Below are 56,667 nucleotides of genomic sequence, written 5' to 3'. Positions count from 1 at the left end.
ACGCCTCCTTTATGTAGAACCAGTCTCCATATATCAGCATCATCCGGATCGGGGATATCACTGGATTTAAATCGAAGAGTCATCGTCCCTGAGTCAAGGATCGTTTTGGGGATCAAATCATCTACTATCTGTCCGACAATGATTGGAGGGTCCAGCAGGATGCCCGAATCAGACGTCGAGGAGCGTAACGCCGCCCGAGAACGGTCTGCGATTTGCCGCAGCGTCAACACTTCACCATTAACGTTTATGCTTTTACTGGTCATTTTGATTCTCCAAGATATTTATTGATCAGGCCATCTGGAACTCCATTCCTCAGGCAAATCCCCCACAAGGCTGTTCTTCCCCAGGTATTATGCGATCAATCTTGACGAGGCCCTTTCCTGACCTGCCTTTAGGAATACCATTTCGATAAATCGTATATTGAGCAACTCCGGAATCGGAATCCACCATGGGCCTTACATAGGGTACAAATGGAATTTCCATGATAAATCCATTGATCGCCTCGCTATCGCTTAACGTTTTGCGAAACTCGTAAACAGGTGTCAAAGCCGGGGGGCTGCCGTTTAATGTGTCGAAACCCTGCCACTGAAGAACACATTCATCCTGTCCACGAAAAATAGATTCCGGCAATATCTCTACTCTTACCTTTTCCCAGATCGGAACTGGCGAACTGCAGTTCAGATACCCCCATAAGTTGCTATCAGGGAACTTAGGCGCCGTCAACGTAGGCGCAGGTGTATGGTCAATAGTCAGTTTGCGTTTCGGTGAGGGGTCTTTATTACCGTCATGCTTGATCAACAGATAATGAATATAAGCGATACCGTCTACGCTCATATCCTGAGGACTTATCGGAAACGTAAACTCCGGCCTGTCGTCGGCGGGGAGATATCTGCGTTGATAAATCTCTCTGTCGTTAGGCTGCGCCCAATATACAAAAAGATCCGTATACTGCCCGGTAGTGTCAGGAAAGTCTGCCCAACGCGGTATTCTTCCGATCGTTCCGTTAGTCAGTTGTTCAAGCGGTATCCAACCCTCCGGATCCTGATCGTCGACTCCGTCTATACGCAAAGGTAGCGCAGTGATTTGCTCGTTGGGTTGTGGCATCACGTATTCGCTCCGGAGAAAGTGCTTTAGGCACACGTTATCTAGAGAAATCTTCGATGCAATTAGGCCTCGGACATACCAGATTGCCTACTGGTATATCTGACAGGTCTGGATACCGTTTATCGGATTTGACGGAGCGACACGTCCAGAATATACCTGCACGATGTTTGGATGATTTGAGCGAATGGTCGTATGGATCAAAGGCACGAAAGCGCTTGGATATAGACTCACGCTGCGTAGATGAATATTTCGAAGACCGGAATACAACCCCTTAAGCCCACTGCACCGGCAGCAACTCTGCTGCACACAACGCAATCCGCTGGCACGCCTGGGCTAACTTCTCCTGATCAACCACCAACCCGATCCGTATATGCCCCGCCGCACTGGGCCCGAACGCCTCCCCCGCTAGCACCGACACGCCATACCCGTCCAACAGCCGCTCGGCAAACGCCTGGGCATCGAGTCCCGTCCGGCGCACGTCCACCATCACGAACATGCCACCGTTGGGCCGCAGCGGGGTAAGCCCCGGGCAATCATCCAGCATGGCGCACACCAGGTCCCGGCGCTGGCGATACTCATCTTGCATGGACGCCACTTCAGGCAGCTCTTCCTCCAGTGCCACCTGGGCCGCCCGTTGCACGAACTCCGGCAGGCCGAACAGCATGCACAGCGACAGGTTCGCCAGGTGTTCGGCCAAGGGCTCTGGGCCGATGACCCAGCCGATGCGCCAACCGGTCATGGCGTGGGATTTGGACAGGCTGTTGATGGTCGCGGTGCGGTCGGCCATGCCCGGCAGGCTGGCCGGGCTGATGTGCTCGCCTTCGTACAACAGGTCGCTGTAGACCTCGTCACTGATCAGCCACACGTCATGCTCGATGCACAGTTGCGCCAGCGCCTGCCAGGTGGGCAATCGCAGGCTCGCGCCGGAGGGGTTGTTGGGGCTGTTGAGCAGCAGGGCTCGGGTCTTTGGGGTGATCAGGCGGGCGACATCGGTCGGTTCGACCCGGAACGCATTCTCCGGGCGTACCGCCACCGGTATCACTTTCGCGCCGCAGGCGCCGAACACCGCTTCGTAGGTGACGTACATCGGCTCGGCCACGATGACTTCGTCGCCAGGGTCGAGCAGGCATTGCGCGACCGCATACACCGCGCATTGCGCGCCCGGCAGTACCGTGACGTGCTCAGCCCCGACCGGCTGGCCGCTACGCCAACGATGACGGGTCGCGATGCTGGCGCGCAGACCGTAAAGGCCGCGCACGTCGCAATAGTGAGTATCCCCGGCCCGTAGGCTGCTCACCGCAGCATCGACGATGGCCCGCGGCGTGTCGAAATCCGGATCGCCCACCGACAGCAACAACACGTCCCTGCCCTGTTCACGCATGGCCAGTGCCCGGTCGTGGATCTGCCACGCGGCAGCCCCCTCGCCAGTGATGCGTTGGGTCAAGGCTGAATAGCGCATGTACGGCTCCTGGTTTATGCGGTGTCCAGCCTCAACCCTATCTCAAATCACAAACCGCGCCACCATCGCATTCAAACCCACCGCCAGGCGCGACAGTTCGTGGGTCGCGTCGCTCGTCTGTTGCGCGCCCGAGGCCGACTGCGTCGCCAGGTCACGAATGTTCACCAGGTTACGGTCCACCTCTCGGGACACCTGGGCCTGTTCTTCCGAGGCACTGGCGATGACCAGGTTACGTTCGTTGATCTGATGGATCGACTGGGTGATCTGTTCCAGGGCGACGCCGGCGGCACGGGCCAGTTCCAGGGTGCTCTGGGTGCGCTGGTTGCTCTGCTGCATCGATTGCACCGCCTCGCCGGTGCTGTTCTGGATGCCGGCGACCATCTTTTCGATTTCCTGGGTCGATTGCGCGGTGCGATGGGCCAGGGCCCGGACTTCATCGGCCACCACAGCGAAACCGCGTCCGGCCTCCCCCGCGCGGGCCGCCTCGATGGCGGCGTTGAGCGCCAGCAGGTTGGTTTGTTCGGCGATGGCACGGATCACGTCCAGCACCTTGCCAATGTCGCGCCCCTGAACGGCCAGGCCCTCGACCATGGTGGCGGTGGCTTGCACATCGTGGGTCATGGTCTGGATCGCCTCGACGGTCTCCACCACCCGGCTGCGACCTTCCTGTGCGGCCTGGGTCGACTGGTTCGACGCTTCGGAGGTCGACACGGCGTTGCGGGCAACCTCTTCCACGGCGGCGGTCATCTCATTGACGGCGGTCGCGGCCTGTTCGATTTCATTGTGCTGGCGTTGCAGGCCACGGGAAGATTCCTGGGTCACCGCACTCAGCTCCTCGGCGGCCGCGCCCAATTGTGTGGCGGAACCGGCGATCTGCTCGATGGTCTTGCGCAGGCTGCCTTGCATGTCGGCCAGTGCCTGGAGCAAACGAGCCGGTTCATCCTTGCCATCGATTTCAATAGCCTGGACCAGGTTACCGCCGGCGATGACCCGTGCCGCCTCCAACGCGCGGTTCAACGGTGTAACGATGCTGCGAGTCAGGAGCAGCGCCAGCACCACGGTAGCCAGCGCGGCGGCCACCGAGACGACGATGATGCCGGTGATCGCACTGTCATAGTGCTCACCCGCCACGGCCGAGGCTTCGCCGGCGCCGGTCACGTTGATCGCGATGAGCTTGTTGAGCTGCTCGCCCATCAGGTCGGTGCCTTCCTTGATCCGCGTATTGATGAGGGTGCGCAATAAATCGACCTTGTCCTGGCGCGACAGCTCCAGCATTTCCTTCTGGGCTTGCAGGTATTTATCGAGGGTCGCCGAAAAGGTTTTGTAGAGCTCGATCTCCTGCGCAGCGGGCGGCAGCTTGGCGTAGCTGCCGTTGGCCTTCTGCAGCTTTTCTACCAGCACACCGATGCGGGTCTCGGCCTCCGCGAGACTGGCCGGGTCCCGGTTGACCAGGATCCGGAACGAAAGAATGCGCATGCGCAGCACGTTCTCCAGTACGTTGGCCAGGTAGCCGACACTGGGGACTTGGGTCTGCTCCATGTCAATCGAGGCCTGGCGGATGACGGACATGCGATTGGCGGCAAATACACCGAGGGCGATCACTAGCAAGGCAATGAAGGCAAAGCCGAGAAAGGCCCGGGGAGCGATATTCAGGCTACGTAATGACATGGTAGGACCTCGGGTGATGGGGTCGAGCGTCCATGCCGGGCAGCGTATCGATTGAAAACGTTATGGGCACGCTTAACCCCTTATCGGCTGGGCTTGAGCCTTCTTTTAGGGGGCCGGTGAAATATATTTCATGATGTGTCAAAAAATCGTGGCAAGGGAGCCTGCTGTGGCGAGGGAGCTTGCTCCCGTTGGGTCGCGCAGCGGCCCCAAGAATCGATCTGCCATCGCGATCGATTCGATAGACCAAGGGTCTGCTGCGCAGCCCAGCGGGAGCAAGCTCCCTCGCCACAGTTGGCCGGTTATCGGTTTGCAACTCGCCAGAGCCGGGCAATGTCCCGGGCTCGTTCGCGCAGCAAGCGTGGTGCGTCGGCACAGGCCTGCTGCAGCGTCATCGGCCCGCTGACCAGTGCGAAGGCGGCATCGATGCCGTGCTCATACAGCGCCTGGTACCCCTCCCCCAACGTGCCGGCAATGACCACCACCGGTACGCCATGACGGCGTGCAACCCGGGCCACGCCAAACGGCGTCTTGCCCCGCAGGGTCTGGGCGTCGAAGCGGCCTTCCCCGGTAATCACCAGGTCGGCGTCCTTGATCGCATCGGCCAAACCCGTCAGTTGGGCGACGACGTCCACCCCAGTCCGAAACTGCGCTCCCAGAAACGCCTTGGCCGCGAACCCCAGGCCGCCGGCGGCGCCGCTGCCCGGTTCGTCCCTGACATCGCGGCTCAACACTTGGGCGCACTGTCCGGCGAAGTGCGCCAGGGCCTGGTCCAGTTGCTGAACCTGCTGCGCGGAGGCGCCTTTCTGGGGACCGAAAATCACTGAAGCGCCGTGGGACCCGCACAGGGGATTGTCGACATCGGCGGCAATCTCGACACTCACGCCAGCCAGACGCGGGTCCAGGCCACTCAGGTCAATGCGCGACAGGTTTGCCAGGGCCAGGCCGCCGGGTGGCAGCGGTTGCCCATGTTCATTCAGCAACGCCACGCCCAGCGCTTGCAGGGCACCCGCGCCGGCATCGTTGGTGGCACTGCCGCCGATCGCCAGGATCACCCGCCCGGCCCCTTCATCCAGGGCCGCGCGAATCAACTCGCCAGTGCCGTAGGTGCTGCTGGTACAAGCATCCCGTTGCCCCGGCGGCACCAGCTGCAAGCCACTGGCCTCGGCCATTTCAATGATCGCCGTGCGGCTGTCGGCCAACCAGCCCCAACGCGCCTCGACCGCGGCACCCAAGGGCCCCCGGACGCAGGTATGACGCCATTCGCCGTTGCACGCGGCCAGCACCGACTCCACCGTCCCCTCGCCGCCATCGGCCATCGGGCATTTGATCAACTGCGCATCCGGCCAGACCTCACCCAGCCCGGCGGCGATGGCATCGGCGACGCCCTGAGCGCTGAGGCTGTCCTTGAACGAGTCGGGGGCGATGATTATTTTCATTTTGGTCTCCGGTTCCGATGCTCAGCATGCTGCCAGCTGACCGCAGACGTGGCGCCGGTCTGCGGCACAAAAGACACCTGGGATTATTGTTCAATTTCACAAATGCCGATGCGTACACCCAAAATCCATTGTGGGGTCAGGGTGTTTGATAAATCTGTTTGATCCATACGGTGGTTCTGGGGTTTGATTGAGCCTTTCCCATCGATAAAAAGGATCTTGTCATGAGCTACCGCACGTTGGGTCACTCCGGGTTACAAGTTTCGACATTGACCCTGGGCACGATGATGTTCGGCGAACAGACCAGCACCGAGGATTCGTTGCGGATCATCGACAAGGCCTGGGACCAGGGCATCAACTTCATCGACACGGCGGACGTCTACACCAATGGCCGCTCCGAAGAAATCGTCGGCGAGGCGATTGCCAGTCGCCGCCAGGAATGGGTGCTCGCCACCAAGGTCGGCTTCGGCCCGGCGGATGGCGTGCCCAACCGCAGCGGCCTGAGCCGCAAGCATCTGTTCAATGGGATCGAGGCCAGCCTCACCCGGCTGGGCACCGATTACCTGGACATCTACTACCTGCATCGCGAAGACCACAACACCCCGCTGCACGTCACCGTGTCGGCCATCGGCGACCTGATCCGCCAAGGCAAGATCCGCTATTGGGGCCTGTCGAACTACCGTGGCTGGCGCATCGCCGAAGTGATCCGCATCGCCGACAGCCTGGGCATCGACCGGCCGGTGATCAGCCAGCCGCTTTACAACATCGTCAATCGCCAGGCGGAAACCGAGCAGATCACCGCCGCCCAGAACTATGGCCTTGGCGTGGTACCCTTCAGCCCCCTTGCCCGGGGCGTGCTCAGCGGCAAATATGCGCCGGACGTCGCGCCGGACGCCAACAGCCGCGCCGGTCGCCAGGACAAACGCATCCTGGAAACCGAATGGCGGGTCGAGTCCCTGCGCATTGCCCAGCAGATCCAGCAGTACACCCGGGAACGGGGCGTGGGTATCGTCGAGTTCGCCATCGCCTGGGTGCTGAACAACCGCGCCGTCACCTCTGCCATCGTCGGGCCGCGCACCGAGGAGCAATGGGATGGCTACACCAAGGCGCAAGCCGTGACGATCACCGCCGAGGACGAAGCCTTCATCGATTCGCTGGTGACGCCGGGGCATGCGTCGACACCGGGGTTCAACGATGTGGGGCATTTCGTGTCGGGGCGTGTGCCGCGTACGTCATAACCAATCAGTGAAATGAAAGCCTTCTGTGGCGAGGGAGCTTGTTCCCGCTGGACCGCGTAGCGGGCCCGTTGTTTGCGATTGCTACGCAATCGAGCGGGAGCAAGCTCCCTCGCCACAAGCAAGCTCCTTCCCGTCGAACTTCAATCCTTGAAAGAGGCTTCAGTGTCCAAAGGCATCGCCCTATCGGTTTCGGCCTCCGCGCTGTTCGCCGTCATGTATTACTACACCTCGCTGCTCGCACCGCTGACCGGCGTGGAGATTTTTGGCTGGCGCATGCTGCTGACGATGCCCTGTATGACGGTGTTCATGCTGGTGGCGCGGGAATGGAAGCTGGTCACCGCGCTGGTTCAGCGCCTGATCGCCACCCCACGATTGCTGATCGGCGCGATGGTGTCTTCGGCACTGATGGGCGCGCAAGTCTGGCTGTTCATGTGGGCGCCGCTCAACGGCTACAGCCTGGATGTGTCGTTGGGATATTTTCTGTTGCCGCTGTCGATGGTCCTGACCGGGCGCATCGTCTATGGCGAACGCCTGTCATACCTGCAGAAAGTCGCGGTGTTCTTCGCCACCCTTGGCGTGTGCAACGAGTTCTATCAAGTCGGTGGTTTTTCCTGGGCGACCTTGCTGGTGGTGATCGGTTATCCCATCTACTTCGTCCTGCGCAAACGCACCAAGACCGATAACCTGGGCGGGCTCTGGCTGGACATGACGCTGATGCTGCCCGTAGCACTCTGGTTCGTGCAGAGCGGTGAACAAGGCTTCAATGTGTTCGATCAGTACCCGTGGCTGTCGCTGCTGATCCCGGTGCTCGGGGTGATCAGCGCGTCGGCGCTGGTGTCCTACATCATCGCCAGCCGGCTGTTGCCGTTCGGCCTGTTCGGGTTGTTGAGCTACGTCGAACCGGTGCTGCTGCTGGTCGTTGCGTTGTTGCTGGGCGAAAGCATCAAGGCCGGAGAATGGCTGACCTATATCCCGATCTGGATGGCTGTGGCGGTGCTGGTGTTCGAAGGGTTCAAGCACCTGATGCGGCAGCGACGTCGAGCCTGAGGTTTACCCTGATCCCATGTGGGAGCGGGCTTGCTCGCGAAAGCAGAGTGTCAGGCGCCATTGATATGACTGACACTCCGTCTTCGCGAGCAAGCCCGCTCCCACATTCAGGGTTTACCGTTACTCAGTCGCCAACACCCCACGCCGCACCTGGTCACGCTCGATGGACTCGAACAACGCCTTGAAGTTGCCTTCGCCAAACCCATCGTCGCCCTTGCGCTGGATGAATTCGAAGAACACCGGCCCCATCAGGGTTTCCGAGAAGATCTGCAGCAGCAGGCGCTTGTCGTCCGGGTTGGAAGAACCGTCCAGCAGGATACCCCGCGATTGCAGTTCATCCACCGGCTCGCCGTGGTTCGGCAAACGGCCTTCGAGCATTTCGTAGTAGGTGTCCGGCGGCGCGGTCATGAAGCGCATGCCAATCTTCTTCAGCGCGTCCCAGGTCTTGACCAGGTCGTCGGTGAGGAACGCTACGTGCTGGATGCCTTCGCCGTTGAACTGCATCAGGAACTCTTCGATCTGCCCGGCGCCCTTGGACGATTCTTCGTTCAACGGTATACGGATCATGCCGTCCGGGGCGGTCATGGCCTTGGACGTCAGGCCGGTGTACTCGCCCTTGATGTCGAAGTAACGGATCTCGCGGAAATTGAACAGCTTCTCGTAGAAGCCGGCCCAGTAGGCCATGCGGCCTCGATAAACGTTGTGGGTCAGGTGGTCGATGATCTTCAGACCCGCGCCCACCGGATGACGGTCGACGCCTTCGAGGAACACGAAGTCGATGTCATAGATCGAGCTGCCTTCGCCAAAACGGTCGATCAGGTAAAGCGGCGCGCCACCGATGCCCTTGATCGCCGGCAGGTTCAGCTCCATCGGACCGGTTTCGATATGGATCGGCTGGGCACCGAGTTCCAGGGCACGCCGGTAGGCCAGCTGCGAATCCTTGACCCGGAACGCCATGCCGCATACCGACGGGCCATGCTCGGCCGCAAAGTACGAGGCCACGCTGTGGGGTTCGTTGTTGAGGATCAGGTTTATCGCGCCCTGACGATACAGGTGCACGTCCTTGGAACGGTGCGTGGCGACCTTGGTGAAGCCCATGATCTCGAAGATCGGCTCCAGGGTATTGGGTGTAGGGGATGCGAATTCGATGAATTCAAAGCCCATCAGGCCCATCGGGTTTTCGTATAGATCTGCCATGTCGGCGCCTCATCATGCTTATCAATTAACGGAACGTTAGTTGCTGGCCATGCTGAGGGCACGCGGTGGCGCGCAGGAGATACCGCGAACGCTGCGGGCGAGAAAATCGCCATAGATCAGTTGTAACCCAAGTATCTTCATTGTCGACCCAAGGCTTTTGCGGGCGAGGCTTCTGCTGCCAGAAGACGTTATTCTTATATGCGTAAATCGATTCTACACAGCGTAACCGGATTTGTCCGCCTCCTCTATCAAATCGGCTTTTTCGCCGCCCGCGCAAGGGGGCTGTTGCACAGGAAAATACCGGTCAGGATCAACCCGCCGCCCACGCACATCAAGGTCGTGAGCCGTTCGTCCAATAGCAGCGCACCCAGCAGGACCGCCGTCAGCGGGTTGAGGGCGATGAATACACCGGAACGGGTTGCGCCGATCCGGCGAATACCGTCATACCAGGCGATATAGGCCAGGGCCGAGCCCAACACGCCAAGATAAAGCAGGCTCAGCCACTGCCTCATGTCCAGCCCGCGCAGGGCTTCGAAGTGAACCTCCCCCCCGGCTGCACAGACCAGCCACAACATCACCGTGCCCAGCAGGATCGACCAGGTTACCGTTTGCAATGGGCCGAGGCTTTCATTCAGGTTTCGGGAAAACAGCGAATAAATGCCCCACCCCAGTACGCAGCCGAAAATCAGCAGATCACCGATCCAGCTCTGCGCGGACGCCTCCAGCAAGAGAGGATCGCGACTGACGATGACCAGCCCCGCGCCGCCGATGCACAGCACGATTGCGCCTACTTTCAACCGACTTAACCGCTCCTTGAACAGCCACCAGGACGCCAGGCCGATCACCGCCGGGTTCAAGGCCACGATCAGCGAGGCCCGCGAGGCATTGATGTAGTGCAAGCCGTAGAAGAAACACAGGTTGTAGAAAAGGATGCCGAAGAACCCCAGCACCGCCAGTTGCACCCCCTGTTTCAACGTAGGCCTGGCCAGCGGGATCCTTGCCAGGAAGAGGAACAGCAACAGCGCCACACTGGCCAGCAGGAAGCGCAGACTGGCGGCCAGCAGGGGCGCCAAGGCATCGGACAGGATCCTGCCAGCCACGAAAGTGCCGCCCCAGATCATGGTGACCATGGATAGCTTCAGGTAAACAGACAGGTCCGAGGGCGTTGGTAAGGCTTGTTCGAGGGTTTTCATGGGTCACCGCAGACAATTAAAGCAAGGTACACAACCTTGTGGCGCTATCCGATTCAACCCGGATACCTCATTATCCAGTTCATATTAAGTCATCGTAAAATGAGCAATCCCTCATGACCCTCACCCAACTCGAAATCTTCTCCCTGGTCGCCGAGCTACGTGGTTTCACCGCTGCTGCGACGCGTCTGGGCATCGGCCAGTCGGCGGTGTCCCACGCCATCAAGTCGCTGGAGCAGGAGCTGGGGGTCGAGCTGCTCAAGCGTCACCAGTCCGTGGTTGAACTCAGCGACATCGGCCAACAGTTGCTCCTGCGCGCCCGCGCCATGCTTGGGTTGGCCAATACCTTGCGCCAGGAAGCCGCCGACGCACGCGGCATGCGCCGTGGTACTTTGCGCATCGGCTCGTTCGGCCCGACCTCATCGATCAAGCTGTTGCCCGCCATCCTGCAGCGCTATCGGGCCCTGCATCCAGGAATTGAGGTGCACATCGACGAAGGGCCGGACCGGCAAGTCATCCAATGGCTGGATGAGCGGCGGATCGATGTCGGCTTCGTGGTGCTGCCTGAGGAGCGTTTCGATACGTTCGCCCTGATGCAAGACCAGATGGTCGCGCTCCTCCCCACTGCCCACCCCCTCGCCGCCCGAACCAGCCTGAGCCTGCATGACCTGTGCGGCGATCCCTTCGTGCTCACCGAGGCCGGATCGGCAGAGTTGGTCACGCGCCTGTTCAATGCCGCCCGGCTCGCACCCAACGTGCGCTATCGCTGTTCACAACTGCTCAGCACATTGAACACCGTCAGCCGGGGTGAGGCCGTGACCGTGGTCTCCGAGGGCTCGCTGCCTGAGGGGGATCACCCGGGCTTCGTGGTACGGCCCTTGTCGCCTCCGGTTCCGCGCCAGATCGGCCTGGCGGTGCTGGACAGCCGCCAGGTTTCACCCGCCACTCGGGCATTTATCGAGTTGGCCTTGTCTATCGAATGAAGAAAGCTCGGTTCTAGCGGACGATATCGTAATGCCACCCATGGACAATCGAAGCACAACTTCCATTGGACTACCCAGTTGAATCTATACTTGGTACACAACGGCCTCGCGCAGACAGCGCTGCAACTTGAGGAAAACGTTTGCTCTTGTTACATGACGAAAAAGATACGATTTACACTGCCCGGTTTAACTACTACAATTTTTCTGCCTGTGCTGGATAGCAGGAGAGTCATTTATCACCGAGGCGCGTCAAAGCGCTTGGCTTATAGCTTTGTCTGCGGTTGGTCTCAGCCAAATATTTGATTGGAGTAACGATAATTGTCCAGACTCGTTGAATTTCGTAAAGCCGAAAAGGCCCTTCAGGATCAGCTCAAACAGCTGGAAATGCTGAAGAATGATGCCGGGCTCAAGAAAGAAATCGAATTCGAAGAAAAGCTCCAGGCACTGATGAAAACCTACGACAAGGGCTTGCGCGACATCATCGCAATTCTTGACCCGAACCCGTCAAAAGCGGGGTCTTCATCGACCAAGGCGCCTAAGACCCGCCGTGCACGAGTGGTCAAGGTCTATCAGAACCCGCACACCGGCGAACTGATCGAAACCAAGGGCGGCAATCACCGCGGCCTGAAAGCATGGAAAGAACAATACGGCGCGAGCACCGTCGACTCCTGGGTACGCAGCTGACACCCAGGATGAATAAAAAAAGCCCTGAATACCTCAGGGCTTTTTCATGGACTCAAACTTCTGGAATAAGCCTGACGTATTAGCTTGATAGCCCTATAGTTTCAGACTATTTCGTACCGCCTGTATTTCATCCTGGCTTTCAACAAATACCTGCGCCTGTCCCGCATAGGACAGTACATAGGCCCGGCCTTCATTAAGTGCTGCGACCAGTGTCTGAGACAACACATGTCGGCCATTCTGTGTGATCGTGCAGGTAGTTTCCAGGGCGGTTACCCCGCCCAACAGGGAAGCATGAATCTTATTGCATACACTTTGATAACCACCCTGGAAAAAATCCTTCTGGATTGACTTGCGCATTTCCAGGAGCACGCCTTGCAAATTGACTTGATGATCGGGATCGACGGGCGTTGCGGTCAGCTCCATGACCATGACGGCATTGCCTGTCGAGTCATTCTTGGTCGCCCGTTGCCGAGAGGTGCCTGGCGCCGCCGGCGCGGCAGACGCAGCGGAAGGCAGCGGCTCGATGAACCAGCCCTGGGGCCAGGTGACCTGCGGTTCGGCGGCCTGGCCGCTGGCACTCGCAGCAATGGCAAAAAACAGGACGAACAACGAAAGGAACGGTCGAATCATTGCACTGCACTCAAGGACGAATCGCGAAGTCTGAAGCTCACCGCATGACCAGGCAATAGCCGCACACGGTTTGGCGATGTCGCGGCCTCTGCGTATCATGCCTGACGCAAGCCACAGAACCGTCGCGCCAAGCCCTGCGACGTCGTTTGCCCCACTTATTTTCCGGAGGGCCCATGAGCCTGCACGAACTCGACACTTTCCCGGGCGTCACCGCCCAACCCGATGCCGCCACGGCTAACTTCGTCTTCAACCACACCATGCTGCGGGTCAAGGACATTACCAAGTCCCTGGACTTCTATACCCGCGTCCTGGGCTTCTCGCTGGTGGAAAAGCGCGACTTCCCTGAAGCCGAATTCAGCCTGTACTTCCTCGCCCTGGTGGACAAGCGCCAGATTCCGGCGGACGCCGCGGCACGCACCGAGTGGATGAAATCGATCCCCGGCATCCTGGAACTGACCCACAACCACGGTACCGAAAGCGACCCGGCATTCGCTTACCACAACGGCAACACCGATCCGCGCGGGTTCGGTCACATCTGCATCTCGGTACCGGATGTAGTCGCCGCCTGCGAACGCTTCGAAGCGTTGGGCTGTGACTTCCAGAAGCGCCTGAGCGACGGCCGCATGAAAAGCCTGGCGTTCATCAAGGACCCGGATGGCTACTGGGTCGAGATTATCCAGCCTGCGCCGCTCTAAGCAGCACTGAGAGCCAGCTGTAGAAGTGAGCTTGCTTGAACTGATGCAGGCTGCACCGACGCTTTCGCGAGCAAGCCCGCTCCCACACTGGAATCAGGTCGTACAGGATTGCTGTGATCGACGCGCACTACTGTGGGAGCGGGCTTGCTCGCGAATGGGGCGGCCCGGTCTTGAGCTGATCTGCAAAAAATAAAAAACCCCATGAGCCTGGCCCATGGGGTTTTGTTTTTCCAGCGCGCGGCTGCTTATGCCGGAGCGGAGGTACGGATCAGATGGTCAAAGGCGCTCAACGAAGCCTTGGCGCCCTCGCCTACGGCGATCACGATCTGCTTGTACGGCACGGTGGTCACATCGCCGGCCGCAAACACACCGGGAATGGAGGTTTCCCCCCGGGCGTCGACAATGATCTCGCCACGTGGTGACAGCTCGACGGTCCCCTTGAGCCAGTCGGTGTTGGGCAACAGGCCGATCTGCACGAAGATCCCCTCCAGGGCCACGTCCAGCACTTCACCGCTCGGACGATCCTTGTAGCGCAGGCCGTTGACCTTCTGACCGTCGCCCGTCACTTCGGTGGTCTGGGCGTTGGTTATCACCGTCACGTTCGGCAAGCTGTGCAGCTTGCGCTGCAACACCGCATCGGCGCGCAATTGCACATCGAATTCCAGCAAGGTGACATGGGCGACGATGCCGGCCAGGTCGATGGCCGCTTCGACACCAGAATTGCCCCCGCCAATCACGGCCACGCGCTTGCCCTTGAACAGCGGACCGTCACAGTGCGGGCAGTACGCCACGCCCTTGTTGCGGTATTGCTGCTCCCCTGGCACGTTCATTTCACGCCAGCGGGCGCCAGTCGCCAGGATCACGGTCTTGGCCTTGAGGCGCGCACCGCTGGCGAACCGGACTTCGTGCAGTGCGCCGTCCGTGCCAGGCACCAGCGCATCGGCACGTTGCAGGTTCATGATGTCTACGTCGTATTGCTTGACGTGCTCTTCCAGGGCCACGGCCAGTTTCGGTCCTTCGGTTTCCTGGACCGAGATGAAGTTCTCGATGGCCATGGTATCGAGCACCTGACCGCCGAAGCGTTCGGCCGCCACACCAGTGCGGATGCCTTTACGGGCCGCATAGATCGCCGCCGACGCGCCGGCCGGGCCACCGCCGACCACCAACACATCGAAGGCGTCCTTGGCGCTGATTTTTTCGGCCTGGCGTTCGATGCCGCTGGTGTCGATCTTGGCGAGAATCTCTTCCAGGCCCATGCGCCCCTGACCGAAGTTCTCACCGTTCAAGTAGATGCTCGGCACGGCCATGATCTGACGCTCATCGACCTCGGCCTGGAACAGCGCGCCGTCGATGGCGACATGGCGGATGTTCGGGTTCAGCACCGCCATCAGGTTCAGCGCCTGGACGACGTCCGGGCAGTTCTGGCACGACAGCGAGAAATAAGTCTCGAAGTTGAACTCGCCTTCAAGGGCGCGGATCTGTTCAATGACTTCGACACTGGCCTTCGAGGGGTGACCGCCGACTTGCAGCAAGGCCAGCACCAGCGAAGTGAATTCGTGGCCCATGGGAATGCCGGCGAAACGCAGGCTGATATCGGCTCCCGGGCGGTTCAACGAGAACGATGGCTTACGCGCATCGGTGCCGTTGTCGAGCAAGGTGATCTGGGTGGAGAGGCTGGCAATGTCTTTGAGCAGCGCCAGCATTTCCTGGGATTTCGCACCGTCGTCGAGGGATGCAACGATCTCGATCGGTTGGGTGACCCGTTCCAGATATGACTTCAACTGAGCTTTAAGATTGGCGTCCAACATACGGGCGATTTCCATTTTTTGAATTTCAGAAAAAACAACGCCCGAGCGAATCTCGCCCGGGCGTTTTTTTGTGGGCGGTGCGGCTTACTTAAGTGCGGGTGACCGCCCTCAAAGGACTCACGGTCTTAGATCTTGCCAACCAGATCCAGGGACGGAGCCAGGGTGGCCTCGCCTTCTTTCCATTTGGCCGGGCAGACTTCGCCAGGGTGAGCGGCAACGTACTGGGCGGCTTTGATCTTGCGCAGCAGCTCGGAAGCGTCACGGCCTACACCACCGTCGTTGATTTCGACAATCTTGATCTGACCTTCCGGGTTGATTACGAACGTACCGCGGTCAGCCAGGCCAGCTTCTTCGATCAGCACGTCGAAGTTGCGGGAGATGGTCAGGGTCGGATCGCCGATCATGGTGTACTGGATCTTGCCGATGGCTGGCGAAGTGTTGTGCCAGGCAGCGTGGGCGAAGTGAGTGTCGGTCGACACACTGTAGATCTCGACGCCCAGCTTCTGGAACTCGGCGTAGTTGTCGGCCAGGTCTTCCAGCTCGGTTGGGCAAACGAAAGTGAAGTCAGCCGGGTAGAAGAACACGACAGACCACTTGCCTTTCAGGTCGGCGTCCGATACTTCGACGAAAGCGCCGTTTTTGAATGCGGTAGCTTTGAACGGTTTGACTTGGCTGTTGATGATAGGCATCGGTGTTTCTCCATCAGGGTTGAAAGTTGATGGAGAGAAGCTTACCCACTCACTCTCCACCTGGCTCATTGGCAAAGCTGATGCGAATAATTGGTTTTGACTATCAGGGAACTGTATAGATAGAAAAAATCTGTAGAAGCTGCCACAACCCGGCAGCTTCTACACAACAGCGTCAGGCCGCGGGTGTACGCATGGTGACGAACTCTTCGGCGGCGGTAGGATGCACGCCGATGGTTTCGTCAAAATCGCGTTTGCTGGCGCCGGCCTTGAGGGCAATGGCCAGACCCTGAACGATTTCCCCGGCGTCGGGACCGACCATATGGCAACCCAGGACCTTGTCGGTCCGGGCATCCACCACCAGTTTCATCAGTGTGCGCTCCTGGCAGTCGGTCAGGCTCAGCTTCATCGGCCGGAAACGGCTTTCGAAAATCTGCACCTCATGCCCTTCTTCCCTGGCCTGTTCTTCGGTCAGGCCGACCGTGCCGATGTTCGGCAGGCTGAATACCGCGGTGGGAATCATCCGGTAGTCCACCAGCCGGTACTGCTCGGGCTTGAACAGACGCCGCGCCACCGCCATGCCCTCGGCCAGGGCGACGGGTGTCAGCTGTACTCGGCCGATCACATCGCCAATGGCGAGGATCGACGGCTCGGTGGTCTCGTATTTTTCATTGACCTTTACAAAGCCTTTCTCATCCAACGCGACAGCGGTGTTCTCCAGACCGAGGTTATCGAGCATCGGCCGCCTACCGGTGGCGTAGAAGACGCAATCGGTCATCAGCGTACGGCCGTCCTTGAGGGTCACTTCCAGGCTGCCATCGGCCTGCTTGTCGATGCGCTGGATATCGGCATTGAACTGCAGGTCCAGGCCCCGGCGCGTCAACTCTTCAGCCAGGTGCTTGCGCACCGCAGCGTCAAAGCCGCGCAGGAACAGCTCGCCGCGATACAGCAGAGACGTCTGCGCGCCCATGCCGTGGAAAATCCCGGCGAACTCCACCGCGATGTAGCCACCTCCCACCACCAGCACGCGCTTGGGCAGTTCCTTGAGGAAAAAAGCCTCATTGGAACTGATGGCATGCTCGCGCCCTGGAATCTGCGGGATGACCGGCCAACCACCGGTGGCGACCAGGATGTGCTCGGCGGTATGGCGCTGGCCGTTGATCTCCACCTCATGGGGGCCGGTGATCTTCGCATGGCCCTCATGCAACGCCACGCCGCTGTTGACCAGCAGATTGCGATAGATGCCGTTGAGGCGGTTGATCTCCTGGTCCTTGTTGGCAATCAGCGTGGCCCAGTCGAAACTCGCCTCCCCCGCCGTCCAGCCATAGGCCGAAGCCTGCTCGAAGTCTTCGGCATAATGCGCGCCATAGACCAGCAGCTTCTTCGGAACGCAACCGACGTTCACGCAGGTACCACCCAGGTAGCGGCTCTCCGCCACGGCCACCCTGGCGCCAAAACCTGCGGCGAACCGTGCAGCCCGCACACCACCGGAACCGGCGCCAATCACATACAGGTCAAAATCGTAGGCCATTACTCTCTCCTTTGGCAGGCCACCAGCATACCCGCTGTTTCCAGACGGGTCAGCGTTGGGTGGGTTATGGGGGCGAAAAATGAAAATGCCAGGGTGAAGTTCATCAAGGATAAAGCTGAGCGCCACAAGGTTCTATGCCAGACATGACAATGCATTGCCCGCAAAAAAAAACGCCCCGAACCAGTCGGGGCGTTTTTCAGTTCGCGGCGTGGGCTATCAGTAAGCCTTGCCGGTCTTGTAGAAGTTCTCGAAGCAGAAGTTGGTCGCGTCGATGTAGCCTTCGGCGCCACCGCAGTCGAAACGCTTGCCCTTGAACTTGTAGGCCATGACGCAGCCGTTCTGGGCCTGTTTCATCAGGGCATCGGTGATCTGGATTTCACCACCCTTGCCAGGCTCGGTCTGTTCGATCAGGTCGAAGATGTCCGGCGTCAGGATGTAGCGGCCGATGATCGCCAGGTTCGACGGAGCGTCTTCAGGCTTTGGCTTTTCAACCATGCTGTGCACGCGATAGATGTCGTCGCGGATCATTTCGCCGGCGATCACGCCGTACTTGTTGGTTTCCTGCGGATCGACTTCCTGGATTGCCACGATGGAGCAGCGGAATTGCTTGTACAGCTTGACCATCTGGGTCAGCACGCCGTCGCCTTCCAGATTGACGCACAGGTCGTCCGCCAACACCACGGCGAAAGGTTCGTCGCCGATCAATGGACGGCCAGTCAGGATCGCGTGGCCCAGGCCTTTCATTTCAGTCTGGCGGGTGTAGGAGAACGAACACTCATCCAGCAGTTTGCGGATACCGACCAGGTACTTTTCCTTGTCGGTGCCCTTGATCTGGTTTTCCAGCTCATAGCTGATGTCGAAATGGTCTTCCAGCGCGCGCTTGCCACGGCCGGTCACGATGGATATTTCATTCAGGCCCGCATCGAGGGCTTCTTCGACACCGTACTGAATCAGTGGCTTGTTCACCACCGGCAGCATTTCTTTGGGCATGGCCTTAGTCGCTGGCAGGAAGCGAGTACCGTAACCGGCTGCAGGGAACAAGCATTTCTTGATCATATGAATCCTTTAAAAGGCGGTGTGTACGACGGGTTTCGGCGCAGTCTAATCAGGCCGCGGGCACCTTACAATGCCTGCACTGGCCAACCGATGCCATCATAGAGAAATAAACCGGCGGATAGTTCAATCGCCTTTCGTTTCGGGGGTTCAACGGTCCAACGGTAAGCCCGCTGGCACCGTTTGCATGCATTTGGCGTATCATGGCGCCCTCGATCCCGCCAATGAGGCAGCTAGATGTCGGCAACACGAAACGCAAACGGTTATTCGGTCAGTCAGGACAAGGACGGCCAATGGTGGATTGTCAATTACCATGGCGAGCAGGTTGCCGGTCCCTTGCCTACCAAGACCATGGCGGTGGAAGTGGCCGCGGTGTTCCAGGACGAGCGTCCTGCGCCCGCCGCCAAGGAGCGCGAAAAAGCGCCGGCCCGCAACGATCGCCGCAAGAAATAACCGCAAGGGCCTGCATCAGTCGCCTTGCGGCAGGGTGCAGGCCAGCTGTTTATCTGTACCGCAATGACCATTCGCTATAACCTCGCGCAGTCCCCTCCCTTTTCGATGACCACTCCATGAAAACTTATCTGGCGCTGTTTACGGTCCTGGCCCTGGCGGGTTGTGCCTCGACGGAAAATACCTACCTGGCCAACGGCGAGCAGGGCCTGACCATCGACTGTTCAGGCGAAGCCAATTCCTGGGCCGCCTGCTATGAAAAAGCCGATGCCTCCTGCGCCGGCACCGGCTACCGTATCGTTGGCACCGATGGTACGCCCCAGGCCAATGAAAGCGACAAGACCCTGGGCGTGAATGTCGGCAACTTCACCAGTCGCAGTGTCGTGGTCGTGTGCAAGTAAGGTCAGGCCGGAGCTGATACCGTTATCAGCCGGAAATGCAGGCGTTGGCCGCGTCCTGCACATCACCCGGGCGCACCGGTACATTGGACATGCTTTCATGCAGCTTGATGCTGCTGCCGCTGGAGCGTTCGTCAATGTCGAACACCGCGGCCGGCAGGCTCGAAAGTTTGCCGGGGACGATCAGGCGGACGCCGTTCTTGTGGGGTTCCATCTGCAACGCGCCGCGGCTGTCGGCCAGCTTGTCAGCGACGCACCGGGCATATTCGTGGGGTTTCTTACCGGAGATAACACTCATGGTGGGCGGCGTCTGGTTGATGTCCGATACCGATGCACATCCACCCAAGGCCAATGCCAACACCCACGCACTACGCTTCATATGATTCCTCCGACAAAGACCCTCCGACAGCGTAGAAGCCGTTTTTCTCCGGTGCCCCGCGCTTTTTTATTTGGCACCGTCGTGTCAAATCGCGGAAGTCGGGTCAGGGACCGGCTTTTAACCCACGGTGCTGATAAACTGCGTCCCATTATTGCAGCCTCTACCGTGTCGAGCGTGTAGAAAAAAAGCCCTTCTGGAGGCGCCCATGAAATTCATCCACCAACGCGAGCACCTCAACGAAGACGATATTGTCGTCATCGAATGCTCCCAGACGTGCAACATCCGCCTGATGAACGACGCGAACTTCCGCAGTTTCAAGAATGGCGGACGCCACACTTACCACGGCGGCGCGTTCGATACGTTCCCGGCGCGAATCACCGCACCGAGTACCGGCTTCTGGAACATCACCATCGACACCGTCAGCCGCCGGGCCATCAGCGTCACGCGCAAGCCGACCCTGACCCACAAGATCAAAATCGTCCGGCGCTCCAGCTCGAAACTGAGCTGAGCCCCCTGCTCACATAGGCAAAACCGTGGCCCAGACAACCAAATACGTCATCAAATACAAACTCAACGACAAACGCCGCTTCGAGTTCGCGCAGCTGGAAACCGGCACTGAGGAAGAAGCCCGAGCAGCGCTGGAGGCGATGCATGGGCAGAGCGACGATGTGATCAGCGACGTCAAGGTCAGCAAGGCGTTGTAGTCCCCTCCGAGGCTTTTGTGGCGAAGGGATTTATCCCCTCGCCACGGGGTGATGCAATATCAGATGGCCGCGGGCCACAAACAAACATTAACCGCAAGCGCCGGAGTGCCGGACAGCCCAACACCCACCAGACTGACCAATCCTATTCCCCAGGATTGTCACCATGCCCTCTACCTCACATTCGCTGAGCCAGTCCCTCGATGCAATCGACCAGCCAGCCCTGGAACAAAGCCTCGAGCAGCATGGCAGTGGCGTGCTTCGCCGTCTTTTGCCGGTGACTCAATGTCATCAGCTCAGCAGCCTGTACCCACAGCCCGGGCTGTTCCGTTCCCGGGTGATCATGGCCCGCCATGGATTCGGGCGCGGCGAATATCAATATTTCCGCTACCCGTTGCCCGCTATCGTCCAGCAGCTGCGTGAAACGTTGTATCCGCTGCTGGTGCCCCTGGCGAACCGCTGGAACGAACACATGGGCCTTGAAACGAGATACCCCGACGCACACTGCGATTTCATTCGGCATTGCCATGGCGCCGGGCAACAGCGTCCGACGCCGTTGCTGCTGCAATACGGCCCTCAGGATTACAACTGCCTGCATCAGGATCTGTACGGCGAGCAGGTATTCCCGCTGCAGGTGGCGATACTGCTGTCGGAACCGGGCCAGGACTTTACCGGCGGCGAATTCGTGCTCACCGAACAACGCCCACGCATGCAGTCGCGCCCCCAGGTCATCGGTCTGAAACAAGGCGATGCCGTGGTGTTTGCCGTGCATCAACGACCGGTCAAAGGCGTTCGCGGTTATTATCGGGTGAACATGCGCCATGGCGTCAGCCGCGTGCACAGCGGCCAACGGCACACCTTGGGAATCATTTTTCATGACGCGCAATGACGACACCCCGATCACGTTGGACCTGTTCGCCGACGAGTCGCCGGCGACACCCGGCCAGATCGAACAGATTGGCCAGCAGGCGTTCGTGCTGCGCGGGTTTGCCCTGCCTTGGCTGGAGCAGTTGCTGCCGGCCCTGGAAACGGTCTTGCAGACCGCGCCGTTCCGGCAGATGGTCACGCCCGGCGGCTTTACCATGTCGGTGGCCTTGAGCAGTTGCGGTGCGCTGGGCTGGACCACCGACCGCTGCGGCTATCGCTACACCGCCCATGACCCACAGAGCGGCCGCCCCTGGCCCGACATGCCGACGCTGTTCCGCGAACTGGCCCAGGCCGCCGCACGAGCAGCGCATTTCGAGCACTTCGAGCCCGACGCCTGCCTGATCAACCGCTATGTGCCGGGGGCGCGGATGTCGTTGCACCAGGATAAGAATGAACGCAGCCTCACCGCCCCCATCGTCTCGATATCCCTGGGCCTGCCGGCGGTGTTCCAGTTCGGCGGATTCGAGCGCAGCGACAAGCCCTTGCGCGTTCCGCTGTTTCACGGCGACATCGTGGTCTGGGGCGGCGTCGACCGGCTGCGTTACCACGGCGTGCTGCCGCTCAAGGACGGTCGGCATCCACGGCTGGGCGCGCAGCGGATCAACCTGACGTTCCGCACCGCCGGATAACCATGCAGAATTCAACCGCAAGACCCGGAGTGTCGCCCTCCCACCGGCTGGTTACTGTAGCCAAAACGGGCCAATGGACAGAACGACCATGAACACCACTTCGAACACCCTCGCCCCTGAACTCGATCCTCGCTGGGCCGCCGTGCTCGCCCGGGACCCTCGCGCCGACGGGCAATTCGTCTACGGCGTGAAAACCACCGGCATCTACTGCCATCCCAGCAGCCTGTCGCGCCTGCCCAATCCGCGCAACGTCGAATTCTTCGACACCCCGGAACAGGCCCAGGCAGCCGGCTATCGCCCCAGCAAACGCGCCGCCAGGGACCAGACCCAGGTGGCCGCCCAACAAGCCGCCCGGGTCGCGGCGGCCTGCCGGCAGATCGAAGCGGCGGAGGAACTGCCGGGGCTCAATGAGCTGGCCCGAAGCGCAGGCTTGAGCCCGTTCCACTTCCATCGGATCTTCAAGACCGTCACCGGCCTGACCCCCAAGGGCTACGCCGCCGCCCACCGCTCGCGCAAGGTGCGTGAACGCCTGGCCGACGCCGGGACCGTCACCGAAGCGTTGTACGACGCCGGTTTCAATTCCAACAGCCGCTTTTACGAAGCAGCCGATAAAGTGCTGGGTATGAAACCCGCCGACTACCGTGCCGCCGGGCAGAACACCGATATCCACTTCGCCGTCGGACAATGCTCCCTGGGAGCGATCCTGGTGGCGCAAAGCGAACGCGGCGTGTGCGCCATCCTTTTGGGGGACGACCCCGACGCACTGGTCCGCGACCTGCAGGACAAATTCCGCCGCGCCAACCTCATCGGTGCCGACCGGGAATTCGAGCAACTGGTCGCGCAGGTGGTCGGTTTCATCGAAGCGCCCGCCCTGGGCCTGAATCTACCCCTGGATCTGCAGGGCACGGCATTCCAGGAGCGGGTCTGGCAGGCCCTGCGAGAGATTCCGCCGGGCAGTACCGCCAGCTACGCCGAGATCGCCCAGCGCATCGGCCTGCCCAAGGCCGTGCGCGCGGTGGCCCAGGCCTGTGGCGCCAACAGCCTGGCCGTGGCAATCCCCTGTCACCGGGTGGTGCGCAGCGACGGCAACCTCTCGGGCTATCGCTGGGGGGTGGAGCGCAAGCGTCAGTTACTGGCGCTGGAGCGCTCGGCCGGGGACTGAACGCCGATGTAGATCGCCACCGAGTCGGGGCCGTTGTAGACCTCGAAATCGGTGACGAAACGGCGCAGGGTCTGCGGGTTGTCAGCAAAGTATGCCCAGATCAGGCCCCAGGTCTGGATCACACAGTCGGGCATCGGTCCCTTGGCCGAGAACACCAGGTAATCGCCACCCTCGATGTCCACGACGGGGTAGCCCGGGCTCGTTGCGTCGACCTCCACGCCGGCGGTTACATCGAAGTGGCCGGTCGCATCCGATTCATAGTTGGAATACACCCCATAGACGAACGACTCCGAGCGCCTGGCCGGAATCCGGTCGAACAGCCCCTCGGTGAAGAACCGCTCCCACATCGGGCCGATCCTTGCCGTTTCCGGTTGCTGCTCGTCGGTGTTACGGGTACGGACTTGCAAGCCCGCCACGCTAAAGGGTTCGACTGCCTTGAGTTTTACGTCCATGGCTAGGGCTCCTGGGTAAGTGAAGCACGCATGGTAATCCTCTCACCCGGGGGATCAAGCGCTGGCCTTCGATTGAAAAACTCGACTGGCCCAAGCGGGGTCACACCTGCTACAAACAGGGTTTCTTGCCCTGCCGGAGCACCCTGCATATGAGTCAATGGCCAGACACTCGCATCCTCGACCTGCTCGGTATCGAGCTGCCCATCATCCAGGGGCCGCTGGCCGGGGTGACCGGCCCCGCCATGGTGATCGCCACTTGCAACGCCGGCGGGCTGGGCTCGATGCCGGCAGCGATGCTGGATGTCGAGCAACTGCGCCAGGCGCTGACGACGATCAGCGAGCAGACCGACAAGCCGTTCAACGTGAATTTTTTCTCCCATCGGCCACCGGCCTTCGACGAGCAGCGGGCCGAGGCCTGGAAGCAGCGGCTCAAGCCCTACTATGAGGAACTGGGGGCCGACTTCGAGGCACCGACGCCGGTATCAAACCGCACGCCATTCGATGACGCGGCCTGCCAGGTGCTGGAGGAGATGCGACCAAAAGTGGTCAGCTTCCATTTCGGCCTGCCGGAGCAATCCCTGCTGGATCGGGTAAAGGCCACCGGGGCGAAGATCCTTTCATCGGCGACCACCGTCGAGGAGGCCATCTGGCTGGAGCAACGCGGTTGCGATGCGATCATCGCCATGGGCTACGAGGCCGGCGGCCATCGTGGGATGTTCCTCAGCGACGATCTGAACACCCAGGTGGGCCTGTTTGCCTTGCTGCCCCAGGTGGTGGATGCGGTGAAAGTGCCGGTAATCGCCACCGGCGGCATCGGCGATGCGCGGGGGATCGTCGCGGCGTTTGCCCTGGGCGCATCGGCGGTACAACTGGGCAGCGCGTACCTGTTCACACCCGAGGCCAAGATCAGCGCATCCCATCACCGGGCGTTGCGCACCGCCAGGGAAAGCCAGACCGCCGTGACCAACCTGTTCACCGGGCGACCAGCCCGGGGTATCGTCAACCGGGTGATGCGTGAAGTCGGCCCGATGAGCCCGCTGGCACCGGCATTCCCCCTGGCAGGCGGCGCCTTGATGCCACTGCGGGCCAAGGATGAAGCCGACTTCAGCAACCTCTGGGCGGGCCAGGCGTTTCCCATGGGCCGGGAGTTGCCCGCCGGCGAACTGACCCGGCGCCTGGCCGATGAAGCATTGGCAAGGCTTGGCAAGGGGATTTGACTCCACAGGATCTTTACAGCGTCCACATAACCCTGTGGGAGCGGGCTTGCTCGCGAAAGCGGTGGGCCAGTAACTCTCCACGTTGGATGTGCCGGCCTCATCGCGAGCAAGCCCGCTCCCCACAGAGGTCTGGTATCTCAGCAGCATCTATTTCAAACACAAATCCTTGTGGGAGCGAGCCTGCTCGCGATGAGGCCGGCACATTCAACCAATACCAACTGCAACAGCGCAAAACTCACATTCCGTTTGCCAGGCATTCGCTATATATTTCCGTATACAGCGAACCCACCCCCTACGGAGTCTTCAATGCGCCCCATCCGCTTCTCGCCATGGCTGCTGTCCACCTTCCTGATCGCCGGCGCAGCCCAGGCCGATGAAGTGCAGGTGGCCGTGGCCGCCAATTTCACCGCACCGATCCAGGCCATTGCCGCCGACTTCGAAAAGGACACCGGGCACAAACTGGTGGCAGCCTATGGCGCAACGGGGCAGTTCTATACCCAGATCAAGAATGGCGCGCCCTTCGAAGTGTTCCTCGCCGCCGACGACACCACCCCAGCCAAACTGGAAAACGAAGGCGACACCGTCAAGGGCTCACGCTTCACCTACGCCATCGGCACGCTGGCGCTGTGGTCGGCCAAGGACGGCTATGTCGATGACCAGGGTCAGGTGCTCAAGAACAACGGTTTCCAGCACCTGTCCATCGCCAACCCCAAGGCCGCGCCCTATGGCCTGGCCGCGACCCAGGTGCTGGAGAAATTGGGGTTGGCCGCACAGGTCAAGGGCAAGATCGTTGAAGGCCAGAACATCACCCAGGCCTATCAATTCGTCTCCACCGGCAACGCCGAACTTGGCTTCGTGGCGCTGTCCCAGGTGTACAAGGACGGCAAGCCCACCGGCGGTTCGGCATGGATCGTCCCGGCCGAACTGCATGACCCGATCAAACAGGACGCGGTGATCCTCGGTAAAGGCCGCGACAATCCTGCCGCCAAGGCCCTGATGGACTACCTCAAGGGCCCGAAAGCCGCCGCCATCATCCAAGCCTACGGTTACCAACGCTAAATGCCGCTGACCAGTGCCGATTATTCAGCGATCTGGCTGACCCTGAAGCTCGCCTCGCTGACGACAGTGATCCTGCTGCTCGTCGGCACACCTATCGCCCTGTGGCTGTCGCGCAGCCGATCCTGGTTGCGTGGGCCGGTGGGCGCGGTGGTGGCCCTGCCGCTGGTGCTGCCACCCACGGTGATCGGCTTCTACCTGCTCCTGGCATTGGGCCCCAATGGCTGGATCGGCCAACTGACCCAGGCCCTCGGATTGGGCACCCTCACGTTCAGTTTCACCGGGTTGGTGATCGGCTCGGTGATTTACTCCATGCCGTTTGTGGTGCAGCCGTTGCAAAACGCGTTCTCGGCCATTGGCAATCGTCCCCTGGAGGTCGCCGCCACCTTGCGCGCCGGTCCCTGGGACACCTTCTTCAGCGTCATCCTGCCCTTGGCCAGCCCCGGCTTCATCACCGCAGCCATTCTCGGCTTCGCCCACACTGTCGGCGAGTTCGGCGTGGTACTGATGATCGGCGGCAATATCCCGGACAAGACCCGGGTGGTGTCGGTGCAGATCTACGACCACGTCGAAGCCCTGGAATACGCCCAGGCCCACTGGCTGGCGGCGGCGATGCTGGTATTTTCATTCGTTGTGCTGCTGGCGCTGTATTCCAGCCGCAGGACCCGGACAGCCTGGAGCTGATCGATGATTCAGGCGCGCTTGCAGCTCGACCATGGCAGTTTTTCCCTGGACCTGGATGTGCAACTGCCGGGCCGCGGCGTGACGGCGCTGTACGGTCCGTCCGGCTCCGGCAAAACCACCTGCCTGCGCTGCATCGCAGGCCTGGAACGCGCGCCGCAGGGTTTGGTACGCATCAATGGCGACGTGTGGCAGGACAGCGAACGCGGCGTGTTCGTGCCGCCCCATCGACGAGCGCTGGGGTATGTGTTCCAGGAGGCGAGCCTGTTCAGTCATCTGTCGGTGCGGGCCAACCTGGCATTCGGTCTCAAGCGCATCGCCCCGGGGCAACGGCGGGTGGACATGGACCAGGCCACCGAACTGCTGGGCATCGGCCACTTGCTCGAGCGCCGGCCCCACAACCTGTCCGGCGGCGAGCGCCAGCGGGTGGGCATCGCCCGCGCCCTGCTGACCAGCCCGCGGCTGTTATTGATGGATGAGCCGCTGGCCGCACTCGACACCCGACGCAAGAACGAGATCCTGCCCTACCTGCAACGGCTCCACGACGAGTTGGACATCCCGGTGCTGTACGTCAGTCATTCCCAGGACGAAGTGGCGCGCCTGGCCGACCACATTGTGGTGCTCGATGGTGGACGCGCGTTGGCCAGCGGACCGATTGGCGCAACCCTGGCGCGACTCGACCTGCCGCTGGCCCAGGGGGACGACGCGGGCGTGGTGATCCAGGGCACGGTCAGCGATTACGACCCCGCCTACCAGTTGCTCACCCTGACACTGCCTGGTAGCTCACTGCACGTGCGGGTGGCCCATACGCCGCTGGCCGTCGGGCAGTCGCTGCGTTTCAAGGTCCAGGCCCGGGACGTCAGCCTCAGCCTGGGGAACGATGCCCACACCAGCATCCTCAATCGCTTGCCGGTCACGGTGACCGGCGAACTGGCCGCCGACAATGCCGCCCACGTGCTGATCCGACTGGAAGCCGCCGGCACGCCGCTGCTGGCACGCATCACCCGCTATTCCCGCGATCAGTTGGCGTTGTATCCAGGGCAGATGCTCTGGGCGCAGATCAAGGCCGTGGCGGTGTTGGCGTAACAGCCAATCCCTCGACATCCCTTGTGGGAGCGGGCTTGCTCGCGAAGGCGGTGGGTCAGCAACCATTAATACTGGAGGTGCCGACGCATTCGCGAGCAAGCCCGCTCCCACACAGGTTCAGAGGCTTCCCCTCAGATGGAGGGCTGTTTTCAGAATTTCGGCACGACCGCAACCGGCCGAGGTCAATCAATCCATAGGCCACCGCATTCGCTGCCCAAGGATTTCTCCATGCCCGACACCTCACCACCGGAAGCATTGCCGGCCGACCTGCATTATGTTGATGACACCAGCCCGGGCATCACCCGCAAGAAGCTGCGGGGCAAGTTCTGTTACTTCGATCCTCAGGGCCAACGCATCACCGATGCGGCCGAAATCCAACGCATCAATGCTCTGGCGGTGCCGCCGGCCTACACTGATGTGTGGATCTGCAGCGACCCGCGCGGCCATCTCCAGGCCACCGGCCGGGACGCCCGAGGGCGCAAGCAATACCGTTACCACGCGCGCTGGCGCGAGGTGCGCGATGCCGACAAGTATTCGCGAATGTTGGAATTCGGGCGCACCCTGCCCCGCCTGCGCAAACGCCTGGAGGCGATTCTCGCGACCCCCGGCTTCAGTCGCGACAAAGTCATGGCCACCGTCATCACCTTGCTGGACGTGACCCTGATCCGCGTCGGCAACAGCCAATATGCCCGGGAGAATCGCTCCTACGGCCTGACCACCCTGCGCAGCAAACACGTTGAGGTCAACGGAAGTGCTATCGCCTTCCAGTTCCGTGGCAAGAGCGGCGTCGAACACCAGATCACCGTGAAGGACCGGCGCCTGGCGCGGATCATCAAGCGCTGCCAGGAAATGCCGGGGCAGAATCTGTTCCAGTACCTGGACGAAAACGGCGAACGCCACGCCATCAGTTCCTCGGACATCAATGCCTACCTCAAGACCCTGACCGGCGCCGAGTTCACCGCCAAGGATTACCGCACCTGGGCCGGTAGCGCGGCGGCCCTGGCAGGCTTGCGGGCGTTGCGCTGGGAAACCGAGACGGAGGCAAAAAAACACATCGCCGAGATGGTCAAGCAGGTCGCCCGGCAGCTGGGCAACACACCGTCCGTTTGCCGCAAGTGCTACATTCATCCTGCGGTACTGGAAGGTTTCCTGCTCGGCACGTTGAAGCAACTGCCCAAGCCTCGGGCCCGTAAAGGCCTCAGCGAAGAGGAAGCCGGGCTGGCGATGTTTTTGCAACGGGTGATGCAAGCCACACAAGCGTGCGAGTCGAAGTTCGGTGCCTGACACCCCGAACAACGGCTCACCCATCCGGAACATCCAGCCAGCGCTGAACTCCCAACTGTACGATCCCGCAACACCTCACGCGTGAAATCGACAGGAGTCCTCGATGTCCGAACACATTGTCCATTTTCATTGCCAGATCGATCAGGGAACCACCGAACGCTTTCGCGACAACTGCCTGGAAGCGATCGAGAAAGGCGCAGACTCGCTGATGCTCAATCTCTCCACGGTCGGAGGCAGCACCAACTTCGGTTTCACCCTCTATACCTTCATCAAGTCCCTCCCGGTGCCGGTACGTGCAGTCAACGCCGGCAATATCGAGTCGATGGGCATCGTCATGTACCTGGCCGCCAGCGACCGCACCACCACCCCTCATTCACGCTTCCTGATCCATCCCATGAACTGGTATTTCGGCCAGAAATCGGTGGATCACTCGCGGCTGCGCGAATACCTGTCCAGCTTGGACAACGACGTCGCGCGGTACGTGGAGATCTACGTCAAGGAAACCGCCGGGGCCGCCACGCAGTTGGATATCTTCAAATGCCTGTGCAACGAGGAACGGGTCATCCCGGCAGAAAATTCCCTGGCGTTCGGCATCGCCCACCGGGTCGAACAGGTAGTATTTCCTACAGATGCCAAGCATTGGAAAGTCAGTGGTGGCGAGGATTAGGCGCTCAGGTGGCCCCAACGACTTCAGTCAAGTCATTTTTCCGACAGGGGAAACTGTAAATAATAAAATAAGACATCCGCTGTTCCATGTATAAAAGAGTTCAATACCTTACAACAACGAAACGAAGCGGCAAGGCGCGCTTTAATAATTACCAGGAATGACCATTCGTCGCCAGCGCAACGCTTTTATTAAACTTCCCCCGCCGCTTACCTTTCACATTTAATGCGAGGCACGTTGCTCGCTTAAACCAGTATGAGGATTCTCGAAATGGCTAACAGCGGAAACAAAAACCCAGGCAACTTCGCAAATGATCGTGAAAAAGCATCTGAAGCCGGTAAGAAAGGCGGACAGGCGTCGGGCGGCAACAACACCAACGACCGTCAAAAAGGCTCTGGCGCCGGCAGCAAAGGCAACGAACGCGGCCAAAGCGGCGGTGGCCGGAAGTCGTAACTCCTGAGACCCGCCGGGGCGCAGCCTTGCTGCGCCCTGGTGCTGGATAAGTCGAGGTGAAGCATGAGCAATCAGGAGCGGTTCATTGTCAGTTTTATCGCCAACGGCCAACCGGATAGCCGAGTGATGGAAGCCGACAGCGAGACATTGAGTGTCAGCGAGGCCGAAGCCCTGTTGAGAGTTTCTTTCAGTGAACTCCAAAGCGCTCAATTAAGTGACATTCAAGTGCAGAAAAGAACACGCCCCACTGAACAGGAACATGGCGTACCCGGACACTTTAAACAACCATAGCCATTATCGTTTAATGTTTATAACGTTATCTGAGGCGTCGACCGCCTCTTAGCCATCAGCGCTGCGCATATGTGCTTTTCAGCGCGTCGATCCACGCCGGATCCAGGCACGACTGTCCGATATCCAGACCCATCTCCTGCATCCTTTCCACATGTTCATCGGCTTCTCGCGCCAACGCCCGCTGGTCGCTGGAATTGGCGTCCAGCCGATGCATCTGCTCCAGTCCCACGTGATAGAACCGCAGTAGCTTCATGGCGACCGGGTCCTGGACCTGCACACCGGCCTTTACCCGATGCATGACGTTGGTGACGCGCATCAGGTTGCGCTTGAGCTGCCAGCCGTACACCGCCGCGGCCATCCAGGGTTGCGTCCAGAAATACAGGCGCATCAGCGCGGCCATCACCAGCACCGCCACAATCACCCCGACCAGGTTGAAACGAAAGTTATCCCCCCCGGGCGTGCCGAACACCATCACGGCCAGGCTGGACAACAGCATCGCCAAGGCCAGGAACAGCACGGCGATGATCAGCGTACTGCGGCGGGTCTGCTGTTGGTAGAGGTCGGCATCCCAGGGTTTGATCTCGAACATCGCGGTGCAATTTCCTTGTACGGCACGAAAAGAGTCGAGCATTATCGCCTGCCCGGCCGATTTAGCTATGCTGGGGCTCATTTTGTGTTGCACCCGACCCGAAGGATCCGGATCAAAGTCCATGGCGATACCGCAAGGATCGTGCGATCTTTCTGCGTGGACGTATTTTTCAAGATGCCGCCTCAGTGTGCACGGCATCGTTTTCAAGGAAAGCTGAATGACTCAAAGACATGTAATCAACGCTTCGGTGAGCCCCAAAGGCAGCCTGGAGACCCTGTCCCAGCGCGAAGTCCAGCAACTGAGCGAAGCCGGTTCCGGCAGCATCTATACCCTGTTCCGCCAGTGCGCCCTGGCCATCCTCAATACCGGCGCCCATGTCGACAACGCCAAGACCATCCTGGAAGCCTACAAGGATTTCGAGATCCGCATTCATCAACAGGACCGCGGCGTGCGCCTGGAACTGCTGAACGCGCCGGCCGACGCCTTCGTCGACGGCGAGATGATCGCCAGCACCCGGGAAATGCTGTTCAGCGCCCTACGCGACATCGTCTATACCGAGAACGAACTGGACAGCCAGCGCATCGACCTGAGTTCGTCCCAGGGCATCAGCGACTATGTGTTCCACCTGCTGCGCAACGCCCGCACCTTGCGTCCCGGCGTAGAGCCGAAGATCGTCGTGTGCTGGGGCGGTCACTCGATCAACACCGAAGAATACAAGTACACCAAGAAGGTCGGCCACGAACTGGGCTTGCGCAGCCTGGACATCTGCACCGGCTGCGGTCCCGGCGTGATGAAAGGTCCGATGAAAGGCGCCACCATCGCCCATGCCAAGCAACGTATCCATGGCGGCCGTTACCTGGGCCTGACCGAACCGGGCATCATTGCCGCCGAGGCGCCGAACCCGATCGTCAACGAGCTGGTGATCCTGCCGGACATCGAGAAGCGCCTGGAAGCCTTCGTGCGGGTCGGTCACGGCATCATCATCTTCCCGGGCGGGGCCGGTACCGCGGAGGAGTTCCTGTACCTGCTGGGCATCCTGATGCACCCGGCCAACCAGGACCTGCCCTTCCCGGTCGTCCTCACCGGGCCGAAAAGCGCCGCGCCATACTTCGATCAGTTGCATGCCTTTGTCGGTGCAACCCTCGGCGAAGCGGCCCAGAAGCATTACCAGATCATCATCGACGACCCGGCCGAAGTGGCACGGCAGATGACCCAGGGCCTCAAGGAAGTGAAGCAGTTCCGCCGCGAGCGCAACGACGCCTTCCACTTCAACTGGCTGCTGAAGATCGATGAAGGCTTCCAGCGTCCGTTCGATCCGACCCACGCCAACATGGCCAGCCTGGGCTTGAGCCTCGACCTGCCGTCCCATGAGCTGGCCGCCAACCTGCGCCGTGCGTTCTCCGGGATCGTGGCCGGCAACGTCAAGGACAAGGGAATCCGCCTGATCGAAGAACACGGCCCTTACGAGATCCACGGCGATCCCGCCATCATGGAACCCCTCGACCGCCTGCTCCAGGCCTTTGTCGCCCAGCACCGGATGAAACTGCCGGGCGGTGCGGCCTATGTGCCGTGCTATCGCGTGGTGACCTGACCTCTCGCAAGCACCCACTGTGCCATTGTGGAAGCGGGCTTGGTGGGAGCGGGCTTGCTCGCGAAGGCGTCGGCTCATTCAATATGAATGCGACTGAACCACCGCTTTCGCGAGCAAGCCCGCTCCCACAGGGGTCTGCGGCGGTTATAGAGTGATGTTCAGCCGCATCCGTCCTGATGCATCCAATCCAACGCCAAGCCCAAGGTAATCCTCGATCGACGGATGAACCGTGTCCACCGGATGCACGTGCGTCGCCGTCACCACCATCACATCCGCTCCCGCCGCTTCGCCGGCCCGAATACCGGCGTCGGCATCCTCGAACACCAGACAATCCTGCGCTGCCACCCGCAGCCGTTCGGCAGCCAGTCGATAACAGGCAGGGTTGGGCTTGCCGTCGTTGACGTCTTCGGCGGTGACCATCACGGCGGGACGGGGAATGCCGGCGGCCTCCATCCGACGCAAAGCCAGTGCCATAGGGGCCGAGGTGACGATCGCCCAGCGCTCGGCTGGCAAGCCATTCAAGAACGCCACGACCCCCGGCACGGGCACCACGCCTTCGACGTCTTCGATTTCCTCACGGGTTATCTGCTCGGCCTCAGCCTGGGCATTCACCCCCGGCAGATGCTGGCGAGCGATGGTGTCGATGGCCCTCACGCCATGGATGGTGGGCAGAAATGTCGCCACGTCCACGCCGTGGCGCAGTGCCCAACGGGTCCAGATCCGCTCGGCGGCGGCGATGGAGTTCAGCAGGGTGCCGTCCATGTCGAAGAGGAAGGCTTTGTAGGCAGTGGATGAGTGTTTTACGGACATCGGGTTCTCACAGTCAAAACATTGGCCCCTGTGGGAGCGGGCTTGCCCGCTCCCACAGGGTTGTGGTGTCTGGGGGCGATCATCTACACCAACCGCTCGATCGACTGATGCTGCCAGACCCGTTTGTAATACAGCACCTGCAGCAACAGCATGCTCAGGTACGCCACGGGAAACGCCATCCATACCCCTTCCAGGCCGAAGTGGGCGTCGAGCAGGTAAGCCGCCGGCACCTGTACACCGACGATGCAGAAAATCGAGATCGCCACCGGCATCAACACCGTGCCGCTGGCGCGCATGATGCCACCGACGATGGCCTGGAAACCGAATATCAGCAAGCTCCAGAGCATGATGTGCAGCAGGTGTTCGGCCTTGACCCGTGCCGCCGGGTCGGTGATGAACAAACCCAACAGCCAGTGGGACAACAGGTACCCCAGCAACACCAGTCCACCCGTCAGGTAGACGTTGATCAGCAACCCGGTGCGCAGGATCGGCCCCAGGCGCTCCAGGCGTCCGGCGCCAATGGCCTGGGCGCCGAGGATGGAAGCGCTGATGGCAATCGACAATGCCGGGAACTGCACATAGTTGACGATCTGCGTCACCGCGCCATAGGCCGCCGTGGCCTGGGAACCGTGGCGATTGACCAGCGCCAGGATCACCAGCTCCGACAACGAGATCACCACCATCTGCAACCCCGTCGGCAGGCCGATACGCAGCACTTTGGCGAGGATCTCCCGGTCCAGGCGCATCGCCGCGAACAACGCCCGATCCGGTGCCAGGGCATGCTCGCGACGGTTCAAGCGCCACGCCAGCAACACCATGGCCGACGCCGTGCCCAGCAACCCCGCCAGTGCCGCGCTCTGGATGCCCATCTGCGGCAGTCCCAGCCAACCACGAATCAACGCTGGCGTGAGCAGCATCCCGACCCCGGTGGACACCAGCAACGCCAGCAAAGGCGTCAGCGTATCGCTGACCCCGCGCAACAACTGGGTAAACAGGACGAACACCAGCAATATCGGCAGAATCCACATCATGACCCGGGCATAGGCAACGGCGTCCTCCAGCACATCGGCCGGCGTGCCCAAGCCTTGCAGGGCCTGACGGGTAAAAATACTGCCAAGCACTGCCGCCACCAGACCGATGATCGCCCCCAGCAGCAACGTCGAGCCGGCAATCGCCTTCACCGTGCCGGTTTCCCGCGCACCGTAGGCCTGCCCGATCAGCACCCCGGCCCCCGCGCCCAGGCCAATCACCAGCGCAATGAAGAAGAACAGGATCGGAAACATCCCCGACACCGCCGCCAGCGCCTCGGTGCCAAGCATCTGGCCAATGTAGATGCTGTTGAGCGTACCGGACATGGACTGCAGGAAATTGGACAGGACCATGGGGGTGAGGAACAGGAGGTAGATTTTCCAGAGCGGCTGGGTCGGCATGGGAGCTCTTGATGGCAGGTTCGACAATTCAGGTGTCGGTAATTTAGCGCAATCCATACCTGTGGCGAGGGGATTTATCCCCTCGCCACAGGTTCACTAGGCTGGCAGTTACCTTCGTCAGGCCGATTCGACATTTCACAGACTGTGGCTAATCTGAAGTAGCACAGTGCCACGCCCTGAGTAGGCCTTTGCCTACAACAGTCGGAAATCGGACGACTGGTCTTCAAGTCAAATCCGAGGTCGCAGATAACCAGTTATTCGCCAATAACCCGTTAGCAACACTGTTCAAGGACCGAACCATGACGTCGTACCCACACGGTCATTCCTTTTCTTCAATCCCACCTCGCCTTCTCTGGAGTCCCGTGCTCGTTGCCGTCGTCGCCGCCATCGGCGTGCTGATGCTCAACGAGATGAACGCACAGAACATCGGTTTCAGTGCAGTGCTGCTGGTCCTCGGTCTCGGTACGGGCCTGTGGGGCGCGCGGGCACGACGTCGGCAGCTCGACGAAGCGCTGGCCGCCACCGCCCGGCAAGACCTGCAAGGCGCCGAGCACGCCCTCCACAAAGCCAGTGCACAACTCAACGAAGTCATCCTCGGTGCCATGCCGATCTGGGCCAAGCAGGTGGAAAGCTCCCGGCAGCAGACCGAGACCGCGATCGTCTCGCTGACCAGCCGCTTCACCGGCATTTCGTCGCGCCTGGAAGAAACCGTGCAAGCCTCGCAACTGGCTGCCGGTGAGCTGGCCGGGAAAAGCAGTGGCGGCGCCGTGCAGGTGCTGGCCCAGAGCGAGAATGAACTGGTACGGGTGATCGACTCCCTGAAAGCCACCCAAGCCAGCCGCGACGAAACCCTGGCCCAGGTGCGTAACCTCACCGCCTACACCGGCGAGTTGCGGACCATGGCCGCCGACGTCGCCGCGATTGCCGCGCAGACCAACCTGCTGGCCCTCAACGCCGCCATCGAAGCCGCCCGGGCCGGTGAAGCCGGGCGCGGTTTTGCGGTGGTGGCCGACGCCGTGCGCAGCCTGTCGAGCAAGTCCAGCGAGACCGGCCAGCAGATGTCGGCCAAGGTCGACATCATCAATACCGCCATCACCCAACTGGTCCAGGCCGCTTCCAGTAGCGCCGATCAGGACAGCCAATCGGTCTCCACGTCCGAGGACAGCATCCAGCGCGTATTGGAGCGTTTCAAAAGCGTCACCGGGCAGCTCGCCGAATCGGCGGACCTGCTGCAACAGGAAAGCTTCGGCATCCGCGATGAACTCACCGAGGTGCTGGTCAGCCTGCAATTCCAGGATCGGGTCAGCCAGATCCTCAGCCACGTGCGCGACAACATCGAGGACCTGCATGTGCATATGCAGCAGGCCCAGCAGTCGCCCGACCAGGCAGTGTCCATCGATGCCCGCCAATGGCTGGCACGCATGGAAACCACTTATGCCACCGACGAGCAACGCCGCAACCACCACGGCGACTCGGGCGCGCAGCAAATTTCACAGGAAATAACCTTCTTTTAGGAGAGCCGTTCATGGCTAAAAGTGTATTGGTTGTCGACGACTCCGCGAGCGTTCGGCAGGTTGTCGGCATCGCGTTGAAAAGTGCCGGCTACGACGTGATCGAGGCCAACGATGGCAAGGATGCGCTGGGCAAGCTCAACGGGCAGAAGGTGCACCTGATCATCAGCGACGTGAACATGCCGAACATGGACGGCATCACCTTCGTCAAGGAGGTCAAGAAGCTGGCGAGTTACAAATTCACGCCGATCATCATGCTCACCACCGAATCCCAGGAATCGAAGAAGCAGGAAGGCCAGGCGGCAGGCGCCAAGGCCTGGGTGGTCAAGCCGTTCCAGCCGGCGCAGATGCTGGCGGCGGTGTCCAAACTGATTCTGCCTTAAAGGGCTGGAGGCTGTGATGCCACTGCTGTACGAAACACAAAGTGACACCGCGCAAGTGCAGATCGACGGCGAGCTGACGATCTACACCGCCGCCGACCTCGCCGCGCAATTGCTGCCCTGCCTGGGCAACACGCCGCAGATGGAGCTGGACCTGTCGCAGGTGACCGAAATGGACGGCGCCGGCCTGCAACTGCTGCTGATTGCCCTGCGCGAAGCACCGAAGGCCGGTACCCAACTGACCCTGACCGCGCGCAGCAAGACCGTCAGCGAAACACTCGAGCTGTGCAACCTGCTGGCCTAGCGCCCGACACGACAAAGGATATGAGCGTGAGCATCAATCTCGACCAGGCACAACAGACGTTCATCGTCGAGGCACGGGAACAGTTGCAGGCGATGGAAGAATCCCTGCTGCAACTGGAAAACGACCCGGCCGACGATGACGCCATCGGTGCGATCTTCCGCGCGGCCCACACCATCAAGGGCTCGGCCGGGCTGTTCGGCCTGGAGCCGATCGTCAGCTTCACCCACATCGTCGAAGATGTACTCGATCGCCTGCGCAACGGCAGCGTCGAGGTGGACACCGGCCTCATCGCGGTGCTGCTCAAGTCCAGCGATCACATGCTGGAACTGATCAACGTGGTGGCCAACCAGGGCGGGACGCTGACGCCGCCGGCCCTGAAACGGGAGATGGAGCTGTGCCAGGTGCTGCAGGAGTACCAGGCGCCCCCGTCCGATGACGCCACGGCAGCGGCGGCTGAAACCACAACGCAGGAGTCGTCCGAAACGCGTCTCTGGCACATCAGCCTGCGTTTCGGCCAGGACGTGTTCCGCAACGGCATGGACCCCCTGTCATTCCTGCGCTATCTGCAGACCCTCGGTGAAATCGTCCACCTCGACACGCAGACAGAAGCGTTGCCCAGCGTCGAAGCCTTTGACGCCGAATCCTGCTACCTGGGATTCGACATCGATTTCCGCTCGGCCGCCAGCCACGGAGCCATCAACGAAGTCTTCGATTTCGTCCGGGAAGACTGCCTGATCGAGATCGTGGCCGTTGATGAGCGGGCGAACACCGGACTGGTTGCCACCGCCCAGGAACCCAGCGCCGAAAGTACCGCGCTGGTCACCACCGGCGAACTGCTGGCGGACCAGCGCAAGACGCCGCGAACGTCAGGCCGACTCCCGGCTGACGGATCACCGGCCAGCAGTGAAAACAAGGCCAAGGACGGCGCCTACGTGCGGGTCAACGCCGACAAGCTCGACGAATTGATCAATCTGGTGGGTGAACTGGTCATCGCCAGCGCCGGCACCAGCCTGCTGGCCCGCAACTGCCACGATGACACGCTGCAGGAAGCCACTTCGACGGTGTCCGGGCTGGTGGAGGAAATCCTCGACGGCGCCTTGCGCCTGCGCATGATCCCCATCGGTGAAACCTTCAACCGGTTCCGCCGGGTGGTGCGCGATGTCAGCCAGGAACTGGGCAAGGACATCGACCTGATCATCAGCGGCGCGGAAACCGAACTGGACAAGACCGTGGTGGAGAAGATCGGTGACCCGCTCATGCACTTGCTGCGCAACGCCATGGACCACGGCATCGAGACCGCCGACGCGCGGCTGGCCGCCGGCAAGCCGGCCAAGGGGCATCTGCACCTCAACGCCTATCACGACTCGGGCAGCATCGTGCTGGAAATCGCCGACGATGGCGCCGGCCTGAACCGTGACCGGATCCTGGAAAAAGCCCAGGAACGTGGCCTGGTCGCCCCCGGCGCCAGCCCGACCGACCAGGAGATCTACAACCTGATTTTCGAACCCGGCTTCTCCACCGCCCAGGCCGTCACCAGCCTGTCGGGACGCGGAGTGGGCATGGACGTGGTCAAGCGCAACATCACCCTGCTGCGCGGCACCGTGGACCTGGACAGCCAACCGGGCCAGGGCACCGTGGTGCGGATCCGCTTGCCGCTGACCCTGGCGATCATCAATGGCTTCCTGGTGGGCATCGACCAGTCCACCTATGTCATTCCGCTGGATATGGTCCAGGAATGCATCGAGCTGAGCGAAGACGACGGCACCGCCAGCCGCGAACAGGGTTACCTGGACCTGCGCGGCGAGGTGCTGCCCCTGGTGTACCTGCGCGATCACTTCAATCACGAAGGCCGGGCCGCACGCCGGCAGAACGTGGTGGTTGTGCGCTATGCCGAACTCAAGGCCGGACTGGTGGTGGATGACTTGCTGGGTGAATTCCAGACCGTCATCAAGCCCCTGGGCAAGTTGTTCGGCGCCCTGCGCGGGATCAGTGGCTCGACCATTCTCGGCAGCGGCGCCGTGGCGCTGATTCTCGACGTGCCGGCGCTGCTCGCCCAGATCGCCCAGACAGAAAACCGCTACACCCCTACCCCATTATCACAAGCCAACGCTCGCTGACGCTTTAGCAACTCCATGGAGAGGTATTTCCCAATGAAATGGTTCTACGATCTTAGAATCGCCACCAAACTGATCACGTCATTTCTTGTGGTGCTGGCCCTGACCGCGGTTATGGGGGTGTTTTCGATCATCCAGCTGGGCGAGGTGAACGGCACCACCACCGAAATCCGCGAAAACTGGATGCCGTCGATGCGCGCGGCGTCCGGCATGCGTTTCTACGGCGCGAACTATCGCCTCAAGGAAAACCGCCATATCACCGCTGATTCCGAGCAGGAGCGCACCACAATCGAACAAGAAGCGGAAGAAGCCAGGAAAGGTTTCGAGACCCGTCTGGCGACCTACGAAAAACTGCTTTCCAACGCCGAAGACCGTCAACTGTTCGAGACAACCCGCGATGATTGGGCCGCCTATCTGGCGATCAGCAAAGACCTGATGGCACTGTCCCGGCAAAACCTCACCGACCAGGCCCATGCGCTGCTCAAGGGCGAGTCCCGGCGCCGATTCGAGCTGGTGACCAGTGACCTGCAAAAACTGGTCGAACTCAACGATACCGGTGCCGGCGCGGCCAGCGAACGCGGCACGGCGCTGTTTGAAAAATCGCGCCTGTCGATCATCGCCGTGCTGGCTGCCGCCCTGCTGATCGGCCTGGGCCTGGCGCTGTTCATCTCCCGGGTTATTTCCCGCCCCTTGAAACAAGCGGCTTCGGTGGCCGAACAACTGGCCGAAGGCAACCTGAACGCAAAAATCGAAGCCGGTTCCAGGGACGAAACCGGTATGGTGCTCAACGCCATGCAGAACATGGTGGGCAAGCTGTCCCACATCATCGGTGAAGTGCGCAACGCGGCGGACAACCTGGCCAGCGCCTCCGAAGAGGTCAGCGCCACCGCGCAGTCCATGAGCCAGGCCACCAGCGAACAGGCGGCCAGCGTCGAGGAGACCAGCGCCTCCATCGAGCAGATGAGTGCCAGCATCAACCAGAACACCGAGAACGCCAAGGTCACCGACGGCATGGCCAGCAAGGCTGCCAAGGAAGCCACCGACGGTGGCGAATCGGTGCAGCAGACCGTGGTGGCGATGAAGAAAATCGCCCAGCGCATCAGCATCATCGACGACATCGCCTACCAGACCAACCTGCTCGCGCTCAACGCCGCCATTGAAGCCGCTCGTGCCGGCGAGCATGGCAAAGGCTTCGCCGTCGTTGCCGCCGAAGTGCGCAAGCTGGCCGAACGCAGCCAGGTTGCGGCCCAGGAAATCGGCGAACTGTCTTCCAGCAGCGTCGACATGGCCGAGAAGGCCGGCAACCTGCTCGATGAGATGGTGCCGTCGATCAACAAGACCTCAGACCTGGTGCAGGAAATCAGCGCCGCTTCCGAAGAGCAAGCCGCCGGCGTGGCGCAGATCAACACGGCCATGACCCAGCTCAACCAGGTGACCCAGCAGAACGCCTCCAGCAGTGAAGAACTGGCCGCCACCGCCGAGGAAATGAGCAGCCAGGCCGAACAACTGCAACAGGCCATGAGTTTCTTCACCCTGGACACGCCGCCCAAGTCGGCCAGCCTGCCGGTGAAGGTCGACCACACACCCGGGTCGTCCCTTCGCAAGCCGGCCCGGGCCTCGGTGACCACGTTGCCCAAGGCGTTTGCCTACAACATGGCCAGCGCGCCGGACGAATCCGAGTTCACCCGGTTCTGACGGTCCGCTTCTACAGGCTCGCTTATAAGGAGAAAAGCCATGGGCGCCATCGCGACCACCCGTCAAACCGCCATCGCGGTCGAGGAAGAAGCGCAATACCTGACATTCATGCTGGGCACGGAGATGTTTGCCATCGGCATCCTCTGCATCAAGGAAATCATCGAATACGGCAACCTGACCGTGGTACCGATGATGCCGGCCTTCGTCCGTGGGGTGATCAACCTGCGCGGTGCGGTCGTGCCGGTGGTGGACCTGTCGGCCCGTTTCGGCCGGCAGAACTCGTCGATCACCCGGCGCTCGTGCGTGGTGATCATCGAGGCCAACAGCGAAGACGGCCACGCCCAGGACATCGGTCTGCTGGTGGACACGGTATCGGCGGTGCTGGAAATCCCGGCCTCGCAGATCGAACCACCACCGAGTTTCGGGGCGAAGATCCGTGCCGACTTCATCAGCGGCATGGCCAAGGTTGAAGGCAAGTTCGTGATCGTGCTGGAGGTGGGCCGTGTGTTGTCCATCGACGAAATGTCCCAACTGGCCGAAGCCAGCCCCACCGCGCTGGAGTTTGAAAGCCAGTGAACACCGACACCTGCAAGGAACGCACCGTGAACTCACTGGCGCTCAGTGACCGAGAGTTCAGCCAATTTCAATCCTGGCTGTACAAGGCCGCCGGCATCAACCTGTCCGACGCCAAGAAAGCCCTGGTGGCCGGGCGTTTGTTCAAGCGCCTCAAGCACTATGAGCTGGGCAGCTACGGCGAGTATTTCAAGTTGATCATGAACGGCCAGCGCACCGACGAATTGCAGGTAGCGCTGGACCTTTTGACCACCAATGAAACCTACTTTTTCCGCGAACCCAAGCACTTCGATTTCCTGCGCCAGCACGTGCTGCCCCACGCCGTACCGGGCAAGACCTTTCGCCTCTGGAGCGCGGCCAGCTCGTCGGGAGAAGAACCTTACAGCCTGGCGATGACACTGGCCGAAGGGCTGGGCACCACGCCTTGGGAAGTCATCGGTTCCGACATCAGCACCCAAGTGCTGGCCAAGGCGCGCTCCGGGCATTACCCCATGGAGCGCGCCCGCACCCTGCCCCAGCCGCTGTTGGTGAAATACTGCCTCAAGGGCACCGGCAGCCAGCAAGGCACGTTCCTGATCGACCGAGCGTTGCGCAATCGCGTCAACTTCGTCCAGGTCAACCTCAATGACACCCTGCCGGAGTTGGGGGAGTTCGATGTGATTTTCCTGCGCAACGTCATGATCTATTTCGACCAACCCACCAAAAGCAAAGTGGTTGCCCGATTGATCCCCCGGCTCAAGTCCGGCGGGTATTTCATCGTAAGCCATTCGGAAAGCCTCAACGGCGTGTCCGATGCGTTGAAAATGGTGATGCCATCGATTTATCGCAAACCATGAGAGCCGCCCTGCAACCCGCGACGAGGGAGGTGGCCGAGGTCTACCTGGCGCCAGGCGAGTTCCGCTTCGCCACGTGCCCGACCCGGCTGCGCACCATCCTCGGCTCCTGCGTGGCAATCACCCTGTGGCATCCAGAGCAGCGGATCGGCGGCATGTGCCATTTCATGCTGCCCAGCCGCGTACGCTGCTCCACGGCCCTCAACGGCCTGTACGCCGACGAAGCCATCGAACTGTTTATCCGCAAGGCGCGGGCCCATCACACTGAACCCGAGGAATACCAGCTCAAGCTGTTCGGCGGCGGCGAGATGTTCCCCGAGCTGCAACGGCATGTGCCCTTCGGCGACGTTGCGCGGCTGAACGTCAATGCGGCGCTGGAAATGGCCGCCCTCTATCGCCTGGACCTGATTGCCCAGGACATGGGCAGCACCGGCTACCGGAGCATCATCTTCGACCTGTGCAGCGGCGACGTGTGGGTCAGGCACCAACCGATAAGGACACGGCATTAACCATGTCAAAAAAGATCAATGTATTGCTGGTGGACGACTCTGCCGTGGTTCGCCAGGTACTGCTGGCGATTCTCAGTGACACCCCGGACATCCACGTCATGGGCGCGGCTTCCGACCCGATTTTCGCCATGGACAAGCTGGCCCGGGAGTGGCCGGATGTGATCGTGCTGGACGTGGAAATGCCTCGCATGGACGGCATCACTTTCCTGAAGAAGATCATGAGCGAGCGGCCGACCCCGGTGGTGATCTGCTCGTCCCTGACTCCCAGAGGCGCGGAAACCACCTTGCAGGCGATGGCTGCCGGGGCAGTGGAAATCATCACCAAGCCCACCAGCGGGCTGAAGAATTTCTTGCTGGAATCGGCACCGGAACTGGTGGCGGCGATCAGGGGCGCCGCCCAGGTCAATGTCCGCAACCTGGGCAAGCGCCCCGCGCCACTGGCACCGGCCACCAAACTCAGCGCCGATGCCATGTTGCCCGCCGCGAACGGCCACGCCATGGCGCAGACCACCGAACGCATCGTCGCCCTGGGAACCTCAACCGGTGGCACCCAGGCCCTCGAAGCGGTGCTGACCGCTCTGCCGCGGGTGTGCCCGGGCATCGTCATCGTCCAGCACATGCCGGAGAAATTCACCGCCTCGTTCGCCGCCCGACTCAACAGCCTGTGCCAGATCGAAGTCCGCGAAGCGCGCAACAACGACCGTATCCACCCGGGTCTGGCCCTCATCGCCCCCGGCGGCAAACACATGATGGTGACCCGCAGCGGCGCGTTCTACCACGTGCAGGTGGTGGACGGGCCGCTGGTCAATCGCCATCGCCCGTCGGTGGACGTGCTGTTCCGCTCAGTGGCCAAGTTCGCCGGCCGCAACGCCACCGGCATCATCATGACCGGCATGGGCGACGACGGCGCCCGCGGCCTGAAGGAAATGCTCGACGCCGGCAGCGCCACCGTAGCCCAGGACGAAGCCAGCTGCGTAGTCTTCGGCATGCCCAAGGAAGCCATCAAACTCAACGCCGCACAGCGGGTGATGGGGTTGCAGGAGATTGCCCAGGTGATTTTGCATCGGTAGTCATGAGAAACCCTGTGGCGAGGGGATTTATCCCCTCGCCACAAAAGCGATTCCTACACCGGCGGAATCGTCGCAAGCACACCAATCAACAGGGTCAACGCCAGGAAACCACCCAGAAAAATTGCCATCTTCGTCATAAGCGCTCCTGAAAGAAATACACAGCAAGCAGCCACCTCACAACCCCTGTGGGAGCGAGCCTGCTCGCGATAGCGGCCTGTCAGTCGGCAAGGAGGTTGGCTGTGCCGACGCCATCGCGAGCAGGCTCGCTCCCACAGGGTCCAGAGGTGAACGCGCTATCGATGAACACCCGCCGTATTCTGGCTCGGGAATCAGGTGGCATTACAGCCGCACCTGCCAGCAAAAAAACCGGATCAGATCTCATCGATATACCAACGTATATTTTCCCGCCCTTAATCTCAGTGGCCATCGTCGAAGGCCGGACTTAATCTCGCCGCACTCAAACACCGACGATATAAAAGAGGTGCTCGATGCGCTCTCCACTCGCCGCCTCAGCATTGACCCCTTTCAACTGCAACGAGCCAGGTGCCTGGTGGGCCGATGTCACACTGGTTTGTCTCATCGTGGCGTTGGCCGTGTTCATTGCCTATGGCGTCGAGCAAATGAACCAGCCGCTCGGTGTGCTGGATGCCTCGCCGTTGTCGCTCGATCTGGCCCACTTGCCGGGATACACCCTGCGCACCACCTTGCGTATGTTCATCGCGCTGTTCGCTTCCTTGATGCTCTCCCTGCTCATCGCCACGTTGGCGGCGAAAAGCCGCAAGGCCGCCCTCGTCATCCTGCCGGCGCTGGATATCCTTCAATCCGTGCCCGTCCTCGGGTTCCTGACCTTCACCGTGGTGTTCTTCATGGGGCTCTTCCCCGGCAGGGAAACCGGGGTGGAATGCGCAGCGATCTTCGCCATCTTCACCAGCCAGGTCTGGAACATGACCTTCAGCGTCTATCAATCGCTGAGGACCGTGCCTAACGATCTCTATGAAGTCAGCCGGCAGTTTGCGTTCTCGCCCTGGCAGCGCTTCGTCAAGTTGGAGTTGCCCTTCGCGACGCCAGGGCTGGTGTGGAACATGATGATGTCGATGTCCGGCGGCTGGTTTTTCGTGGTGGCGTGCGAAGCCATTACCGTCGGCAACACCACCGTGAGCTTACCGGGGATCGGTTCCTGGCTGGCGCTGGCGATCGAACGCAAGGACATCGCTGCCACCGCCTGGGCCGTGCTGGCCATGACTGCGGTGATCATGCTCTATGACCTGTTGTTCTTCCGGCCGATCGTGGCCTGGGCGGACCGCTTTCGCTTCGAACAGACGGCCTCCCAGAAGCGCCCTCGCTCCAGGGTCTACGACCTGCTGCGCTCGACGCGCCTGGTGCCCTTGGCGTTGGGGGCCCTGGGCGGCCTCAAAACCTCCTTGTTCCTGGACAGACTCCCCAGGCTGCCACCCCTGCGCTTCAAGGCCAGCGCCCGTTTCAGCCGGGCTGCGGACCTGCTCTGGATCAGCTTGATCGTGCTGACCTGCATGACCGGTATCGTTCAATTGTCAGGCTTCATTGGCAGCACCTTGGGCCTGGAAGATGTCATCGACACCTTCGGCCTGGGGCTTGCCACCCTGCTGCGGGTCGCCGTGCTCATCGCGCTCGCCAGCCTGGTCTGGGTGCCCATCGGCGTGTGGATCGGCCTGAACCCGCGCTGGGCCGAACGCTTGCAACCCGTGGCGCAACTGTTGGCGGCTTTCCCGGCGAATCTGCTGTTTCCGTTTGCGGTGGTCGCCATCGTGGCCCTGAAACTGGATCCCGATATCTGGCTGTCGCCGCTGATGGTGCTGGGCACCCAGTGGTACATCCTGTTCAACGTGATCGCCGGGGCCAGCGCGCTGCCGACCGACCTGCGGGAGGCCGCACGCAGCTTCCATCTGCGCGGTTGGCAATGGTGGCGACGGTTCACCCTGCCCGGCGTTTTCCCCTACTACGTGACGGGCGCCCTGACGGCGGCGGGCGGCTCGTGGAACGCCAGCATCGTCGCCGAGGCCGTGTCCTGGGGTAACGAGCATCTGTATGCGTCAGGACTCGGCGCCTTTATCGCCCAGGCCACCGAGGCCGGAGACATGCAACGGGTGGCGTTGGGGGTCGCGGTCATGGCGATCTTCGTCGTCGGTTTCAATCAACTGCTGTGTCGACCCTTGTACGGTTTCGCCGAGCGCCGACTGCGAATTGATTGAGGATGAATCCAATGCAAATGATGGAGAAACGCTGCCTGGTCGACGTGCAGCAAGTGGGACATGTCTATGGCTCGGCCGGAGGCGCCGAACGGCGAGTCCTGGATGACGTCCGCATGCGCCTGGACGAGGGGGAAATCGTCGGCCTGCTGGGCCGCTCAGGGTCTGGAAAGTCGACCTTGCTGCGCGCTATCGCAGGTCTGATCTCACCCACCGCCGGTGTGATCGATCTTCCGGTCGATGCCCAGGGACTACCGAGCTCGGTGCGCATGGTGTTCCAGAGCTTTGCCCTGTTCCCCTGGCTGACGGTGCTGCAGAACGTCGAGGTCGGCCTCGAAGCCTTGAACGTACCGGTGCCCGAGCGCCGCCGACGGGCCCTGGCCGCCATCGACATGATCGGCCTCGACGGCTTTGAAAGCGCCTTCCCGAAGGAGCTGTCCGGCGGCATGCGCCAACGGGTCGGCCTGGCGCGGGCGTTGGTGGTCACCCCGGATGTACTGTTGATGGACGAGCCGTTTTCCGCCCTGGACGTGCTCACCGCCGAAACCCTGCGCACCGATCTGCTGGACCTGTGGCGCGAGGGACGGATGCCGATCAAGTCGATCATGCTGGTCACCCATAACATCGAAGAAGCCGTGCTGATGTGCGACCGGATACTGATTTTTTCCTCCAATCCGGGGCGCGTCATGAAGGAAATCAATGTCGGCCTCAACCAGCCGCGCAATCGCTCCGACCCGGCGTTCCAGGCTCTGGTGGAGCATATCTATGTACAGATGGCCGGCGGTGGGCGTTCAGACTCTCTGCCCCAGGGTGTGTTTGCCGGCAGCGGCGTGGGCATGGTCTTGCCGTCGATCTCCACCAACGCACTGGCCGGGTTGATCGAGGCGGTCCAGGATCACCCCTTTGACGGCCAGGCCGATCTGCGGGAACTGGCCGGGGCGCTGCGCTACAGCGACGCCGATCTTTTTCCGGTGGCCGAGGTGCTGCAGCTGATGCGTTTCGCCGACCTCCACGATGGGATCCTTACCCTGCTCCCCGCCGGGCACCGCTATGCCGAATCAGATGTCGATGAGCGCAAGCAGCTGTTCGCCCGGCACCTGCTCCGGTATGTACCGCTGGTGGGTCATGTACGAAGAGTGCTGGACGACCGCCCTACCCGCACGGCACCCGCCCGACGTTTCCGCGATCAACTGGAGGACTTCATGTCCGAGCACGACGCCACCCATACCCTGGACTGTGTCACGCAATGGGGACGCTACGCAGAGCTGTTCGCCTACGATGAAGTGGCCGATCAGTTCAGCCTGGACAATCCGTCCTGAGGTGATTCAAATGACAAGGTCGAAGCCCGGCCGGATCGAGCGACACGAGATGAATATTCAATGAGAAAGACTCAATGGGCGCTGCGCCTGCTGCTTCTGCTGGGGCTGGCGCTCGGCATCGCGGCGATAGACACCCTCACCGATCTCGAGATCGCCGTGGGGGTCTTCCAGATCGGCGTGGTGCTGATTGCCGTGAGGATGCTGCCGGCGCGTGCGGTCGCGGGTGTGTCGTTCATCTGCATGGTGTTGACGATCCTCAGCTATCGGCTGACCCGCTTCGGTGACTCCGAGGCCGGCCAGATCAACGTGCTGATCAGCCTCGCCGCCATCGCCGGCACGACCTACCTGGCCCTGCGCCTGTCCGCTGCCATCGAAACCGTGCATCGTACCCGCGCTCACCTGGCGCACATCGCCCGGGTCAACATGCTCGGCGAACTCGCCGCCTCCATCGCCCACGAAGTGAACCAGCCCCTGGCTGCCGTTGCCAACAGCAGCGGCGCCTGCCTGCGCTGGATGGCGACGGAGCCACCCAACCTGCCCAAGGCCCGCCTGGCGGTGGAACGCATCATCGCTGATACTCATCGGGCCAGTGAAATCATCACCCGCCTGCGCGGCATGGCCCGGCACCAGACCCCCACCAAGCAATGGCTGAACGTCGCCGACACGGTCAATACCGCCCTGCGACTCTTGGCCGGAGAACTGAACGAGCAAGGCATCACACTGCGCGTGCATATCCAGGAAGGCCTGCCACCGATGCTGGCGGATGAAGTGCAGATCCAACAGGTGATATTGAACCTGGCCATGAATGGGATCGACGCGATGCGCCAGGTCGAGGCCGATGATCGCATCCTGGCATTTCATGCCGAGCTGGAGTCCGGTCAGCAATTGCTGTTTTCCGTGTCCGACCAGGGCAAGGGTCTGTCCGGAAACGACCACGAGCGGGCATTCGATGCGTTCTACAGCACCAAGCCCGACGGCATGGGCATGGGCCTGGCCATCAGCCGCTCGATCATCGAGGCCCACGACGGGCGCATCTGGGTGTCCAGCAACCCGCAATCCGGTGCAACCTTCCACTTCACCCTGCCGGCCGTGACAAGGGAATCCGATGACTGAGCCCGATCTTGCCGAATCGATGGTCTACATCGTCGACGACGACAACTCCGTACGCGCCTCGCTTCAAGACCTGCTGGCCTCGGTGAACCTGCCGAGCATGGCCTTCGCCTCGGCGCGTGAATTCAGGGACGCCACGCTGCCGGACATTCCCGCCTGCCTGATCCTCGACGTGCGCATGCCGGGGATGAGCGGGCTGGATTTCCAGCAGGAAATGGCCCGCTTGAACCTGCCACTCCCGGTGATCTTCATCACCGCCCATGGCGACATACCCATGTCGGTGAAAGCCATGAAGGCTGGAGCATTGGAATTCTTGACCAAACCGTTTCGCGAACAGGACCTGCTGGACGCCATCAGCCAGGGCCTGAACCAGGACAGGGAACGGCGCAAGGCGGACGCGGTGATGGATGATTTGAAACGACGCTATGACAGCCTCACCGACGGCGAACGGGAGGTGATGGAACTCGTGGTGTCAGGCTTGCTGAACAAGCAAGTGGCCGGGCGCTTGGGGTTGAGCGAAGTGACCGTGAAAGTCCGGCGCGGCGCGTTGATGCGCAAGATGGAGGCGGACTCGTTGGCGGCGTTGGTCAAGATGTCGGAGCGGCTCAAGGGAATGAGTCACTAAGGAACCCCGAGGCTCTGCTTTTGGTTCGAGCGAACCCTGCTCGCGATGGCGGTAGCACATCCAACACCCCATGCCAGCAGGCCCACCGCTATCGTCGGATCGCCGCCCGGAGCAGGCATGGCGCTGCCGGAATTCGATGAACTGGCAATGGAGGCCAAATACGCCGGACTCAACGGCACGCCCTTGACCCCGGCACAACAAGACGCCTGGAACACATTGATAGCACTGGCAGCGGTACCGACAACACCAGCACATCCGAGCGGTGCAGGTGGCTTGCACTGGGAAGACGTGGATCTCAGCGCCCGTGAGATTGCGTCTCAGCAGACCAGGAGCCTGGCTGACCACATATGTACCGACATGAGAACAGGCAATCGACTTCCGTGTGCAGGCGATCAGCTACATCGCACCAAACACAAAATCGGCAGGCTCGAATCGCTCGCTCGTGTCCATCCGGATATTGCGCAAATGCGCTGTCTCCAAGTGCGACGCATAGAGCCGCTCCGAAAAATAGCCGATCAGGATCGAGCGACGTCGTGCCCCACTTACGTTCAGACCGGCCCCATGGACCAGCTCGGCATCAAACACCAGGATGTCGCCGGCACACCCGGAAAGCTGCACGGAATGGGACTCGTCAGCGAAGTCAAAGGGCGGCGTTTCCGGCGGCGGGCGATGGCTGCCGGGCACGATACGCGTCGCACCGTTCTCGGGACCATAGTCATCGAAAAAAGCCAGGGCGACCGCCGTGTCGCCTGGCCGCTGGGCCGACAGGTCGCGGTGCAACGGCTGATGACCGCCACCGGCCAAGGGCTCGCGTCCTTCCACCTGCGCGAGAAAGAACCGCTCGCCGATCAGCTCGCCCACCGCTGCCAGCAACGGCGGCAGACGGCACACCGCCCGGATCGTTGGATCGCAATCCAGCAGGGAGTGACGCCAGTCCCAGCCACGGGGAGTCGGCCATTGATCCGAGGGTTTTACGCCCGCGTCGAATACGCTACGCAGCCCTGCGAGCCACTCGCTTGGGATCGCTCGGTGCAGGAGGACGTAACCATTCTGGTGGAGCTGATTGGGGCTGATCATGGCGCTGGCAGGTATCCTTGTGTGGCGAGGGGATTCATCCCCGCTGGACTGCGAAGCGGCCCCCATTGAGGCCTTGGAACTGCCCTCAGGAATTGGAACCCATCCGCCCCCCGAAACGCCATGCCCAGGCACCCCCAGGCTATGGTTCATGTGGGCGGTAGCAATCGGCCATTTAGCAACCGCTATATTCGAGGTCGTTGCAGCTTGATCCACTCTTGCACTGTTGGGCGCTGCCATTGGCGATGAGCATAGTCTTCCAGTTGAGCGGGTACAGTATCTCCATTGAGTATCAACCGATTCAGCATTAATGCGAGATCAACATCGGCGATAGACCATTGACCAAAAATGTAGTCCGGACTATCGGAAAGCAGCCGTTGAGCAGCATCAACCAACTTTTGCCTGGCAGACTCAGCCGACGCTGACAAAGGGCCGTATTTGTGGCCATAGAACACAACGAGAGTAGAGCGCTCCTGGCGGATGGGGAGCAGATCACTGCGTAGCCACGCTTGAATTTGCCTCGCCACGGCGCGCTTCTGTGGGAGCCGTGGGTACACAGGCGTCTGGGGGAACACATCTTCCAGGTATTCAGTGATTGCCGATGATTCCGACAGCGCAAAGTCGCCGTGTATGAGGGTGGGCACTCTTTGCGTCAGCGAAAGACGGGCGTAGTCGTCTGTCTGATTCTCCAGTGCGTCCAAGTTCAAAGTATTCATTTCGAACTCTATTCCCTTTTCTCGCAATGTCACAAAACATGACAGCGCGTAAGGGCTGGTGAACTGAGCGTCAACGTAAAGGCGCAGTCTTGGGTCATTCATAGCGACATCTCCATATGCAGGATGGAGCACGTTAAAAGATCCAGCGATTTAAATAAAATTCATGTTTTTTATGGAGGTATTCCTCTCAGGAATGCGGTATCGCCGCAAATTACCTCTAATTTTCCAGACTTTTCGAAGGACTACTTTTGATCGATCAAGATCGAGTCAGAATGACGAGTTGCTGCCGCATAAGTGACAGCCGGCGTAATCAGGCAAGGCGGGGTCGCCGTTCCTTCACTTTAGATCACACGGAACACGATATCATTCTGCCTTCATTGGGCATGCAACACCTGGCTCTGCCCTTTCGATCAGAAACCCGATCCAGGTGATCAGGAATAATGGAATATGCAAAACTGGAAAATCAGGACCCATCTCCTATTGCTCACTGGCTCGTTACTGTTTGGTCTGTTGTGTGTCGGCGGCCTCGGACTCTTTGGAATGCAATCCGCTGTACGCAGCCTGGAGACAGTCTATCTCGATCGAGTCGTACCCCTGAGGGACTTGAAGAGAATTGCTGACCTGTACGCCGTGGACATCGTTGACGCCACCCACAAGACGCGGAACGGCACCTTTACCAAAGCCGAATCGCTGACCCGTATAGAGCAAGCCCAGCGGGAAATCGATCAAACATGGCAAGCCTATAGATCGACGCAACTGATCCCGGCGGAAACGCATCTGATCGCGCAAATCGAGCCGCTGATGGAAGCCTCTCGCGGGCCATTGCAAAACTTGCAGGGCATGTTGCGTCAGAACGACGATGCAGGTATCGCACGCTTTGCGACCGATCAGTTGTATCCACTGATTGACCCCTTGTCAGCCAAATTCTCCGAGCTGATCGAAGTGCAACTGGTCGAAGCCAAAAGCCAGTTCGATCAGCAGCAGATCGCCTACACCTTTTACCTCAAACTCAGCCTATTGATTCTGCTCTTGGCGCTGGCCACCGGTGCAGCTTACGGGTTGTACTTTTCCAGGCTGCTGAGCCGCCAACTCGGTGCTGAACCCACAGAACTCGCCGCCATCAGCTCGAACATCGCCCAAGGAAAACTGGCCGGTACACAGCTGGATAAGCGACAGCCGTCGACCGGGGTTCTGCACTCCGTTCAGGCTATGCGCCATAGCCTGCGCGAAATGATCGGTAAGATCGGCCACGCTTCCGAGCAGATCGAGGGTACCACCCTGCAATTGTCGGCGTCTTCCGAACAGGGAATGAGCAGCGCCGCCCTGCAAAGCGAGACAGCCTCGTCCATGGCCGCCACGGTAGAGCAGCTTTCCGTGAGCATCACCCATATTGCCGACAACGCAAAACAGGCCCAGAGCACCACACAGAAAGCGGGACAAATCACCGATGACGGCATGGCGGTGATGCACGAGTCCATCCAGGAGATGGGACACATTGCCAATCTGGTTGCGCAAAGCTCATCCGATATCGATCAGTTGGCTATTCAGTCGAACGACATCAGCCTGATTGTCGGTGTGATCCGGGGCATCGCTGAACAGACCAATCTTCTTGCGTTGAATGCCGCCATCGAAGCGGCCCGAGCCGGCGAACAAGGCCGTGGTTTTGCGGTGGTAGCAGATGAAGTTCGCGGCCTGGCCGCCCGCACGGCTCAATCCACCACAGAAATCGTCACGTTGGTCAGCACGATTCAAAACGGCATGCACAAAGCCAAAGAGAGCATGGCCGCAGGCTCCGAGCGCGTAATCCATGGTCAGAAACTGGTCGAAAGCGCAGGCGAGTCCATGAACAGGATCAAGAGCGCGCTGGACGAATCCCTTGCGGCCGTCAGTTTCATTTCGTTGTCGTTGCAGGAACAGCGCGCAGCCAGTGAGCAGGTCGCGCGCAACGTCGAAAAAATGGCGCAAAGTGTCGAAGAGAACGCCGCCGCCCAGGGAGGGATCGTGCGAACGACCCAGGAACTCAAGGCAATGTCCAACGGACTGGAAGTGATTCTGCGGCGGTTCAGCGTCTGAAGGGCTGCGAGTCACACGATCAGTAGTGGCTCGAAGTCTGTACCGGTAGGCAAGACCTGATCCCACTTCTCGATCTACAACGAGTCGTTCTTCCATGAAAATGAAAGTGGACTTGCCTCCCTTACAAAACCGGACACAAAGCGAAAGGCGAAAAGGCGACTACACCCAGAGGTCAGCCACTCCGAGCAATTGAAAAACCTCATCTCCCGACGGCTCGGCGAAGATGATGTCCAGGCTCCGGTAACCGGAGTGGTCCCCTACCAGGCTCAACTCGAATCGAGCCCCATGGGCGTCGGTTTCATAGTTCTTCAAGTACGTCAGGTTCTTGGTTTCATTGAACACCACGTCCAAGGTGCCGTTGTAACCATTTCCCAACTGCGTAAAGCCCAAGGCGGACACATCGATCCTGTCTTCACCCACGGTGTAGTCAATCAGCCGATCAGTGTGGTTCTCGGTCGCGGTACGGTAGCTGTCGCTCAATGCGTCGAAGCGGAACACATCGTTGTTGCCGCCCCCCACCAACAGGTCCCGGCCCTCCCCGCCAACCAATATGTCATTCCCCAGCGCGCCATGAAGGCGATCATCGCCCGCCAACCCTTCGATGATTTCGCCTCGAGCGTTGCCTTGTAAGCGATCGGCCCCTACGGTACCCATCAAGCTGGCTCGCTGAAACAGAAGGTTGGTTTCATTCAGCGTTTGGCTCAAATCACCGTCGAAAACCAGTTCGAAGCGTTCCCCATTTGCGTTGGCATCGAAACTTTTGAGGTAGGTCCGCGTCCCGCTTTCATTGACTCGAATCGCCAGCGTTCCATCATGTCCATCGCCCAGCCCGAGGAAGCCCAGGGAGAAGAGCTCGACGGTATCGGTGCTGGGATCGAAGTCGGTAATTCGGTCGCTATGGGCCGCCGTTGCGGTTCGGTAACTGTCCGTGACTGACTGGTAACGGAACGTATCGGTCCCGGCACCGCCGGTCAGCAGGTCACGACCTTGCTGACCATCGAGCAGATCGTTACCGGCACCGCCCGAAATCGCATCGTCGAACGAGGCGGTACCCAGCAAGAAATCATCATCGCCGCCACCATCAAGGTGGTGATAGCCGTCGTCGGGATTGCCGAAGCTGTGGTCCAGGCTGCCGTCAGCGTTCAACTGAACCAAGGCGGCCAGATAGCCGTCCGCGCTCGTTCCTTGGCTTCCACCAATCAACAGCTTGCCGTTGGCCAGCACGATCATGTCGGCGACTGCGAAAGGAGCGCTTTGCGAACCCCAACTGACCTGCCCCTGATGACCGAAATCGGTGTCGAGCGAGCCGTCGACGTTGAGCCGGATCACGGTCGCCACGCCGCCCGAGGCACCCGCCAGAAGGATTTTGCCGTCGTCCTGGATGACGAGGGCGTTTGCATGGACATCCAGGGCCAGGCTGCCGCCGTCCGCAAAGCTGCTATCCAGAGTACCGTCCTGGTTGACGCGAGTCAGGGTATCCCGCCCCGTGACCAATACCTTTCCGTCTGCCTGCAGCGAAACGTCGATCATACTGGCGGGGTGAATGCCGACGGACGCCGCCAGGTCCAGGACCCCACCCTTGGCGAAAGACGAGACCAAGGTCCCCGTCGCGTCGAAGCGGGCGATATGGATCTCCCCGGAGGGATACCCAGCGCTTGCGAAAAAGCTGCCGTCGCGTTGTACCGAAAATGACGCTTGCTGGCCTAGAAAATCATTCCAGTAGAAAGGCACTGTCGCGGTACCGCCGTTCCCGAACCCCGTATCGAGGCTGCCGTCAGCCAAGGTACGACTGACGCCTGACATCCAAGCGTCGCCTACTTTCACGTATTGCGCCACCAGGTAGCCCCCTCCCGGTTGCACCGCGGCATTACCGCCGTCCTCGATATCGAGCGAAACAGGCAGGAGGGATTTACCGTCTCCACTGTAGTTGCGGTCCAGGCTACCGTCGGCATTGAACCGGACCAGGCTGCCGGTGAAGCCCGAATCCTCTTCGCCTCCCAGCCCCAGGCGACTATAAGCGCCAAGCCAGATAGCACCATCCGGATCGACCGTGATACCGCCGATTTTGTCCGAGCCCCATAAGGGCGTGACCACCATGCCTGTGTTCCGCACAGCTGAAGCGGCGGGCGAAATGCTCTGGCCCATGTCCATGCCTCCGTTGGCTATTTGTCGCCCGAAACAATAGACACGGGTCAACCTGGTTGCCACTTTACGAGACGAAAGGAGGTTCTTGGGCGATCCTCGACCCTGCTATCGATGCAACCAGTTTCCTTTTCGCTAAATGCGGCCCCGGCCGATCCGGGCCACCAGCCTGCTCTTCTCCAAACTTGCCGGTTAACTTGACAGCCCCTAACCTGCGCCCCTTTCACGAGAGACCGCATATGCGAGAGCGGCAGGCAGCGCAATTTTTTTTCAGAGTACCAGCACTTCCATCCCTTGATAGCTAAATGCCATCCACCGATAATCCCCCTCCCCAAAAAAGCACATAAGGATTTGCTGTGAAGAAGCTCTACCTGGCTCTACCATTTTGCACACTGTTGCTCCAAGGCTGCGGCGTGACCATGGCCCGCTATGAACCCAGCTTCCAGAACGTTCAGCAGCTCAAGCAACACGAGCCGATGCAGCCTCTGCGTGAAGCCCAGGTGAATGCCGATTCCGGCCAAGGATCGCTGATGGTGCGGATGAATCCGATCTCTTCGCCCGCAGGCAGCGTTCCATTGCACATTCAGGCGGCGATCAACGATGAGCTGCGCCAGGCGGGTCTGTTGGACCCACGTGCTGACCGTCAATTGCAGGTTCAATTGGTCAAGAACCAGCTCACTGCCGGCATGGGCAGCGGTCATGGCGAGCTGTCTGCGCGCTTCACGTTGCGCAAGGGTGACCAGGTTCTCTACGAAACCACCAAGGACGTGCAACGCGAATGGGACAGTAGCTTCTTCGGGCCGATCGCCATCCCGGCGGCGGCGAACAACTACAACCCGATGGTGCAGGACCTGCTCAAGAACTTGTACAGCGACCCGCAGTTCACTCAAGCGTTGAAGTAAGCATAAAAAAAGAGCCGCAATCGCGGCTCTTTTTTTCGGTTGTCAGCCCCGCGGAATGTGGGTGTCGACAGCGGAGTATTTCATGCGGTTGTTGTCGACCCAGTTCTTCAACAGCGCATTGACTTGGCGGTTGAAGGTGTCGGTAACGGCCGCCTTGGGCGTGTTGCCTGCCAATGGCAGGAACCAGATACCGATCCAGGTGTTGATCGCATCGTGGTTGCTGGTCTTGGCCAACGATTGACCGCGCTCGTCCACGGTTTCCAGGCTCATGGTGTACTGGTCGGTTGCCAGCGCAGGAATGATCGTGAAGGTGAAGCCACTGAGGAACGCCAGAGCCATTTGCCCACCGCCTGGCGCGTGGTTGTAGACCTTCAGGCGCAGGCTATAGTCGCCGGGTTGCTTCTGGAACTCATCGAAGACCACGCGCCCAAACAGCCCTGATTCATCGAAGGTTCGTTTCAGCTCGGGCTTGAGCATGTCCCGGGCTTGCGGCATTTCGGTGGCCTTGGCGTTGTCGGGTTCGCCCTGATAGAAATCGAAGTCGACATAGACGTTAGGCTTGTTCGAGTAGCTGGCCATCGAAGGCAGGTTCACGGGGGCGACTTCATCTTTGGTGAAGCTGGCGCAGCCAGTGAGGCTCAGAGCCAGGACGAGGCCTATGGCTTTTCCAAATTGCATATCAACTTCCTTGCGTAATTTGCTTATGCCGCTCACAGAGAGGGAGGCGGATTCTAGCGAGATCCGTTTGAAATCAAAAGGCCATCATCTGATTACTTGCGACCGAGCCCGCTTGGTAGCGCCCCCCCCCCTCACTTGACCCTTACCACAACCTTCCC

The 56,667-nt window shown here is 60.7% G+C and carries 58 protein-coding genes and 1 pseudogene (2 of these 59 running past the window's edge); 37 read left to right on the top strand and 22 right to left on the bottom strand.

All coding sequences use genetic code 11. The features are described 5' to 3' along the window. The 5 genes from FBX99_RS18055 to FBX99_RS18030 form a co-directional block, all read right to left on the bottom strand. Positions 1-263, bottom strand: partial view of a hypothetical protein gene (locus FBX99_RS18055; RefSeq protein WP_144925314.1) — the 5' end (the start) only. It extends 1,765 nt beyond the left edge of the window; 263 of the gene's 2,028 nt are visible here — the first part of the coding sequence; its start codon is at positions 261-263; its stop codon lies off the left edge, out of view. A gap of 49 nt (positions 264-312) precedes the next feature. Beyond that, positions 313-1,107: a hypothetical protein gene (locus FBX99_RS18050; protein ID WP_144925317.1), complete on the bottom strand. Its 795-nt coding sequence runs from the start codon at positions 1,105-1,107 to the stop codon at positions 313-315. A gap of 268 nt (positions 1,108-1,375) precedes the next feature. Then, the gene (locus tag FBX99_RS18045; protein WP_144925320.1) at positions 1,376-2,563 is read right to left on the bottom strand and encodes a pyridoxal phosphate-dependent aminotransferase; all 1,188 of its coding nucleotides are present in this window, start codon (positions 2,561-2,563) and stop codon (positions 1,376-1,378) included. Positions 2,564-2,605: 42 nt separating this feature from the next. Continuing rightward, positions 2,606-4,231 carry a methyl-accepting chemotaxis protein gene (locus FBX99_RS18040; protein WP_144925323.1) on the bottom strand — a complete coding sequence of 542 codons (1,626 nt, stop codon included), beginning with the start codon at positions 4,229-4,231 and terminating at the stop codon, positions 2,606-2,608. A gap of 299 nt (positions 4,232-4,530) precedes the next feature. After that, entirely contained in the window at positions 4,531-5,667 is a 1,137-nt protein-coding gene (locus FBX99_RS18030) for a glycerate kinase (protein WP_144925327.1), read from the bottom strand. 221 nt (positions 5,668-5,888) lie between these two features. Here FBX99_RS18030 and FBX99_RS18025 point away from each other — a divergent pair, with 221 nt between their 5' ends. Together FBX99_RS18025 and rarD are read left to right on the top strand one after the other, a co-directional pair. Further along, a complete protein-coding gene (locus FBX99_RS18025; RefSeq protein ID WP_144925330.1) occupies positions 5,889-6,902 on the top strand; it encodes an aldo/keto reductase in 1,014 nt (337 codons plus the stop codon). 162 nt (positions 6,903-7,064) lie between these two features. Further along, positions 7,065-7,949: an EamA family transporter RarD gene (gene rarD, locus FBX99_RS18020; RefSeq protein WP_144925333.1), complete on the top strand. Its 885-nt coding sequence runs from the start codon at positions 7,065-7,067 to the stop codon at positions 7,947-7,949. A 120-nt stretch (positions 7,950-8,069) separates the two neighbouring features. On the opposite strand, the gene hppD is transcribed toward rarD, so the two are convergent. Together hppD and FBX99_RS18010 are read right to left on the bottom strand one after the other, a co-directional pair. Continuing rightward, on the bottom strand, positions 8,070-9,146 hold the full coding sequence (gene hppD, locus FBX99_RS18015) for a 4-hydroxyphenylpyruvate dioxygenase (RefSeq protein WP_053191038.1): 1,077 nt from the start codon (positions 9,144-9,146) through the stop codon (positions 8,070-8,072). Between the two features lie 248 nt (positions 9,147-9,394). Beyond that, entirely contained in the window at positions 9,395-10,339 is a 945-nt protein-coding gene (locus tag FBX99_RS18010) for a DMT family transporter (protein ID WP_144925339.1), read from the bottom strand. Positions 10,340-10,452: 113 nt separating this feature from the next. Between FBX99_RS18010 and FBX99_RS18005 the strand changes: the two genes are divergently transcribed. Together FBX99_RS18005 and FBX99_RS18000 are read left to right on the top strand one after the other, a co-directional pair. Continuing rightward, the gene (locus FBX99_RS18005) at positions 10,453-11,319 is read left to right on the top strand and encodes a LysR family transcriptional regulator (protein WP_144925342.1); all 867 of its coding nucleotides are present in this window, start codon (positions 10,453-10,455) and stop codon (positions 11,317-11,319) included. 318 nt (positions 11,320-11,637) lie between these two features. Next, positions 11,638-12,003: a histone-like nucleoid-structuring protein, MvaT/MvaU family gene (locus FBX99_RS18000; protein WP_144925345.1), complete on the top strand. Its 366-nt coding sequence runs from the start codon at positions 11,638-11,640 to the stop codon at positions 12,001-12,003. 93 nt (positions 12,004-12,096) lie between these two features. Here FBX99_RS18000 and FBX99_RS17995 read toward each other — a convergent pair whose 3' ends face one another. Next, complete coding sequence (locus tag FBX99_RS17995) at positions 12,097-12,633, bottom strand: DUF4946 domain-containing protein (protein WP_144925348.1); 537 nt, start codon at positions 12,631-12,633, stop codon at positions 12,097-12,099. Positions 12,634-12,806: 173 nt separating this feature from the next. On the opposite strand from FBX99_RS17995, the gene gloA reads away from it, so the two are divergent. Next, positions 12,807-13,328, top strand: a complete 522-nt coding sequence (gene gloA, locus FBX99_RS17990; protein WP_139648649.1) for a lactoylglutathione lyase — start codon at positions 12,807-12,809, stop codon at positions 13,326-13,328. Between the two features lie 245 nt (positions 13,329-13,573). Here the strand turns inward: gloA and ahpF are convergent, their stop codons facing one another. The 4 genes from ahpF to galU form a co-directional block, all read right to left on the bottom strand. Next, positions 13,574-15,136, bottom strand: coding sequence for an alkyl hydroperoxide reductase subunit F (ahpF, locus tag FBX99_RS17985; protein ID WP_144925351.1), 1,563 nt, complete (start codon positions 15,134-15,136; stop codon positions 13,574-13,576). A gap of 125 nt (positions 15,137-15,261) precedes the next feature. Then, positions 15,262-15,825: an alkyl hydroperoxide reductase subunit C gene (gene ahpC / locus FBX99_RS17980; protein WP_020294651.1), complete on the bottom strand. Its 564-nt coding sequence runs from the start codon at positions 15,823-15,825 to the stop codon at positions 15,262-15,264. Positions 15,826-15,997: 172 nt separating this feature from the next. Further along, complete coding sequence (gene gorA, locus FBX99_RS17975) at positions 15,998-17,353, bottom strand: glutathione-disulfide reductase (protein WP_144925354.1); 1,356 nt, start codon at positions 17,351-17,353, stop codon at positions 15,998-16,000. Positions 17,354-17,569: 216 nt separating this feature from the next. Beyond that, positions 17,570-18,409: a UTP--glucose-1-phosphate uridylyltransferase GalU gene (gene galU / locus FBX99_RS17970; protein WP_011061681.1), complete on the bottom strand. Its 840-nt coding sequence runs from the start codon at positions 18,407-18,409 to the stop codon at positions 17,570-17,572. A 234-nt stretch (positions 18,410-18,643) separates the two neighbouring features. On the opposite strand from galU, the gene FBX99_RS17965 reads away from it, so the two are divergent. Together FBX99_RS17965 and FBX99_RS17960 are read left to right on the top strand one after the other, a co-directional pair. Beyond that, on the top strand, positions 18,644-18,859 hold the full coding sequence (locus tag FBX99_RS17965; protein ID WP_055129562.1) for a hypothetical protein: 216 nt from the start codon (positions 18,644-18,646) through the stop codon (positions 18,857-18,859). 116 nt (positions 18,860-18,975) lie between these two features. After that, on the top strand, positions 18,976-19,257 hold the full coding sequence (locus FBX99_RS17960) for a hypothetical protein (protein ID WP_145132397.1): 282 nt from the start codon (positions 18,976-18,978) through the stop codon (positions 19,255-19,257). 25 nt (positions 19,258-19,282) lie between these two features. On the opposite strand, the gene FBX99_RS17955 is transcribed toward FBX99_RS17960, so the two are convergent. Continuing rightward, the gene (locus tag FBX99_RS17955; protein ID WP_144925357.1) at positions 19,283-19,633 is read right to left on the bottom strand and encodes a hypothetical protein; all 351 of its coding nucleotides are present in this window, start codon (positions 19,631-19,633) and stop codon (positions 19,283-19,285) included. A 205-nt stretch (positions 19,634-19,838) separates the two neighbouring features. Here FBX99_RS17955 and FBX99_RS17950 point away from each other — a divergent pair, with 205 nt between their 5' ends. From FBX99_RS17950 to ada, 5 genes are all read left to right on the top strand, one after another. Beyond that, a complete protein-coding gene (locus tag FBX99_RS17950) occupies positions 19,839-20,141 on the top strand; it encodes a DUF1883 domain-containing protein (RefSeq protein ID WP_144925360.1) in 303 nt (100 codons plus the stop codon). 25 nt (positions 20,142-20,166) lie between these two features. Then, on the top strand, positions 20,167-20,337 hold the full coding sequence (locus FBX99_RS28910) for a hypothetical protein (protein WP_178111985.1): 171 nt from the start codon (positions 20,167-20,169) through the stop codon (positions 20,335-20,337). Between the two features lie 163 nt (positions 20,338-20,500). Beyond that, positions 20,501-21,223: a 2OG-Fe(II) oxygenase gene (locus tag FBX99_RS17945; RefSeq protein WP_144925363.1), complete on the top strand. Its 723-nt coding sequence runs from the start codon at positions 20,501-20,503 to the stop codon at positions 21,221-21,223. Beyond that, entirely contained in the window at positions 21,210-21,890 is a 681-nt protein-coding gene (gene alkB, locus FBX99_RS17940; protein WP_144925366.1) for a DNA oxidative demethylase AlkB, read from the top strand. The genes FBX99_RS17945 and alkB overlap by 14 nt, the downstream gene beginning before the upstream one ends. An 88-nt stretch (positions 21,891-21,978) precedes the next feature. Next, positions 21,979-23,052, top strand: a complete 1,074-nt coding sequence (gene ada / locus FBX99_RS17935) for a bifunctional DNA-binding transcriptional regulator/O6-methylguanine-DNA methyltransferase Ada (protein ID WP_145132395.1) — start codon at positions 21,979-21,981, stop codon at positions 23,050-23,052. Here ada and FBX99_RS17930 read toward each other — a convergent pair. Then, positions 23,016-23,504, bottom strand: a complete 489-nt coding sequence (locus FBX99_RS17930; RefSeq protein ID WP_144925371.1) for a GyrI-like domain-containing protein — start codon at positions 23,502-23,504, stop codon at positions 23,016-23,018. The two genes, ada and FBX99_RS17930, sit on opposite strands and share 37 nt — an antisense overlap. 149 nt (positions 23,505-23,653) lie before the next feature. Here FBX99_RS17930 and FBX99_RS17925 point away from each other — a divergent pair, with 149 nt between their 5' ends. The 8 genes from FBX99_RS17925 (at position 23,654) to FBX99_RS17890 (ending at position 30,236) form a co-directional block, all read left to right on the top strand. Continuing rightward, positions 23,654-24,721 carry a nitronate monooxygenase family protein gene (locus FBX99_RS17925; RefSeq protein ID WP_144925374.1) on the top strand — a complete coding sequence of 356 codons (1,068 nt, stop codon included), beginning with the start codon at positions 23,654-23,656 and terminating at the stop codon, positions 24,719-24,721. A 306-nt stretch (positions 24,722-25,027) separates the two neighbouring features. Then, a complete protein-coding gene (gene modA / locus FBX99_RS17920) occupies positions 25,028-25,780 on the top strand; it encodes a molybdate ABC transporter substrate-binding protein (RefSeq protein ID WP_145132393.1) in 753 nt (250 codons plus the stop codon). Then, positions 25,781-26,461 (top strand): molybdate ABC transporter permease subunit, encoded by a 681-nt coding sequence (gene modB / locus FBX99_RS17915; protein WP_145132390.1) that lies wholly within the window; start codon positions 25,781-25,783, stop codon positions 26,459-26,461. Between the two features lie 3 nt (positions 26,462-26,464). Beyond that, the gene (modC, locus tag FBX99_RS17910) at positions 26,465-27,544 is read left to right on the top strand and encodes a molybdenum ABC transporter ATP-binding protein (RefSeq protein WP_145132388.1); all 1,080 of its coding nucleotides are present in this window, start codon (positions 26,465-26,467) and stop codon (positions 27,542-27,544) included. Between the two features lie 228 nt (positions 27,545-27,772). Further along, the gene (locus FBX99_RS17905) at positions 27,773-28,828 is read left to right on the top strand and encodes a DNA topoisomerase IB (RefSeq protein ID WP_145132386.1); all 1,056 of its coding nucleotides are present in this window, start codon (positions 27,773-27,775) and stop codon (positions 28,826-28,828) included. A 103-nt stretch (positions 28,829-28,931) separates the two neighbouring features. Further along, positions 28,932-29,495, top strand: coding sequence for an ATP-dependent Clp protease proteolytic subunit (locus FBX99_RS17900; RefSeq protein WP_041024891.1), 564 nt, complete (start codon positions 28,932-28,934; stop codon positions 29,493-29,495). A 267-nt stretch (positions 29,496-29,762) separates the two neighbouring features. Beyond that, complete coding sequence (locus FBX99_RS17895) at positions 29,763-29,945, top strand: general stress protein (RefSeq protein WP_144925395.1); 183 nt, start codon at positions 29,763-29,765, stop codon at positions 29,943-29,945. 63 nt (positions 29,946-30,008) lie between these two features. Next, entirely contained in the window at positions 30,009-30,236 is a 228-nt protein-coding gene (locus FBX99_RS17890) for a hypothetical protein (protein ID WP_144925398.1), read from the top strand. A gap of 55 nt (positions 30,237-30,291) precedes the next feature. Here FBX99_RS17890 and FBX99_RS17885 read toward each other — a convergent pair whose 3' ends face one another. Then, positions 30,292-30,825, bottom strand: coding sequence for a DUF3087 family protein (locus FBX99_RS17885; RefSeq protein WP_144925401.1), 534 nt, complete (start codon positions 30,823-30,825; stop codon positions 30,292-30,294). A 217-nt stretch (positions 30,826-31,042) separates the two neighbouring features. On the opposite strand from FBX99_RS17885, the gene ppnN reads away from it, so the two are divergent. Next, entirely contained in the window at positions 31,043-32,416 is a 1,374-nt protein-coding gene (ppnN, locus tag FBX99_RS17880; protein ID WP_024777331.1) for a nucleotide 5'-monophosphate nucleosidase PpnN, read from the top strand. Positions 32,417-32,560: 144 nt separating this feature from the next. Here ppnN and FBX99_RS17875 read toward each other — a convergent pair whose 3' ends face one another. Both FBX99_RS17875 and FBX99_RS17870 read right to left on the bottom strand, forming a co-directional pair. Beyond that, positions 32,561-33,226, bottom strand: a complete 666-nt coding sequence (locus FBX99_RS17875; RefSeq protein ID WP_145132384.1) for an HAD-IA family hydrolase — start codon at positions 33,224-33,226, stop codon at positions 32,561-32,563. Positions 33,227-33,309: 83 nt separating this feature from the next. Next, entirely contained in the window at positions 33,310-34,656 is a 1,347-nt protein-coding gene (locus tag FBX99_RS17870) for an MATE family efflux transporter (RefSeq protein ID WP_145132382.1), read from the bottom strand. Positions 34,657-34,955: 299 nt separating this feature from the next. Here FBX99_RS17870 and FBX99_RS17865 point away from each other — a divergent pair, with 299 nt between their 5' ends. From FBX99_RS17865 to FBX99_RS29205, 14 genes and pseudogenes are all read left to right on the top strand, one after another. Continuing rightward, on the top strand, positions 34,956-36,170 hold the full coding sequence (locus tag FBX99_RS17865) for a methyl-accepting chemotaxis protein (RefSeq protein WP_144925410.1): 1,215 nt from the start codon (positions 34,956-34,958) through the stop codon (positions 36,168-36,170). 11 nt (positions 36,171-36,181) lie between these two features. Beyond that, entirely contained in the window at positions 36,182-36,550 is a 369-nt protein-coding gene (locus tag FBX99_RS17860) for a response regulator (protein ID WP_063320603.1), read from the top strand. 16 nt (positions 36,551-36,566) lie between these two features. Further along, positions 36,567-36,851 (top strand): lipid asymmetry maintenance protein MlaB, encoded by a 285-nt coding sequence (locus FBX99_RS17855; RefSeq protein WP_144925412.1) that lies wholly within the window; start codon positions 36,567-36,569, stop codon positions 36,849-36,851. 26 nt (positions 36,852-36,877) lie between these two features. After that, positions 36,878-38,968, top strand: a complete 2,091-nt coding sequence (locus tag FBX99_RS17850; protein ID WP_144925415.1) for a chemotaxis protein CheA — start codon at positions 36,878-36,880, stop codon at positions 38,966-38,968. Between the two features lie 33 nt (positions 38,969-39,001). After that, entirely contained in the window at positions 39,002-40,660 is a 1,659-nt protein-coding gene (locus FBX99_RS17845) for a methyl-accepting chemotaxis protein (RefSeq protein WP_145132380.1), read from the top strand. Between the two features lie 39 nt (positions 40,661-40,699). Then, complete coding sequence (locus FBX99_RS17840) at positions 40,700-41,236, top strand: chemotaxis protein CheW (RefSeq protein WP_144925422.1); 537 nt, start codon at positions 40,700-40,702, stop codon at positions 41,234-41,236. Continuing rightward, entirely contained in the window at positions 41,233-42,069 is an 837-nt protein-coding gene (locus tag FBX99_RS17835; RefSeq protein ID WP_178111987.1) for a protein-glutamate O-methyltransferase CheR, read from the top strand. The genes FBX99_RS17840 and FBX99_RS17835 overlap by 4 nt, the downstream gene beginning before the upstream one ends. An 8-nt stretch (positions 42,070-42,077) precedes the next feature. Beyond that, entirely contained in the window at positions 42,078-42,575 is a 498-nt protein-coding gene (gene cheD, locus FBX99_RS17830; protein WP_144925617.1) for a chemoreceptor glutamine deamidase CheD, read from the top strand. Between the two features lie 2 nt (positions 42,576-42,577). After that, the gene (locus FBX99_RS17825; protein WP_047700818.1) at positions 42,578-43,645 is read left to right on the top strand and encodes a chemotaxis response regulator protein-glutamate methylesterase; all 1,068 of its coding nucleotides are present in this window, start codon (positions 42,578-42,580) and stop codon (positions 43,643-43,645) included. Between the two features lie 620 nt (positions 43,646-44,265). Continuing rightward, positions 44,266-45,873: an ABC transporter permease subunit gene (locus FBX99_RS17820; RefSeq protein ID WP_256664084.1), complete on the top strand. Its 1,608-nt coding sequence runs from the start codon at positions 44,266-44,268 to the stop codon at positions 45,871-45,873. Positions 45,874-45,884: 11 nt separating this feature from the next. Next, positions 45,885-47,189, top strand: a complete 1,305-nt coding sequence (locus FBX99_RS17815; RefSeq protein ID WP_144925620.1) for an AAA-associated domain-containing protein — start codon at positions 45,885-45,887, stop codon at positions 47,187-47,189. A 60-nt stretch (positions 47,190-47,249) separates the two neighbouring features. Next, positions 47,250-48,302, top strand: a complete 1,053-nt coding sequence (locus FBX99_RS17810; protein ID WP_144925428.1) for a sensor histidine kinase — start codon at positions 47,250-47,252, stop codon at positions 48,300-48,302. Beyond that, positions 48,295-48,924, top strand: a complete 630-nt coding sequence (locus tag FBX99_RS17805; protein ID WP_144925431.1) for a response regulator transcription factor — start codon at positions 48,295-48,297, stop codon at positions 48,922-48,924. Before FBX99_RS17810 ends, FBX99_RS17805 begins: the two co-directional genes overlap by 8 nt. Before the next feature lie 117 nt (positions 48,925-49,041). Next, a pseudogene (locus tag FBX99_RS29205) lies at positions 49,042-49,158 on the top strand (FMN-dependent NADH-azoreductase); the annotation flags it as partial. 162 nt (positions 49,159-49,320) lie between these two features. Here FBX99_RS29205 and FBX99_RS17795 read toward each other — a convergent pair. Together FBX99_RS17795 and yfcF are read right to left on the bottom strand one after the other, a co-directional pair. Further along, positions 49,321-50,001 (bottom strand): phytanoyl-CoA dioxygenase family protein, encoded by a 681-nt coding sequence (locus FBX99_RS17795; RefSeq protein ID WP_145132376.1) that lies wholly within the window; start codon positions 49,999-50,001, stop codon positions 49,321-49,323. Positions 50,002-50,183: 182 nt separating this feature from the next. Next, the gene (gene yfcF / locus FBX99_RS17790) at positions 50,184-50,816 is read right to left on the bottom strand and encodes a glutathione transferase (RefSeq protein ID WP_145132374.1); all 633 of its coding nucleotides are present in this window, start codon (positions 50,814-50,816) and stop codon (positions 50,184-50,186) included. A gap of 345 nt (positions 50,817-51,161) precedes the next feature. Between yfcF and FBX99_RS17785 the strand changes: the two genes are divergently transcribed. Then, positions 51,162-52,787 (top strand): methyl-accepting chemotaxis protein, encoded by a 1,626-nt coding sequence (locus FBX99_RS17785; protein WP_145132372.1) that lies wholly within the window; start codon positions 51,162-51,164, stop codon positions 52,785-52,787. 159 nt (positions 52,788-52,946) lie between these two features. Here FBX99_RS17785 and FBX99_RS17780 read toward each other — a convergent pair whose 3' ends face one another. Then, complete coding sequence (locus tag FBX99_RS17780; protein WP_145132370.1) at positions 52,947-54,932, bottom strand: M10 family metallopeptidase C-terminal domain-containing protein; 1,986 nt, start codon at positions 54,930-54,932, stop codon at positions 52,947-52,949. 353 nt (positions 54,933-55,285) lie between these two features. Here FBX99_RS17780 and FBX99_RS17775 point away from each other — a divergent pair, with 353 nt between their 5' ends. Further along, the gene (locus tag FBX99_RS17775; protein WP_145132368.1) at positions 55,286-55,831 is read left to right on the top strand and encodes a hypothetical protein; all 546 of its coding nucleotides are present in this window, start codon (positions 55,286-55,288) and stop codon (positions 55,829-55,831) included. Positions 55,832-55,873: 42 nt separating this feature from the next. On the opposite strand, the gene FBX99_RS17770 is transcribed toward FBX99_RS17775, so the two are convergent. Both FBX99_RS17770 and FBX99_RS17765 read right to left on the bottom strand, forming a co-directional pair. Next, the gene (locus FBX99_RS17770) at positions 55,874-56,509 is read right to left on the bottom strand and encodes a hypothetical protein (RefSeq protein ID WP_144925447.1); all 636 of its coding nucleotides are present in this window, start codon (positions 56,507-56,509) and stop codon (positions 55,874-55,876) included. Between the two features lie 131 nt (positions 56,510-56,640). Continuing rightward, on the bottom strand, positions 56,641-56,667 hold the end of the coding sequence (locus FBX99_RS17765) for an NADP-dependent oxidoreductase (RefSeq protein ID WP_145132366.1). It continues 975 nt past the right edge of the window; only the last 27 of its 1,002 coding nucleotides appear in the window; its start codon lies beyond the right edge, outside the window; the stop codon is at positions 56,641-56,643.

Origin of the sequence: Pseudomonas sp. SJZ074, from assembly GCF_007828215.1 — a bacterium.
Taxonomy (GTDB): Bacteria; Pseudomonadota; Gammaproteobacteria; order Pseudomonadales; family Pseudomonadaceae; genus Aquipseudomonas.
The sequence above is the reverse complement of the archived record's forward strand: the minus strand, read 5'-3'. Positions and strand labels throughout refer to the sequence as shown.

Coding starts and splice junctions, on each gene's coding strand:
- FBX99_RS17845 (WP_145132380.1), top strand. CDS start 39,002: ATGAAATGGTTCTACGATCTTAGAATCGCCACCAAACTGATCACGTCA.
- FBX99_RS17955 (WP_144925357.1), bottom strand. CDS start 19,633: ATGAAGCGTAGTGCGTGGGTGTTGGCATTGGCCTTGGGTGGATGTGCA.
- FBX99_RS17785 (WP_145132372.1), top strand. CDS start 51,162: ATGCAAAACTGGAAAATCAGGACCCATCTCCTATTGCTCACTGGCTCG.
- yfcF (WP_145132374.1), bottom strand. CDS start 50,816: ATGAATGACCCAAGACTGCGCCTTTACGTTGACGCTCAGTTCACCAGC.
- alkB (WP_144925366.1), top strand. CDS start 21,210: ATGACGCGCAATGACGACACCCCGATCACGTTGGACCTGTTCGCCGAC.
- FBX99_RS17780 (WP_145132370.1), bottom strand. CDS start 54,932: ATGGGCCAGAGCATTTCGCCCGCCGCTTCAGCTGTGCGGAACACAGGC.
- FBX99_RS17945 (WP_144925363.1), top strand. CDS start 20,501: ATGCCCTCTACCTCACATTCGCTGAGCCAGTCCCTCGATGCAATCGAC.
- galU (WP_011061681.1), bottom strand. CDS start 18,409: ATGATCAAGAAATGCTTGTTCCCTGCAGCCGGTTACGGTACTCGCTTC.
- FBX99_RS18040 (WP_144925323.1), bottom strand. CDS start 4,231: ATGTCATTACGTAGCCTGAATATCGCTCCCCGGGCCTTTCTCGGCTTT.
- FBX99_RS17950 (WP_144925360.1), top strand. CDS start 19,839: ATGAAATTCATCCACCAACGCGAGCACCTCAACGAAGACGATATTGTC.
- FBX99_RS17870 (WP_145132382.1), bottom strand. CDS start 34,656: ATGCCGACCCAGCCGCTCTGGAAAATCTACCTCCTGTTCCTCACCCCC.
- FBX99_RS17825 (WP_047700818.1), top strand. CDS start 42,578: ATGTCAAAAAAGATCAATGTATTGCTGGTGGACGACTCTGCCGTGGTT.
- FBX99_RS17965 (WP_055129562.1), top strand. CDS start 18,644: ATGTCGGCAACACGAAACGCAAACGGTTATTCGGTCAGTCAGGACAAG.
- FBX99_RS17995 (WP_144925348.1), bottom strand. CDS start 12,633: ATGATTCGACCGTTCCTTTCGTTGTTCGTCCTGTTTTTTGCCATTGCT.
- FBX99_RS17805 (WP_144925431.1), top strand. CDS start 48,295: ATGACTGAGCCCGATCTTGCCGAATCGATGGTCTACATCGTCGACGAC.
- FBX99_RS17925 (WP_144925374.1), top strand. CDS start 23,654: ATGAGTCAATGGCCAGACACTCGCATCCTCGACCTGCTCGGTATCGAG.
- ahpC (WP_020294651.1), bottom strand. CDS start 15,825: ATGCCTATCATCAACAGCCAAGTCAAACCGTTCAAAGCTACCGCATTC.
- FBX99_RS18025 (WP_144925330.1), top strand. CDS start 5,889: ATGAGCTACCGCACGTTGGGTCACTCCGGGTTACAAGTTTCGACATTG.
- hppD (WP_053191038.1), bottom strand. CDS start 9,146: ATGGCAGATCTATACGAAAACCCGATGGGCCTGATGGGCTTTGAATTC.
- FBX99_RS17960 (WP_145132397.1), top strand. CDS start 18,976: ATGAAAACTTATCTGGCGCTGTTTACGGTCCTGGCCCTGGCGGGTTGT.
- FBX99_RS18030 (WP_144925327.1), bottom strand. CDS start 5,667: ATGAAAATAATCATCGCCCCCGACTCGTTCAAGGACAGCCTCAGCGCT.
- FBX99_RS18045 (WP_144925320.1), bottom strand. CDS start 2,563: ATGCGCTATTCAGCCTTGACCCAACGCATCACTGGCGAGGGGGCTGCC.
- FBX99_RS17820 (WP_256664084.1), top strand. CDS start 44,266: ATGAACCAGCCGCTCGGTGTGCTGGATGCCTCGCCGTTGTCGCTCGAT.
- ahpF (WP_144925351.1), bottom strand. CDS start 15,136: ATGTTGGACGCCAATCTTAAAGCTCAGTTGAAGTCATATCTGGAACGG.
- FBX99_RS17815 (WP_144925620.1), top strand. CDS start 45,885: ATGCAAATGATGGAGAAACGCTGCCTGGTCGACGTGCAGCAAGTGGGA.
- FBX99_RS17865 (WP_144925410.1), top strand. CDS start 34,956: ATGACGTCGTACCCACACGGTCATTCCTTTTCTTCAATCCCACCTCGC.
- gorA (WP_144925354.1), bottom strand. CDS start 17,353: ATGGCCTACGATTTTGACCTGTATGTGATTGGCGCCGGTTCCGGTGGT.
- modB (WP_145132390.1), top strand. CDS start 25,781: ATGCCGCTGACCAGTGCCGATTATTCAGCGATCTGGCTGACCCTGAAG.
- FBX99_RS18010 (WP_144925339.1), bottom strand. CDS start 10,339: ATGAAAACCCTCGAACAAGCCTTACCAACGCCCTCGGACCTGTCTGTT.
- modA (WP_145132393.1), top strand. CDS start 25,028: ATGCGCCCCATCCGCTTCTCGCCATGGCTGCTGTCCACCTTCCTGATC.
- FBX99_RS17840 (WP_144925422.1), top strand. CDS start 40,700: ATGGGCGCCATCGCGACCACCCGTCAAACCGCCATCGCGGTCGAGGAA.
- FBX99_RS18005 (WP_144925342.1), top strand. CDS start 10,453: ATGACCCTCACCCAACTCGAAATCTTCTCCCTGGTCGCCGAGCTACGT.
- FBX99_RS17885 (WP_144925401.1), bottom strand. CDS start 30,825: ATGTTCGAGATCAAACCCTGGGATGCCGACCTCTACCAACAGCAGACC.
- FBX99_RS17900 (WP_041024891.1), top strand. CDS start 28,932: ATGTCCGAACACATTGTCCATTTTCATTGCCAGATCGATCAGGGAACC.
- FBX99_RS17770 (WP_144925447.1), bottom strand. CDS start 56,509: ATGCAATTTGGAAAAGCCATAGGCCTCGTCCTGGCTCTGAGCCTCACT.
- FBX99_RS17905 (WP_145132386.1), top strand. CDS start 27,773: ATGCCCGACACCTCACCACCGGAAGCATTGCCGGCCGACCTGCATTAT.
- gloA (WP_139648649.1), top strand. CDS start 12,807: ATGAGCCTGCACGAACTCGACACTTTCCCGGGCGTCACCGCCCAACCC.
- FBX99_RS17810 (WP_144925428.1), top strand. CDS start 47,250: ATGAGAAAGACTCAATGGGCGCTGCGCCTGCTGCTTCTGCTGGGGCTG.
- FBX99_RS17890 (WP_144925398.1), top strand. CDS start 30,009: ATGAGCAATCAGGAGCGGTTCATTGTCAGTTTTATCGCCAACGGCCAA.
- modC (WP_145132388.1), top strand. CDS start 26,465: ATGATTCAGGCGCGCTTGCAGCTCGACCATGGCAGTTTTTCCCTGGAC.
- ppnN (WP_024777331.1), top strand. CDS start 31,043: ATGACTCAAAGACATGTAATCAACGCTTCGGTGAGCCCCAAAGGCAGC.
- FBX99_RS17795 (WP_145132376.1), bottom strand. CDS start 50,001: ATGATCAGCCCCAATCAGCTCCACCAGAATGGTTACGTCCTCCTGCAC.
- FBX99_RS17895 (WP_144925395.1), top strand. CDS start 29,763: ATGGCTAACAGCGGAAACAAAAACCCAGGCAACTTCGCAAATGATCGT.
- FBX99_RS17875 (WP_145132384.1), bottom strand. CDS start 33,226: ATGTCCGTAAAACACTCATCCACTGCCTACAAAGCCTTCCTCTTCGAC.
- ada (WP_145132395.1), top strand. CDS start 21,979: ATGAACACCACTTCGAACACCCTCGCCCCTGAACTCGATCCTCGCTGG.
- FBX99_RS17855 (WP_144925412.1), top strand. CDS start 36,567: ATGCCACTGCTGTACGAAACACAAAGTGACACCGCGCAAGTGCAGATC.
- FBX99_RS17930 (WP_144925371.1), bottom strand. CDS start 23,504: ATGGACGTAAAACTCAAGGCAGTCGAACCCTTTAGCGTGGCGGGCTTG.
- FBX99_RS17860 (WP_063320603.1), top strand. CDS start 36,182: ATGGCTAAAAGTGTATTGGTTGTCGACGACTCCGCGAGCGTTCGGCAG.